At 49.2% G+C, this 57,671-nt stretch carries 54 protein-coding genes; 18 read left to right on the top strand and 36 right to left on the bottom strand.

Annotation, left to right across the window (positions count from 1 at the left end; all coding sequences use genetic code 11):
• Positions 1-106: 106 nt before the first annotated feature.
• On the top strand, positions 107-703 hold the full coding sequence (locus tag M4D81_RS27850) for a YjgB family protein (protein ID WP_260068793.1): 597 nt from the start codon (positions 107-109) through the stop codon (positions 701-703).
• Between the two features lie 100 nt (positions 704-803).
• Here M4D81_RS27850 and M4D81_RS27845 read toward each other — a convergent pair whose 3' ends face one another.
• The 4 genes from M4D81_RS27845 to M4D81_RS27830 all read right to left on the bottom strand — a co-directional run bounded on the left by M4D81_RS27845 (position 804) and on the right by M4D81_RS27830 (position 5,363).
• The gene (locus tag M4D81_RS27845) at positions 804-1,805 is read right to left on the bottom strand and encodes a phosphotransferase (protein WP_260068792.1); all 1,002 of its coding nucleotides are present in this window, start codon (positions 1,803-1,805) and stop codon (positions 804-806) included.
• A gap of 59 nt (positions 1,806-1,864) precedes the next feature.
• On the bottom strand, positions 1,865-2,647 hold the full coding sequence (locus tag M4D81_RS27840) for a DeoR/GlpR family DNA-binding transcription regulator (RefSeq protein ID WP_260068830.1): 783 nt from the start codon (positions 2,645-2,647) through the stop codon (positions 1,865-1,867).
• A 189-nt stretch (positions 2,648-2,836) separates the two neighbouring features.
• Positions 2,837-3,820, bottom strand: coding sequence for a formylglycine-generating enzyme family protein (locus M4D81_RS27835; protein ID WP_260068791.1), 984 nt, complete (start codon positions 3,818-3,820; stop codon positions 2,837-2,839).
• Between the two features lie 82 nt (positions 3,821-3,902).
• The gene (locus M4D81_RS27830) at positions 3,903-5,363 is read right to left on the bottom strand and encodes a sulfatase family protein (RefSeq protein WP_260068790.1); all 1,461 of its coding nucleotides are present in this window, start codon (positions 5,361-5,363) and stop codon (positions 3,903-3,905) included.
• A 256-nt stretch (positions 5,364-5,619) separates the two neighbouring features.
• Here M4D81_RS27830 and M4D81_RS27825 point away from each other — a divergent pair, with 256 nt between their 5' ends.
• Complete coding sequence (locus M4D81_RS27825; RefSeq protein ID WP_260068789.1) at positions 5,620-6,423, top strand: helix-turn-helix domain-containing protein; 804 nt, start codon at positions 5,620-5,622, stop codon at positions 6,421-6,423.
• Between the two features lie 17 nt (positions 6,424-6,440).
• Here M4D81_RS27825 and M4D81_RS27820 read toward each other — a convergent pair whose 3' ends face one another.
• The 9 genes from M4D81_RS27820 to M4D81_RS27780 form a co-directional block, all read right to left on the bottom strand.
• Positions 6,441-7,046: an SAM-dependent methyltransferase gene (locus M4D81_RS27820; RefSeq protein ID WP_260068788.1), complete on the bottom strand. Its 606-nt coding sequence runs from the start codon at positions 7,044-7,046 to the stop codon at positions 6,441-6,443.
• A gap of 185 nt (positions 7,047-7,231) precedes the next feature.
• A complete protein-coding gene (locus M4D81_RS27815) occupies positions 7,232-8,014 on the bottom strand; it encodes a sulfite exporter TauE/SafE family protein (protein WP_260068787.1) in 783 nt (260 codons plus the stop codon).
• Between the two features lie 154 nt (positions 8,015-8,168).
• Positions 8,169-9,293 (bottom strand): MBL fold metallo-hydrolase, encoded by a 1,125-nt coding sequence (locus M4D81_RS27810; protein WP_260068786.1) that lies wholly within the window; start codon positions 9,291-9,293, stop codon positions 8,169-8,171.
• A gap of 96 nt (positions 9,294-9,389) precedes the next feature.
• Entirely contained in the window at positions 9,390-9,974 is a 585-nt protein-coding gene (locus tag M4D81_RS27805; RefSeq protein WP_260068785.1) for a sulfurtransferase TusA family protein, read from the bottom strand.
• A 112-nt stretch (positions 9,975-10,086) separates the two neighbouring features.
• On the bottom strand, positions 10,087-10,383 hold the full coding sequence (locus tag M4D81_RS27800) for a rhodanese-like domain-containing protein (RefSeq protein ID WP_260068784.1): 297 nt from the start codon (positions 10,381-10,383) through the stop codon (positions 10,087-10,089).
• Between the two features lie 31 nt (positions 10,384-10,414).
• On the bottom strand, positions 10,415-10,780 hold the full coding sequence (locus M4D81_RS27795) for a rhodanese-like domain-containing protein (RefSeq protein WP_071218273.1): 366 nt from the start codon (positions 10,778-10,780) through the stop codon (positions 10,415-10,417).
• 45 nt (positions 10,781-10,825) lie between these two features.
• On the bottom strand, positions 10,826-11,311 hold the full coding sequence (locus M4D81_RS27790) for a DsrE/DsrF/DrsH-like family protein (protein WP_260068783.1): 486 nt from the start codon (positions 11,309-11,311) through the stop codon (positions 10,826-10,828).
• Between the two features lie 86 nt (positions 11,312-11,397).
• On the bottom strand, positions 11,398-11,625 hold the full coding sequence (locus tag M4D81_RS27785) for a sulfurtransferase TusA family protein (protein ID WP_071218275.1): 228 nt from the start codon (positions 11,623-11,625) through the stop codon (positions 11,398-11,400).
• A gap of 26 nt (positions 11,626-11,651) precedes the next feature.
• Complete coding sequence (locus M4D81_RS27780) at positions 11,652-11,912, bottom strand: metal-sensitive transcriptional regulator (protein WP_071218276.1); 261 nt, start codon at positions 11,910-11,912, stop codon at positions 11,652-11,654.
• 240 nt (positions 11,913-12,152) lie between these two features.
• Between M4D81_RS27780 and M4D81_RS27775 the strand changes: the two genes are divergently transcribed.
• Positions 12,153-13,805 carry an FAD-dependent oxidoreductase gene (locus M4D81_RS27775; protein WP_260068782.1) on the top strand — a complete coding sequence of 551 codons (1,653 nt, stop codon included), beginning with the start codon at positions 12,153-12,155 and terminating at the stop codon, positions 13,803-13,805.
• A gap of 113 nt (positions 13,806-13,918) precedes the next feature.
• Here M4D81_RS27775 and M4D81_RS27770 read toward each other — a convergent pair whose 3' ends face one another.
• The 3 genes from M4D81_RS27770 to M4D81_RS27760 form a co-directional block, all read right to left on the bottom strand.
• Positions 13,919-15,304, bottom strand: a complete 1,386-nt coding sequence (locus M4D81_RS27770; RefSeq protein WP_071218278.1) for an MATE family efflux transporter — start codon at positions 15,302-15,304, stop codon at positions 13,919-13,921.
• Positions 15,305-15,715: 411 nt separating this feature from the next.
• On the bottom strand, positions 15,716-15,892 hold the full coding sequence (locus M4D81_RS27765) for a hypothetical protein (protein ID WP_260068781.1): 177 nt from the start codon (positions 15,890-15,892) through the stop codon (positions 15,716-15,718).
• Between the two features lie 155 nt (positions 15,893-16,047).
• Positions 16,048-16,206, bottom strand: coding sequence for a hypothetical protein (locus tag M4D81_RS27760; protein ID WP_260068780.1), 159 nt, complete (start codon positions 16,204-16,206; stop codon positions 16,048-16,050).
• 262 nt (positions 16,207-16,468) lie between these two features.
• Between M4D81_RS27760 and M4D81_RS27755 the strand changes: the two genes are divergently transcribed.
• The 6 genes from M4D81_RS27755 (at position 16,469) to M4D81_RS27730 (ending at position 21,589) form a co-directional block, all read left to right on the top strand.
• A complete protein-coding gene (locus M4D81_RS27755; RefSeq protein WP_260068779.1) occupies positions 16,469-17,257 on the top strand; it encodes a GAF domain-containing protein in 789 nt (262 codons plus the stop codon).
• Entirely contained in the window at positions 17,161-17,445 is a 285-nt protein-coding gene (locus tag M4D81_RS27750) for a helix-turn-helix transcriptional regulator (RefSeq protein ID WP_311200712.1), read from the top strand. Before M4D81_RS27755 ends, M4D81_RS27750 begins: the two co-directional genes overlap by 97 nt.
• 175 nt (positions 17,446-17,620) lie before the next feature.
• Positions 17,621-18,241, top strand: a complete 621-nt coding sequence (locus M4D81_RS27745) for a papain-like cysteine peptidase (RefSeq protein ID WP_260068777.1) — start codon at positions 17,621-17,623, stop codon at positions 18,239-18,241.
• Between the two features lie 189 nt (positions 18,242-18,430).
• Positions 18,431-19,243, top strand: a complete 813-nt coding sequence (locus M4D81_RS27740; protein WP_260068776.1) for a hypothetical protein — start codon at positions 18,431-18,433, stop codon at positions 19,241-19,243.
• A 154-nt stretch (positions 19,244-19,397) separates the two neighbouring features.
• Positions 19,398-20,465 carry a glycosyltransferase family protein gene (locus M4D81_RS27735; protein ID WP_260068775.1) on the top strand — a complete coding sequence of 356 codons (1,068 nt, stop codon included), beginning with the start codon at positions 19,398-19,400 and terminating at the stop codon, positions 20,463-20,465.
• Between the two features lie 47 nt (positions 20,466-20,512).
• Complete coding sequence (locus M4D81_RS27730) at positions 20,513-21,589, top strand: glycosyltransferase WbsX family protein (RefSeq protein WP_071218312.1); 1,077 nt, start codon at positions 20,513-20,515, stop codon at positions 21,587-21,589.
• Between the two features lie 40 nt (positions 21,590-21,629).
• Here the strand turns inward: M4D81_RS27730 and M4D81_RS27725 are convergent, their stop codons facing one another.
• The 3 genes from M4D81_RS27725 to M4D81_RS27715 form a co-directional block, all read right to left on the bottom strand.
• Positions 21,630-22,049 carry a hypothetical protein gene (locus M4D81_RS27725; protein WP_071218313.1) on the bottom strand — a complete coding sequence of 140 codons (420 nt, stop codon included), beginning with the start codon at positions 22,047-22,049 and terminating at the stop codon, positions 21,630-21,632.
• A gap of 171 nt (positions 22,050-22,220) precedes the next feature.
• The gene (locus tag M4D81_RS27720) at positions 22,221-22,811 is read right to left on the bottom strand and encodes a hypothetical protein (RefSeq protein WP_071218314.1); all 591 of its coding nucleotides are present in this window, start codon (positions 22,809-22,811) and stop codon (positions 22,221-22,223) included.
• A gap of 171 nt (positions 22,812-22,982) precedes the next feature.
• Entirely contained in the window at positions 22,983-23,819 is an 837-nt protein-coding gene (locus M4D81_RS27715; protein WP_071218315.1) for a helix-turn-helix transcriptional regulator, read from the bottom strand.
• 122 nt (positions 23,820-23,941) lie between these two features.
• Between M4D81_RS27715 and M4D81_RS27710 the strand changes: the two genes are divergently transcribed.
• Both M4D81_RS27710 and M4D81_RS27705 read left to right on the top strand, forming a co-directional pair.
• A complete protein-coding gene (locus M4D81_RS27710; RefSeq protein ID WP_071218316.1) occupies positions 23,942-24,937 on the top strand; it encodes a Gfo/Idh/MocA family protein in 996 nt (331 codons plus the stop codon).
• A gap of 23 nt (positions 24,938-24,960) precedes the next feature.
• Entirely contained in the window at positions 24,961-25,908 is a 948-nt protein-coding gene (locus tag M4D81_RS27705) for an aldo/keto reductase (RefSeq protein WP_260068774.1), read from the top strand.
• A 140-nt stretch (positions 25,909-26,048) separates the two neighbouring features.
• On the opposite strand, the gene M4D81_RS27700 is transcribed toward M4D81_RS27705, so the two are convergent.
• The 5 genes from M4D81_RS27700 to M4D81_RS27680 form a co-directional block, all read right to left on the bottom strand.
• A complete protein-coding gene (locus M4D81_RS27700) occupies positions 26,049-26,591 on the bottom strand; it encodes a DUF6022 family protein (RefSeq protein ID WP_260068773.1) in 543 nt (180 codons plus the stop codon).
• 196 nt (positions 26,592-26,787) lie between these two features.
• Positions 26,788-27,375, bottom strand: coding sequence for a TetR/AcrR family transcriptional regulator (locus tag M4D81_RS27695; RefSeq protein ID WP_071218319.1), 588 nt, complete (start codon positions 27,373-27,375; stop codon positions 26,788-26,790).
• Between the two features lie 25 nt (positions 27,376-27,400).
• On the bottom strand, positions 27,401-28,195 hold the full coding sequence (locus M4D81_RS27690; RefSeq protein ID WP_071218320.1) for a DNA alkylation repair protein: 795 nt from the start codon (positions 28,193-28,195) through the stop codon (positions 27,401-27,403).
• Complete coding sequence (locus M4D81_RS27685) at positions 28,192-28,647, bottom strand: VOC family protein (protein ID WP_071218321.1); 456 nt, start codon at positions 28,645-28,647, stop codon at positions 28,192-28,194. The genes M4D81_RS27690 and M4D81_RS27685 overlap by 4 nt, the downstream gene beginning before the upstream one ends.
• A 129-nt stretch (positions 28,648-28,776) precedes the next feature.
• On the bottom strand, positions 28,777-29,097 hold the full coding sequence (locus M4D81_RS27680) for a hypothetical protein (protein ID WP_213645066.1): 321 nt from the start codon (positions 29,095-29,097) through the stop codon (positions 28,777-28,779).
• A 133-nt stretch (positions 29,098-29,230) separates the two neighbouring features.
• Between M4D81_RS27680 and M4D81_RS27675 the strand changes: the two genes are divergently transcribed.
• A complete protein-coding gene (locus M4D81_RS27675; RefSeq protein ID WP_071218323.1) occupies positions 29,231-29,512 on the top strand; it encodes a GNAT family N-acetyltransferase in 282 nt (93 codons plus the stop codon).
• Positions 29,513-29,716: 204 nt separating this feature from the next.
• Positions 29,717-32,737 (top strand): PAS domain S-box protein, encoded by a 3,021-nt coding sequence (locus tag M4D81_RS27670; protein ID WP_260068772.1) that lies wholly within the window; start codon positions 29,717-29,719, stop codon positions 32,735-32,737.
• 86 nt (positions 32,738-32,823) lie between these two features.
• On the opposite strand, the gene pepF is transcribed toward M4D81_RS27670, so the two are convergent.
• Positions 32,824-34,626, bottom strand: a complete 1,803-nt coding sequence (pepF, locus tag M4D81_RS27665; protein WP_260068771.1) for an oligoendopeptidase F — start codon at positions 34,624-34,626, stop codon at positions 32,824-32,826.
• Positions 34,627-35,186: 560 nt separating this feature from the next.
• Here pepF and M4D81_RS27660 point away from each other — a divergent pair.
• The 5 genes from M4D81_RS27660 (at position 35,187) to M4D81_RS27640 (ending at position 41,207) form a co-directional block, all read left to right on the top strand.
• Positions 35,187-37,148: an endonuclease MutS2 gene (locus M4D81_RS27660; protein WP_260068770.1), complete on the top strand. Its 1,962-nt coding sequence runs from the start codon at positions 35,187-35,189 to the stop codon at positions 37,146-37,148.
• Positions 37,149-37,218: 70 nt separating this feature from the next.
• Positions 37,219-37,737 (top strand): GNAT family N-acetyltransferase, encoded by a 519-nt coding sequence (locus M4D81_RS27655; RefSeq protein WP_260068769.1) that lies wholly within the window; start codon positions 37,219-37,221, stop codon positions 37,735-37,737.
• 124 nt (positions 37,738-37,861) lie between these two features.
• Entirely contained in the window at positions 37,862-38,725 is an 864-nt protein-coding gene (locus M4D81_RS27650) for a class I SAM-dependent methyltransferase (protein WP_260068768.1), read from the top strand.
• Between the two features lie 4 nt (positions 38,726-38,729).
• A complete protein-coding gene (locus M4D81_RS27645) occupies positions 38,730-39,449 on the top strand; it encodes an RluA family pseudouridine synthase (RefSeq protein WP_260068767.1) in 720 nt (239 codons plus the stop codon).
• Positions 39,450-39,845: 396 nt separating this feature from the next.
• Positions 39,846-41,207 carry a lytic polysaccharide monooxygenase gene (locus M4D81_RS27640; RefSeq protein WP_260068766.1) on the top strand — a complete coding sequence of 454 codons (1,362 nt, stop codon included), beginning with the start codon at positions 39,846-39,848 and terminating at the stop codon, positions 41,205-41,207.
• 150 nt (positions 41,208-41,357) lie between these two features.
• Here the strand turns inward: M4D81_RS27640 and M4D81_RS27635 are convergent, their stop codons facing one another.
• The 11 genes from M4D81_RS27635 to M4D81_RS27585 all read right to left on the bottom strand — a co-directional run.
• A complete protein-coding gene (locus tag M4D81_RS27635) occupies positions 41,358-41,789 on the bottom strand; it encodes a MarR family transcriptional regulator (protein ID WP_260068765.1) in 432 nt (143 codons plus the stop codon).
• 419 nt (positions 41,790-42,208) lie between these two features.
• Positions 42,209-44,668 (bottom strand): DNA gyrase subunit A, encoded by a 2,460-nt coding sequence (gyrA, locus tag M4D81_RS27630; RefSeq protein WP_260068764.1) that lies wholly within the window; start codon positions 44,666-44,668, stop codon positions 42,209-42,211.
• Between the two features lie 11 nt (positions 44,669-44,679).
• Positions 44,680-46,659 carry a DNA topoisomerase IV subunit B gene (gene parE / locus M4D81_RS27625; RefSeq protein WP_194541993.1) on the bottom strand — a complete coding sequence of 660 codons (1,980 nt, stop codon included), beginning with the start codon at positions 46,657-46,659 and terminating at the stop codon, positions 44,680-44,682.
• 115 nt (positions 46,660-46,774) lie between these two features.
• Entirely contained in the window at positions 46,775-47,764 is a 990-nt protein-coding gene (locus M4D81_RS27620) for an ABC transporter permease (protein ID WP_071218334.1), read from the bottom strand.
• A complete protein-coding gene (locus M4D81_RS27615; RefSeq protein WP_071218424.1) occupies positions 47,757-48,725 on the bottom strand; it encodes an ABC transporter ATP-binding protein in 969 nt (322 codons plus the stop codon). Before M4D81_RS27615 ends, M4D81_RS27620 begins: the two co-directional genes overlap by 8 nt.
• Before the next feature lie 36 nt (positions 48,726-48,761).
• Positions 48,762-49,613 (bottom strand): GDSL-type esterase/lipase family protein, encoded by an 852-nt coding sequence (locus M4D81_RS27610; protein ID WP_260068763.1) that lies wholly within the window; start codon positions 49,611-49,613, stop codon positions 48,762-48,764.
• Between the two features lie 145 nt (positions 49,614-49,758).
• The gene (locus M4D81_RS27605) at positions 49,759-50,502 is read right to left on the bottom strand and encodes a CAP domain-containing protein (protein ID WP_260068762.1); all 744 of its coding nucleotides are present in this window, start codon (positions 50,500-50,502) and stop codon (positions 49,759-49,761) included.
• Between the two features lie 351 nt (positions 50,503-50,853).
• Positions 50,854-51,315 (bottom strand): GNAT family N-acetyltransferase, encoded by a 462-nt coding sequence (locus tag M4D81_RS27600; protein ID WP_071218337.1) that lies wholly within the window; start codon positions 51,313-51,315, stop codon positions 50,854-50,856.
• 141 nt (positions 51,316-51,456) lie between these two features.
• Positions 51,457-53,322 (bottom strand): ABC transporter ATP-binding protein, encoded by a 1,866-nt coding sequence (locus tag M4D81_RS27595; RefSeq protein ID WP_233354817.1) that lies wholly within the window; start codon positions 53,320-53,322, stop codon positions 51,457-51,459.
• Positions 53,319-55,097: an ABC transporter ATP-binding protein gene (locus M4D81_RS27590; RefSeq protein WP_260068761.1), complete on the bottom strand. Its 1,779-nt coding sequence runs from the start codon at positions 55,095-55,097 to the stop codon at positions 53,319-53,321. The genes M4D81_RS27595 and M4D81_RS27590 overlap by 4 nt, the downstream gene beginning before the upstream one ends.
• A gap of 527 nt (positions 55,098-55,624) precedes the next feature.
• On the bottom strand, positions 55,625-57,671 hold a 2,047-nt coding region (locus M4D81_RS27585), incomplete at its 5' end, for a dynamin family protein (RefSeq protein WP_260068760.1).

The following is a 57,671-nucleotide window of genomic DNA, read 5'->3' as shown; positions in this document are numbered from 1 at the left end:
AACCCAATGCCGCTTCGCTTCCACTATTATGGGAAGATAAGTTTGACACACTTGTTTGATGCACAGTGCATGTGGTAATTAGTTGTTACAAAGGAGAGGATGCAACATGAACTTGAAACATCCAGCAAAAAAAGCCATCGTCGCCTTGACCATGGCAGGCGTCTTCGGCGTTAGTGCAATCGGCGTAAATCATGCTGTTCTTCCGCTTCAGCAAGCAGAAGCCGCCCAGGCTGCAAATTCCGGCGATTATGCTGCAAAGCAAGCGCTCAAGACACTTAACAGCTTTTATAAACCCGCTTTAAAGGGGCAATTCCCTGGAGCCGTCAGCGGTTTAACGATTGGCAAAAGCACGAAGCAGGACGTGTACAAAGCCATTGGCGAGCCTTCCGTACCCGGCAAGCATGCCGATGCCTTCGATGTATATGGGGCAAACATGGGGAATCCAGGCTACGCCTTTTCCTATAAACTGAACAAAATCCGCGAGATGCGTTATTTTGGAACGAACGTGGAACGGCAGACCAACATCGGCGGCATCACCATGAAAATGCTGAAGCAGAACTGGTTTGCACCGGATGCCACAACCACTTTCAAAACCGGAAAAATCAAACAAACCAAGCTCACTTACAACCGGGGAGAGTACAAATTGGAGTTCATCTTTAACAGCAGCACAGAGCTGGACCATATTAATCTGCTGAATAAATAACCGTGATTGGAAACTCTTCACTTACCAATAGCATGTCCAGAATACATCGGAAAGGCCCGGTCTCTTAGAGAGCCGGGCTTTTCGTATTCACGAGAGATCTTCACAGCAAACACTGAAACAACATATCATCCAGCCATTCCTGGCTGTATTCCATCCGCTGAAATCCGGCAGCCAGCATATCCACTTGTTCCACTAACACATGAGACTCATCGGTCCCTTCCCGATAGCGGCTCAAAAAATGAAGAAACACATCCACCATACGCAAGCGCATGAGAATCGGAATCGCGCCAATCTCCTCGGCGCTCAGCCGTACACGTTTGGCAAATCCTTCGCAAAACCGCCTGATTGCCTCCTTCTCGTCGGCCATTCCCATAAACCCCGATATGACGACCGCAGGCTCCATCGCTCTTACATCCTGTGTACAAAATTCAAAATCAAGCAAAGCGGTGACCGTATGCGGGTGCTCTGCGTCTACCAGCAGGTTCGAAAAGTTCAGATCGCCATGAACCAACTGCTGCGGCAGATTTTTTAGCGATTCAAGGCTGCTGCATATATCGATGTATGCTTCTTTTAGCAAATGGAGTGCCTCTCCTTGATCCTTGAATGCCGGTGGCGGCTGCATGCAAAAATCAAGTATGAACGTCTTGTTGCACACAGGATAAGACTGAAGCAGCTCGTAATACGGCGGGTACACCGGCTTCATTTCGATTGAACAAACCGCCAGGGCATTCACCAGTTCCCCCGTCTTCTCCCCGAAGGAATACGCTGCTTGAATGCTGCCTTCTTCCGGACGTACTCCCTCAATGTAGGCAAACAGGCAGGCGTAACGCTCACTCCCGTCCTGAACCCGAACCATCTTATCGCCAGACATGGATGGAATAGGAGCCGGAATCTTAAAACTCAGCGGCACCTGCTGCAGCGAGTCCAGTACCGCAAACTCGAATTCGATTCTTGCCCTGTCTCGATGTGTATTGTAAATGCGCATGACTGAACGGCGTTGTTCATTATGAATAAAATGGGTCGTATTGTTCCAACCCGTAGGACCTTTAGCCAGTTGACCGTCCCACTCCGGCCAGTTCGCTTGCAGAAGCTTCTGAATCATGATTTTACCTCGCTTACCTGTTAAATCTTATCTTATATAAAGTTATCTCGAATGGATCTTTATGTCTGTGCAACTTCTTCCGTTTTTGTCACAATGACCTTTACGCCAAGCTCCTGAATCCGGTCCATAACCTCCTGATCCGCCTTCTGATCGGTAATTAACACATCCAGATCTTCGACGGCACCAGCTCTGGCAAAACCATCCTGTCCAAGGATCCGATGCGTTGCCAAGCCAATTCTGCGGCGGGATACGGCAGAGACCGCGCGTCCAAAAGCGGCAACTTCTGGTGTAGCGACGAATATTCCCTCATCGGAAATACCGCCTCCGCTAACGAAACTGATATCAAATTTAAATTGACGGATAAATTCGTTAGCCAGCACGTCCGTGATATTTCCGGAAGGCTTCACCCGTCCGCCAATTAAATAAGTGTCAATCCATTCGCGCTCTCGCAGGGCATCCGCTACACGCATGCAGTTGGTCACGATTGTCAAGGGCATCTGTTCCGGAAGAAACTTCAGCAGTAAGTAGGTAAGCGAGCTGCTGCCAATGAATAAGGTATCTCTTTCTCGGACGTATGAAACGGCTAATTGAGCAATGGCGTGCCCTTCCGGAGAGCCTTCACCATACCGCTGTTCCGGAGCCAAGGGCGGCTGCCTGACTTTCATGAAGGGGATGGCGCCTCCGTGCGTTTTCTGGAGTAAACCTTGCTCCTCCATGATTGTCAAATCCCGACGAATCGAATCAATCGATATTTCAAACCGCTCGGCCAAGTCCTTGGCAATCACCCGTTTATCTTGATGCAGCAAAGCAAGAATTTTCTGACGACGTTCCTCGGCAAACATTCCTGATTGATCTTGCACCATACAATTATCCTCCCGTTTATTCATTTTATTTCCACTTCACACCTTGATTATATTCATTTATGTTCCGCTTTTCAAGTGATATTCTTCTGTTTTATTCATTTATATGCGTTCTCATTCGCGAATAATCCTGAATGTGCATCATCATCATAATACAACATATTTCATATTCTACTTTCTATCCCTCACCACACGGAAACCGCAATTGCCCGTCGAGCTGTCGGGCGTATTCCCGCTGCGTGCCGCGACTCGATAACGGTTGCAATAGGATCTGTGGCACAGGTACGAACCGCCGCGCATCGACCTTCTACCCGTAGACTCACCAAAGAACGGATTGATGGCCGAGGTCATTTGATGATAAGTCGGGCTGAACCAATCGCCGCACCATTCCCATACGTTGCCGGACATGTTATATAGTCCGTAACCATTCGGTTTATAGGCATCTACCGGCGCGGTACCGATAAATCCATCGCTTGCGTTATTTTTAACTGGAAATTTGCCCTGCCATATGTTGCATTGATGCTCTCCGTCCAACTTCAGCAGATCTCCCCAAGGATAGGTCCTGCCCTCCAAACCGCCGCGCGCCGCATACTCCCACTCCGCTTCTGTGGGAAGCCGCACACCGGCCCAATGGCAATAAACAACCGCGTCGTTCCAGGATATATGTACCACCGGATGGTCCATTCGGTCTTCGATGCTCGAATCCGCTCCCTCGGGTGCAGCCCAGTATGCGCCTTCGACCACCAGCCACCAAGGCACTTCCTGCGGAACTTGTGCAACTCTTGCCTTGGTCTCCTCCGAAGCCAGCAGTTCAAATACAAACGACCATCCGAAGTGTTCCGCTTCCGTGACATAACCGGTAGCTTCCACGAACCGTTGAAACTGTTCATTCGTAACGGCATACGGTGAGATTTCAAATCCGGAAACGGTTACGCTGCGAGCCGGACCCTCGCCGTCACGCGGGAACCCTTCATGTGAATTCGTGCCCATCGTAAACGTCCCTCCAGGGATCGCGATCATGTTGGAATGGAGCTCAAGTTGAGACTGGTCATGATATTGGCCTTCACTTAGACTGTCTTGATGATCCTTCGGATCGGCTTCTCCCAACTGTACTTTCGCTCTCACGCCAGCGCAGCAAGAATGTTGTTCTCCCATGCTCGGTTCCTCCTATGCTAGATACAGAGAACAGGACAACCACTACCGGAGCGGTTATCCTGCTTCACTTTAACTATATATTTTATACGAATTCCTGCGGATGGCGACGCATCAATTCCGGCACCGCTTCCCCTCGGCCTGTATTCTTCAAACGCTCGATATACCGGGGCAGATGACCTTTCGCATGGTAAGGTCCTCCCTCCTTCATGACCGTCCACAACGGGTCCACGTCATACGGCATCGTTGACATCATATGATCATGCCATTCATTCAGAAGGTATACAGCCTCCCTGCACAGATCCGGTCTTTCAGCTGCCCGATTGTACTGCTCGTGGACATCCTCGGTGATATGGAACAGCATTTCTTTGTCGAACAGATGATAGCCGTCATGATACGTTCGAATGTAGAGCCATTCTCCAAATCGCACGCTTCGCTGACAGACATGGGCGCATTGAGACACCACCAGATACTCCCTGCCGCCGCCTTTACCGGTCCGCAAGCTCTCCGCATAACTGATGCCATCCCAGCTACGTACCGGTGCAACGTTCAAATATTCCGCCATCGTTGGCAAAAGATCCAGATGATAATGGAGCTCGCGATCCGTTACCCCCTTCATGATGCCAGGCCCCCGAATGATCATCGGAATACGGCAAGTGCCCTGATCCGCTGTTCCGTGTTCTCCATAAATGCCAAGCTCCCCCATGTTCTCGCCATGATCCGCGGTAATGATGACAACCAAATCATCCATTACTCCCTTGTTCTCCAGCAATTCGAAGATCGCGCCGATATGCTCGTCCATATGGCGAATGCCGCAATCATAGCCATCCACCATCGTCCGCAGATCCTTCATCGTCCTGATCTCTCCGGGATGACGCGGATAATCGGGGGATACTTCACTATTATACATGTTAATTTCGTTCACCCCATGCGGTCCGACCTTCTTCTGGTGCTCATGAAGCACCTCTTCGGTAATCCAATCGGGAAGCGGCTCCTGCTCAAATGGATTTCCCAGCGACTGAGGTGCGCGATACGGTGTGTGCGGATCCCAGAAGTTCACATAGAGCATCCAGTTATCTTCATCGGCATTGCGATCCAGCCAATCCAGCACGACCGGAGATACTTCTTCCGCAGATTCCAACCCGCCCTTACCTGTATTATACATTTCATTGAAGCCCGCGTAGAAGGTCCATGCCGAATGACGTTCACCGAACGGACTGATCAAGGCGGTCTTCATGCCGGCCCTGCGGAATATAGCTGGAAAGCTCTCCGACCCCAGCTTGTCGCGGAAGTCACGGGTGATACCTTCATGGCGGACATCGGCAGCCGTGCCTCCATGACCGACGACACCGTTGTGAATGCCGAACTTACCTGTCATTAATGCGGTTCTTGAAGGAAAACATGGAGCATCCGAAGTATAGTAATTGTCAAAACGCACGCCTTCCGCCGCAATTCGGTCAATATTCGGGGACGTATTCCGATGATAGCCATAACAGCCTAAATGATCCGGCCTGGTCGAATCCAAATCCAGCAATAATACTCTCATATCCTCATCGATTCCTTCCTTATCTGAATTCACTTGACATCTTTCAAGACTTCACATGTCAGCGTTTACAATTTTTCTGCATTTGTTTGAAATTATAGTCCGCGATCCCTGCAGAGTCGATGTACATTTCGTCACTATGTTGTACGATTCTACTTCGATTTGAAATAACAGGATCACATAATCGAATCAATGAGTACTCAAATGAAGCATTATTGTGCTAGGCTATAGGTATAAAATCACTGCGGGGTGTTGTCCTATGATCCAATTGATGAGCGTGAATTTTGATGATTACATACCGAATTGGCGAACCCAGCTGGAGACGATTGAGTACAATGTCCTTGTTGTGGTTAGAGAAGGCAAGGTGAGATACGAAATCAACGGGGAAGACATCATTGCCGAGAAAGAAGACGTACTCTTTATTCCCCGGTCGACGAGCCGCAGCGGCAGCAACTGGAATGGCATTCCCCATCAGAAGCATACCATTCTCTTTACATTGGATTGTCAAGAATCCACAGGTATTCCATTTCTGGATGCGGGTCGATTCATGAAATTCAATCTCTCTCATATCCAATATGTCTACCGGCGCTGTGAGCGCCTGTATGAGGAAATGCGGGGTGGCAAAAGCTACCGTACCATGATCTGTCAGGGCATTATACAGGAACTCATCGGCATGCTGGCCCGTGAGCTCGAGAAGAATGAGCTGGCACCCAGCAAACGAAACTACGCGGATACCATCAAATCGTATCTGCTGGAGCATTACCGCGAACCCATCGAAATCGATCGATTAGCAAAACTAATCCATCGCTCTCCGAGTTATGCAGCAGCCCTCTTCAAAGAGGTGTACGGTCTTTCACCGATTCGGTATATGCATCAGCTGCGCGTGCTGGAAGCTTGCAGTCTGCTGCTTCATTCGGACATGACCATCGCTCATATCGCCCACTATTTGGGTTATTATGACACGTCCTATTTTTATCGGATGTTTAAAAAACACACCGGCCTGTCGCCCTCCGACTATGTACAGCAAGACGATCGGTCCGATATTTCCATGCTGTTCACTTAATCCTCGCTCGTCTTCATTCATGTTCTTAACGGCTTCTGCCCAGCAAACTGAATGACATGGGACAAGCCTTGATGCCCCTGACCCTCATGACGAACGACCTCTCCCATAAAAAAGTGGACTATGCGCCAATCTGCAAAGGGCTCGAGGAAATCCTCAGGCACGTATAAAAATTGCTGATCCTGCGGTCCCCCGCTGCGATAAGGAATCTGGTACGGTGAATATACCTCAGTGAGGAAATATCCTCCGGGCTTCACCGCTGTCTTCACGCCTTCTAAAGTCCTCGTTCTCAATGCCCTGGGAAAATGTCCAAACACGCAAATGATCTCATCCCATTGGTCCTGCTTCCACAGCGCATCGTGGAGATCCACAAGCTCCGTGCGAATCTGCACACCGCTTGCTTCCGCCAGTCGATTGGCTTTGTTCAGGCCGGATTCCGCGTAATCCCATACGGTAACGTTCATGCCTTCCCGGGCCAGGAACACCGCATTCCGTCCTTCTCCCTCTGCGATAGCCAGTGCGTCGCCCGTTAAGCCTAATTTCTTATGCATATCGGCAATAAATACATTCGGGTCCGTTCCAAACACGTATTCATCTCCCTGAAACCGCTCATTCCATGGATTCATCGTATTAGCACCTCTTTCTTTAAAATCAACGCCATTCTATACACACTGAAGCTCATCCCCATCTTACCATTCCTGCCGCATCGATGTTAGCGTGACTTCCGAATGGCTCGGGGAAATAGCCTCTTTGTGCGTAATCTTCACTGAGCTCGGTCTGGAATAACCATAGTGATTTCCGGAGTCAGCCTTCATAGAATGTCCAGCCAAATTTTGATAGCCGTTGCCAGGATCAAAACTGCCAGCATGATCTGCAGGATCTTTGTGTTCATCTTCTTGCCCGCGGCCGCTCCCAGTGGAGAAGCGATCAAACTGGCAGCAACCATAATAAGGGCCGGGATATAATCCACTTGTCCCGTCGTCAGCTTCCCTACCGTAGAACCGATGGATGAGATGAAGGTGATTGCGAGTGAGGACGCTATGGTCATCCGCGTCGGTATTTTTAATACAACCAGCATGATCGGAACGAGCAGGAACGCGCCGGCCGCCCCGACGATGCCGGCTCCGATTCCGACCACAAGAGCCAGCGAAGCGGCCAGCCATTTATTGAACTTGACCTGATCTAGCGGAATCTCGTCCACCCCTTTGTTCGGAATGAACATCATAATGGCCGCAATCAGCGCTAATATGCCATAGATGAGATTGATGCCGCCTTCGCTCATCATCTTGGAGCCGAAACCGCCGATGAAGCTGCCCAGCAGTATGGCCGAACCCATATAGATAATGAGCGTTTTGTTCAGATATCCGCCCTTGCGGTATGCCCACACGCCGCCGATCGTGGCGAAGAATACCTGTACGGCGCTTATGCCCGATACTTCATGCGCCGTGAAAGCCGCAAGGCCGAATACCGGCGGGATATACAGCAGCATCGGGTATTTAATGATCGAGCCTCCAATGCCAACCATTCCTGATATATAAGAGCCAATGAACCCGATTAAAAATATCGTAATGATGAAGGATATGCTTAGTTCCATCGTGCTGCCCCCTTATTTCTCTTTAGAAAAGGGAACCTGTCTGGTTCCCCTTGATCTCTTTTTCTCTTGTTTCATCCGATTATTAGCGATCCTTAAAATGAGCGCTGTAGAATTCATATTTCTACCTCTTAACATCAGATCGCCATTGTCAAGATTAACGTACCGCGCAGCGGTTCGGCCCGATCTCCATCTCTCGCTGCTGCTCCGTATCCGGATTCATTTTCCCCATGTTCGTTTGGCGGATTTCCTGATAGCTGTTGGGCTGCAGCGGCAGATTTTGCGTGACCAACGTCCGGAACTCTGCCTCATCGGCGATGTTGAGTCCATGGTTTTCCCGGTAAAGCTCTCCCAGTTTCTTCGCGACGGTTCCGTCCTCGTTCAGTTCGTCCATGACCATGAAATGCGCCGGCAGCACGGTCAGATCTTCCGAAAGATGGGTGTAGCGGACATAGAGCGTTTCCCGCAAGTCGCCAACCCAATCCTCCGCCAGCCCCGCCAGATCCGGACGGCCGATGGAATCGATAAACAGAATATCGCCTGTCAGCAAATATTGATCATCAATTACAAACGAGGTGGACCCGATGGTATGGCCCGGAGAATGGAGCGCTTCAATGCGAATTGTGCTGCCGCCGATCGCCACTTCGCCTCCGTTCTTGAGCGGTTCGTACTTAAACGCCACCTCGCCGGCATCCTTTGGCGGAAGCCAGTATACGGCTCCTGTCTGCTTAGCAATCATTCGTCCTCCGGAAATATGGTCCGCATGGAGATGGGTATCAAACACATGCTTGATGTTTGCATTCAGGCTTTTTGCGAATTCAAGATATACCTCCGTCATACGGGTTGCGTCAAACAATGCCGCTTCACCGTTCGATACCGCCATATAAGACAAGCAGCCTTTACCTATACGAACAAACTGATAAAGCGTGCCTCCATCTGCCAAACTGCCGATCTTCAGGGGAACAAGGTGTTCACTCCATGCCTTCATGCCGCCTTTCAAATACGCCACATGCCGGCCGTGCTCGGCCAGCATCTCAGCCACCATCACCGACGAGCCTTCCTTGGCGCATACGACGAGCACTTGATCCTTCGGGATTCGATCCAAAATTTCTTCCACGCCGTCAATCAAATCAAAGTAGGGAATATTCAAATGCTGAATTCCTTCGCCTTCAATCTTCCAGTCCTCGTAATCCGATGGGTTCCGCACGTCCAATATGAACAGGCTCTCTTTGCGAATCGCCTTCATGGCCACTTCTTGCGCTTGCATTTCTCTTACTGTCATGTCGCCTTCCTCCTCATAATTTCAAATGGATCTGAAATGTTAAATTCCTTCCGGCTGCCTATTAAAAGCGCTCAGCATGTTTTTTCAACAGCCATCTTAAACTGCGTTATCGTTCAAGCCCACAGTTTCTCCACACCAGCCGCTCATGCCCGGTATGACGTTTCTAATGCCTGCAAAGCCGTTAGCTGAAAGCTTTTGCGCAGCCAGGTCGCTCCGCGTTCCGGTACGGCAGATGACATAGATTTCATCCTCTTTGTTCAGCTCAGCCTTACGTTCATCCAGATCACCAAGAGGAATCGATACGGCATTTCGAATATGCTTGAAAGCAAACTCCGCCGCTTCCCTTACATCCAGAACGACGATTGACGCTCCGGACGCAAGTTTCTCCTCCAGCTGATCATTAGACGCTACATGCGGATAAGTTCGTTCTGCCGTTTCTTCTCCTGATGATTTGCGGAGGTAGTGCTTCAGCACATCCCCCTCTTCAATCGTTCCGAGATATTGATGCCCCGTGCTTTCCGCCCATGCCTGCATGTCGGCCTTGGAGCCTTTGTCGGTTGCCTCTACCTCCAGCACATGTCCGGCTTCAAGATCCTTCATCGCTTTTTTCGTGCGGACGATGGGCATCGGGCAAGCCAGCCCCTTAGCATCCAGCCTCATATTCGATTTAATTGCTGCCATATTACATCGAACCTCCATTGTTTTGTTTTCGGACACACATACCACCAGGGGTATATTTCAGTTCAAAAAAAGGGGGTGCCTATCACACCCATTCTTTTTCAAATAGACACAGTTACTCTGTATTGCCCTCCCATGCGAGCATACCGCCCGTCATATTGACGACTTGATAGCCTTGACCTTCCAAATATTCGGCTGCACGGCCGCTGCGCCCCCCGGAACGGCATACCAAGACATACTCTTTCGACCGATCAAGATCCTGTTTGCGGAATTCAATCAAACCTAAAGGAATGTTGACGGCGCCCGGAATTTTACCTTCCGCGACTTCCTCCGCTTCTCGTACATCGATGATAATCATGTCAGCTCCGTCACTCAGCATATGCTCTACTTCTTTTGGAGAAATCTCTTTCATGTTGTTCAGCGCTCCTTTTACTTTTTATAGTTTAAGACCAGCGATTCATGCCGCCCTTCACGTTAGTCACCATCTCAAAGCCTAATTTCTTTAATGTTTTGCTCGCTTTGTTGCTTCGCATGCCGCTTTGGCAGATCAATACCACTTCCATGTCTTTGGAGAGCGAATCGCTGCTCGACATGAGCCGGTCCAGCGGAATATTACGGAAACCCCGAATGTGATTCCCCTTGAACTCTCCCGGCGTCCGGACATCGATGAACTGCTTGTTTGTGTTTCTGTTTTTAAGCTCTTGCTTCAGCTGTGCCGAGGTAATCTGCCTGACTCCCTGAGCCGGGAGGATTCTCCAAACGACAAACAGAATGATAAGTGCAATGAACGATACATTGAGAATATCCATCTTTATTCCCTCTCTTTATAACAGCAACCGTCGCCGCTGTTTTCCTTAAATGAACAAGTTAACATTGCCATCCTGAGCATCGCCCAAATACGCAGCAACCCCCGCATACTCAATGCCGTCAAGCAGTTCTTCTTGCTGCAGCCCTAGCAGATCCATCGTCATGGTGCATGCAACAAGCTTGATGTCCTGCTCCTGCGCCATCTCGATCAATTGCGGCAGCGGAACGGCGTTGTGTTTCTTGATCACATCCTTGATCATTTTTGGACCCATCCCGGCAAAATTCATCTTGGAAAGACCCATGTTATCGGATCCGCGTGGCATCATTTTCCCATACATCTTCTCGATGAAACTTTTCTTCTTGGGCAGCATGACATCCTCGTCCTTACGCAGTGCGTTCAGTCCCCAGAAGGTATGGAATATCGTCACCTCATGGTCATAAACGGCAGCTCCGTTCGCGATGATATAGGCGGCCATTGCTTTGTCATAATCGCCGCTAAATAATATAATCGTTGTTTTTTTTGTTTCCGTCACGTCGTGATCTCCCCCTATAAAATTTGATATATAAATCTCAACGAATGCGTTTATACCCCCATAGGTATATTTTCGTTCAAAAAAAATTATCCCTTTCTAATCCAAAATTTCAATACGTCCCCATCCTCTGCCTGCTCCAGCATCTCGTTGCCCGACGACTTGGCCCATGCCGTCAAATCGCTCTTCGCGCCTCGATCCGTTGCATGAATCTCAAGCACTTGACCTTGTTGCATCTCCTTCATCTGTTTCTTCGTTTTCACGATCGGCATGGGACATGCCAAGCCTTTCACATCCAATACTTTATCCGCGTTCATTAAAATTCCTCCTTAAAATGATACGTTTATCTGCTTTTCACTAGCAAATTGACCGCTTCAACCACAAGCTTCTCCGTGTCCTGCCCGGTCTCTTCAGCTTTCTGTACGCATTCCACAAGGTTGGAACTGACGACTACGCCGATCGTCCGATCTATTGCCGTCCGCGTTGCGGAGAGCTGGGTAATCACTTCCTTGCAATCCTTGTTCTCTTCCATCATTTTCAGAATGCCGCGCAGCTGACCTTCGATGCGTTTCACCCGATTTTTCATCTGATCATTGTAATCCATCTCGATCCCCTCCTGTCTCTGCACTTTTTAGGATGCATGATTAAAGCATACTGGCTCTGGCTTGCATGCCCTAAATATATACCCCCATAGGTATATTGTCAAATGGATAATTCTAACTTTATGTTTATCAGGACATGTCTGATAATTGTCACACTCTTCCGTGCTGCTATATATTACAATACCCCATAGGGTATATAGTAATCCATTTATCATATACACCAAATCAGGGAGGAATATTCGATGGGCAAAAAAATTCTCATTGTCGGCGGCGTAGCGGGAGGAGCCTCGGCAGCTGCCAGACTGCGGAGATTAGATGAGGACTCTGCCATTGTTTTAGTGGAGCGCGGTGAATATATTTCGTTTGCCAACTGCGGTCTGCCCTATTATATAGGAGAAACGATAACCGACCGCGATAAGCTCATGGTGCAGACCGTACCCGGCCTTAGCCGCCGCTACGAGCTGGATATTCGGAATCATAGCGAAGTTACGTCCATACTGCGCGATGAAAAAATGGTTATGATTAAAAACCTTATTACCGGAGAAACCTACACCGAGAGTTATGATTATCTGATCCTGTCACCTGGCGCGAAGCCGATTACGCCGGATATTCGCGGTCTGACCGGATCCCCAAACGACTTCACTTTGCGCAATATCCCCGATACGGACCGGATTAAGCAGTACGTGGATGAAGTCCATCCGAAGGAAGCCGTTATTGTCGGGGGTGGATTTATCGGGCTGGAAATGGCCGAGAATCTGGCGGATCGAGGCGTTCAAGTGACAGTCATCGAAATGGCCAACCAGGTGATGGCTCCGCTCGACTACGAAATGGCCGCAATCGTCCAATCGCATCTTAAGGAAAAAGGAGTCCGTCTGATTCTTGAGGATGGCGTAAAAGAGTTTCATAAGGGCGGCCAACAAATCGAGCTTTCCAGCGGCAAACGAATATCAACCGAGATGACCTTGCTTTCTATAGGCGTTCAGCCGGAGAGCTTGCTGGCGTCAGCTGCCGGACTTCCCGTCAATGATCGCGGCGGGATTCAAGTTAACGAATATATGCAGACCGCTGACCCGAGCATTTATGCCATCGGCGATGCGATTGAGGTAAAGGATTATGTCCTTCAGAGCCAGGCCTTTATCCCGCTCGCCGGTCCTGCCAACCGGCAGGGGCGCCTGGTTGCAGACCACATCTATGGTAAAACCAATGGTTACAAAGGCACGCTCGGCTCGTCAATCGCCAAGGTCTTTGATCTAACGGTTGCTGCAACAGGCGTTAACGAAAAGCGCCTCAAGCAGATGAACATCCCTTATCAAGCCATCCAAATTCACCCCTCGTCTCATGCCGGATACTACCCCGGGGCGTATCCCATTTCCTTGAAGCTGTTATTCCATCCGGAAACAGGTCAAATCTATGGGGCGCAAGCGATTGGAGCAGATGGCGTGGATAAGCGAATCGATATCATTGCTACAGCAATCAAGGGAGATCTCAATGTATGGGACCTGGCGGAGCTGGAGCTTTCCTACGCGCCCCCTTATTCCTCCGCCAAAGACCCGGTTAACTATGCCGGATATGTTGCCGCCAACATCTTGGACGGTTTGGTTGAAACGGTGCAGTGGCATGAGATCGACGACCTGGTCGGAAACGGTGCAACCTTGATCGACGTTCGCGAGCCTAAGGAAAGGGAAGCGGGTTATATCCCAGGTTCCGTCAACATTCCACTTAACGATCTGCGCAGCCGACTGAAGGAATTGCCGGAGAATGAAATGCTGTACGTGACTTGCCAGGTTGGGCTGCGCGGATATTTGGCTGCCCGTATTTTGGCCCAGCATGGCTTCCGGGTTAAGAATCTCGACGGCGGCTGGAAAACATACGCAGCGGTTTACAAGCCATCATAATCGTTCCTAACTATATCCGTCTGAAATAGATGGAACATGCTGCTTGCAGTAAAAACATGCAAAAAAGCCCCGGAAACACGGGGCATTTCTTTCTATATACAATAGATAATGGCTTAAATCAGCTTGTGCGCATACCATTTCTTGCCGCGGAAGCGCCATAGGAAAATCGCTCCCCGCACTCCCCATTCACAATTCATGGCCAGCCATACGCCAAGGATGCTCCAGCCCAGAACGATCCCCATAATATAACCGAGAATCACCCGGAACAGCCACATGGTCAGCATCGAAGTGATTGAGGTAAAACGCGAGTCGCCTGCCGCACGCAGCGCCGAAGGCAGAATAAAGCTTATCGACCACAATGGAACCTGCACGAGCGTGTTGATCAACAGCACCACGAACAGATCGTTCACGATTTCCGGAGGCGGGTTGAACAGCCCTACCAACGGCCGGTAGAGCGGCATCAATATCAGTCCCATCAGGGCCAGCGAGATTGCACCAAGCCATAGAAAGGATTTGATGAACTTGCGGGCATCCGCTATATTGCCGCGACCGATGCATTGACCGACAACGGTCACAATCGTTAAGGACAACGCGCTGGCTGGAATTTGAAATACGGCGGCAAGCGAAGACCCGATCGCGTTCGTTGCTATGGCATACGTACCCAAGCTGACGATAAACACTTGGGTTAACAGCTTTCCCCCGTTAAAAAACATCTGTTCGGCTGCAAACGGAAGCCCGATAAACATAATTTTGCGCAGCATGGATATCGGGAAATGAAACAGATCTCGCAGGCGGATATGCAGCGTGGCATCCACTCTGAACAGATAGTAGAGCGCGCAGGCCGCACCGGCAAAGCGGGCGATGTTAATCGCCAGCGTCATGCCCATAACGCCCATATTCAGCAGGGTGATGAACACGATGTTGAGCAGAACGTAGAGCAGGTTCATGATTAACGACAATGCCAGTGAAGCCCGGGTCTTGCCGATCCCCCGCAGCGCGCCGCAAACCGCCTGCACGATGGCGATTCCGATGAAGGAAGTACTGCTACCGATCAGATACACTCGCGCACTCTCCAGCACCTCGGGTGACGCTGAGCCGAACAGCAGATTCAGCACCGGCTGGTGAAGCCCAATGATCAGCAGCGCGATTGCTAAAGCGATCATCGCCACGGATGTAACAGTAGCCGCTGAAGCCCGGGATACCATCATGGCATTGCCGCTTCCCTTATATTGTGCAACGACGACGGTGCCCCCGGTTGCTACCGCCACGAACACATTGATCAGGAAAATATTCAGGGAGTCCACCATGTTCACGGCGCTGACCGCCGATACGCCCGACGAACTGATCATGGCGGTGTTGACCAAATTCAAACCGATGATGAATGCCTGATCAATCAATATCGGAAAAAATAAAGCAAAAATCTGCCGGTAGTCCATCGACTCCCCGGATAAATGGTGTTGAAGCACACCGTTCATTTGGGTTCGTAATCGAACCAACATCTGTCATCACATTCTTTTCGTTGTAATATAAAAGAAAAAAACTCTTCAAACGAAGAGCTTCAGACTTACGGTATTCAGAAATGGCTGCCGCAACCGTCGCTTGGGAGAGCTCACTCCCTCGCCAAGGGGACAATACGGATTAATTCATTTGATCCCGGATAAACCCCGTCTTTGATTGGAGGATATCACCAGACCCGTGATCTGTCAATGAATGCAAGCCGCAGGAAATGACCGTATACTGCTGATAAACGGAGCAACATGATAGTCTGGACTTAACGAAGACGTTTCGACAGCCACCCAGACCATTCTCCCCCCAATGATTAATACAGAAACGGCACAATGGCGTATGAAAAGCTTGTTATCAAAAAAATCCCGATCTCTCCGTTGTTACAAGAGAGATCGGGATTTGGATCAAAACTTCGACACTTGGTTCAAAAACTCGGCTTTTGCCGATATATCCACATAGTGGGTCCCGCTCCGGATGCAAGCTCCGACCCAGGCATCGTCCGCCTGATCCAGACACATGACCACGAGTTTGATCCGTTCCCACTCACTCGCCAGGACCGGCTGCCCCATATCTAATCGCATGGGGAGCACCTTCCCGCTTGTCTCCTGACTGAAACGCTCGGCTCTTTCCAAACTTCTTCATGCAGCGTATACAAGACCGGGATATTTCTCCCCTAACTCCTCGCATAGGATCCTTCCTACATGCCCATATCCGCCTACAACCACAATGCGTTCCTTCATGATACTTCCTCTCCTAATCGAGCCGCTATCAGCCGCTCTGCCATATCATATATCAAGGAATATCCCGGTTTTTTCCGAGCGATCGTCTCCATGTAACGGCTGGCATGCGCATGATTGCAGTCCAGCGAAGCAAGCACTGATTTCACTTTTTTCATGGGTAAACCTCCCCTTCTCCATCATGAATGCAAATATGCAGGTCTCTTTCATTCCATTTGCATACTTGACATAATAAGAATCATTCTCAATTATAAGGATGGAGAACGATAACCCTATCCCAGAAATGTGGGGTTTTCTTTAGACCGACGAAAAAGGTGAGTGAATATGGGCACACAGCTTAACAGCTTACTGAATAAAATAACGGCACTTGGCGGGGCTTTGTCTAATTCCCAAACCTACCGGAGCGAACTCATGAAGTAATTGCGCTGCTGGATTCCTTTCGAATCGGCTTGCTTTACGACGGTAGATCCACGTACATTGCTCTCGACGGGTGCGATCACGGATGAAGACATTGAGGCAATCCATGATCGCCTGTTCGAGTATGAATATCTGCACAGCGATTACAATCACTTTCATGAACTGGCGAACTCCTTGGAGAAGGTGGCTATGCTAAGCGGAGCTACGAACGGGGCTCTGAACACAAGCCCTCGTTATCTGAACGTCCTGCAGCCGGCAAGCTTTCATGATGAGATGCGTGCCGCATTGGTAGCGGACGGTTTGTGTTGGGGATATCTGACGATATTCCGTCAGGAGGGCCAGCCCTTTTTTAGCGAGGAGGAACGGCAGCTGCTCTCTTCCCTGGCACCATTCATGGCGGCCATGCTGCGTGATCGAAGTCTTCCGCGATCCCCTGTTGATGGAATGGATCACATGCCTGAGCCTGGTTTATTGGTGCTGTCCGAAACGCTCGATATTCTTTCATATAATGCTTCTGCACGGCAGTGGATGTCATTGCTCCAGGATGCAGAGGATATGGATGCCGCTTCACTCCCTCGCCCGCTGCGGGCAGTCTGCTTCCGGGCTTTGTCCGAGAGCTCCCGAGGTACGGCCTATTCGACGGGCGCTCATACTCGCGTCCGGTTAAGTGATAGCTCCTTTGCCAGCATACGGGCATGCCTTCTGCATGGTCCCGATTCTCTTGCCAAGCTTGCAGTCACGCTTGTGCCACAACGGATATGCTGCCGCTTATCTCGGATGCGTTGGGATTAACGGAGCGCGAGAACGAAGTAATCTGCGGAATTCTGCGAGGATTATCCACCAAGGAGCTTGCTCAATCCCTGTTTATTTCCCCCTACACGATTCAGGATCATCTAAAGTCCATATTTGTTAAAACCGGCGTCAACAGCCGGAGGGAATTAATATGGCAGCTTCATTCAAAATATAGCTTGAGTCCTTGAGGATCGGGTCCGTAATTTTCCCACTACTCCGTTCCCCTCAAATCCGGCCCACCTCAATTTATGCTGCACGGTGGCTATGAACCGCACTCCACACCCAACTTTGGTCGCTACCCCATACCAACTTTATCAATTTGCATATGCATATCTAATGATAGATTCAAGGAGGTCTGGTAGCATGACAACCAATGTGAAGTTTGATGCCATTTTCAGTCTGGGTCCCAACTGTCAGGTTGCCGCCCAGTTAAGAAGAAACAAGCTGCGACATGCAGCTGGCCCGTTAGACTGGTTTAACTTCGCTTCGACCCATGAATTTTGTAAAGTCATTAAACGTCAATTCAGCGATTTCATGCTTCGGGATAATCTCGACATATACGGCAAATCCGTGAACTGTTACTATGTGCGCGATAAAAGATCTTCCTGTTTATCCTTCCATGATTTCAAGAACAATCCGGAGGAGCCTCCGTTATATGACTACCCCGCTTTTCGTAAGCGGCTGGATCGAAGAATCGAGCGCTTTAACCGCTGCTTGAATTCTAAACAGAAGACCCTGCTCGTGCGGATCATCGCGAATACAAAGGATGCCGAGACGATTGATCAAGCCATACGCGAAGCCTATCCCAACGCGGACGTAAACCTGTTATTTATTATGCTCAGCAGCAGTCCCGAAATAGTAAATCTCCCTTCGTTCTCGGATCGGGTTCTCATCAAGCAAATACCGAAAGGGCCCACATGGGAAGGAGATTCGGAGGCTTGGAAGACCATTCTTAGAGAATTTTCGCTCAGTTCAGGGGAATAAGTGTTTGACAAAACCAAAATTTACCTGTATATTTACAAAAAGTGAATCGGAACTCTTACGAAGGAAGCACCCGTAAGTCTGGCGTTGAATGCGCCTTTCTAACGGGTGCTTTTTGTCGTGGGTCCGGCCATTCTGTCATGATGCGAATACCGCTAATGATGATTATTAGTTATTTAAGGAGCGATGTTTATGTTTAGAAGATTACTCACCTCATCCCTTGTTATGGCACTTTTACTCTCTGTCATCCCTATGCCTTTCGCGAATGCAGCTGCGATCGAGTTCACCGATACGGTTCAAGCCCAATTGAAAGCCACGGCGGACCGGGCTGCCGGAACCGTACGTACCAAACTCATCAAACAGTTCGATGATTTCAAATCCGAACGAAACCAGGTAATGGATTTGGACGATCGAATCTCTTCCCTTCGCTATGCCAATGAAGCCAAAGCTTCAGAAACCCGCAAAAAAATCAGCGAAATCGATAAGGATAAAATCCGCAAGCTGGAGGATCAGCTGCAAGCAGCCAAAACCAAGTACCAGCCGCTGTTTAATACCTATTCCGCGCTCAATAAACAAATCACCGCAGCCAAAAAACTCAAAGACAAATCGCTCTCCAAGATGCTGCAGTCACAAGCCAGTGGCATGAAGATCCTGGTGTCCTTGGGACGTGATGATATTCGGACTAAGCAGGCGGCGCTTACGGCGGCCAAGAAAGAGAAAGCTTCCAAAGCGGCTAAAGTCCGTTCCATCCTGTCCGAGATTGAATCCTACAAAAGCAAAATCAAAGGCGATAAAAGCGCAATCTCCACGCCGAATAAACTGATGGCAACCGAGTGGAAGAATTTCAAAACCGCCGTAAAAGCCAATGAATCGGCCCGAACCAGGGATGCTCTGTCCAGGCTGCTGACACTCTCCGGTCAGATCCTGACGAAAAAGAAAAGCATCTACAGTCACGAACAAAAAATCGAGTCCGTCATCGCACGCGCTAATGCACTATTAAAGTAACGTTTTACCGAGTCCATACATCCATAGTTTGCCTCCACCCTTCATGATGGACACCCGCCTTTTCTGATTACTGGAGTACATATGCCCTACAGCAGAATTTCATGAACCTTCATAGAATATCCAAGCGTGGAGAGGCTTTTGGAGGTGATTCTGGATGAGAGGGTATAAGAGATCCGGTCGATATCCCGATACAAAAATGTATCCGACCGTACGTTTACATCCATCTTCGCAAAAATATATATCCAAAGTCATTAATAAGGCCGTTCAGAATATTAGCCCGGTGGATAAAACAGAAGCATCCAACATCCACCGTGTCATCAATTACAAAAATATGAATGCACTGATCGTTTCACCATACAATGAGGGCCTTCACTGGAGAACCCCTCAGATCATAACGGAGCAGCTCAAACAGCTGGTTCATGAAGCGTATGTCATTAAAGCATATCCCGGTTTCTTGGCGGAGTTGTTCCAATACCATCCCGATCTGCTGATATTCATAGGGAATGATTATGAATTTAGTCCCGAAGACAAACAGATTCTGGGGCAACTTCCCATGAAGACGGCAATCTGGCTATCCGATCATGATGGCAGTTCGGAGGAAATCAAAGGCATTGCATCCTTATTCGATTATGTTTTTACGCAGACTTCGACACTGATTCCATTTTATCAGTTTGAATCCGACGTGCAGCATGTACATCATCTTCCTTTTGCAGCTGACATGACCATCTTCCATCCCAAGCCTGCTGACGAAGCCTGCCAATCAAGCATTCTCATATTGGGAGATGCCGCTCCAAGGTTCGATGCCTTTATTTCCCAGCTGCCCTACCTCATGAAAGGGAAGAAGATCTTCGCTTCAGGCCGAGGGTGGGAGCCTTACGGACACATTCGCTGCCTTTCTGCTGACGCCAATCTGGCGAATTATTACAACGGCGCCGACATGGTGATCAACTGGAGCGGCCTCCACCATCACCTATTTGAGTGCGCATCTTGCGGAGCCTTTCAATTGATACGGGAGCATCCGGGTATTTATGATTATTTTAAACCAGGCCATGATGTTGCCGTATTTCACAATCCGGATGATCTGCTTGACAACATCGTTTATTATTCCGCGCAAGTTGAACAGAAACGTTCCATTGCCACGAACGCCTTGCAAGGCAGCATGTATCGATATTCTTTTTTTCAAATGGTTTACCAGTTGCTGCATGTAATGCATACACACTAAGACCAGGTATTCGGGCGAAGCTAGAATGACCTAGGGAGGTATGCTCCTTGAAGCTTATAGCTTTTTTACTGCCACAATTTCATCGTATTCCCGAGAATGATGCGTGGTGGGGGGAAGGCTTCACAGAATGGACCAATACCCGGAAAGCAAGGGCACTATATCCCAAGCATCACCAGCCGAATGAACCTCTGAACGAATATTATTATGATTTAACCTCCTCCGCTGCCAGATTGCGGCAGGCGGAACTGGCCAAGACATACGGAATCTACGGTTTCTGCTACTATCATTATTGGTTTCGGGGCAAGCGACTGCTGGAAACACCAATCAAACAAGTAATGTCATCCAAGGAACCCGATCTTCCCTTCTGCTTATCGTGGGCCAATGAGTCGTGGACGAGAAGATGGGATGGCGGAGATCAGCAAATTCTGCTCAAGCAGGATTACGGGACGGAACAGGATTGGGAACAGCACTTCGATGAGCTGCTGCCTGCCTTTCAGGATGAGCGATACATTCGAATAGATAATAAACCGCTATTCATCCTTTATAGACCTGAACATATCCCATGCTGCGCTGAAATGGTCCGGTATTGGAGGAATCTGGCCATTAGCTGTGGATTGGATGGGCTCTATATCGTTCAGACTCTGGGCGGGTTTCCAACCTCTCCATTAGACATTTTCGATGCAAGCCTGGAATTTGAACCCCATTATACGTTTGCTCACGGCAGCATGGAACGGCTGTGGAGCCATACTCTCGTTGGCGACCAACAACATCTGATGTTCGATTACGACTATGTGTGGGATGGTATGATTAACCGTTCTCATCAACGAAACGGCCGCAAGGTATTTCCTGGAGCTTTTGTGAAGTGGGACAATACGCCTCGTTTAGGTGTCCGGGGGCTCAGTTGTCTCGGTGCGTCTCCCGAAAAGTTCGGTTGGTATCTGGCTAAACAAATCAAGCGGTCAATTCATCTATACCATAGCGAGTTTCTATTTATTAACGCTTGGAACGAATGGGCCGAGGGTGCCTACCTAGAACCTGATAAACGTTATGGTTATCAGTATCTCGAAGCGGTTAAGCAGGCTTTAAAGTCCAACGGGATTCCACTTGATGCCCCAAGTGAATAACAAAAAAAAGGGGATATCTCCCCGATTAGAGAATCCCGAATTAAGTTAATCGTTGTATGCCGATATTTGCATTCCCGCCGGTGTTATCGATAAAAATCACATAATCAAATCCGTCCGTGCCTTTTAGAACGAGACCGGGTTGATTAACAATGCCCGTGGCAAAATACCGTACGGATTGAACAGTCGGGGCCACGGGTGGGAGAGTCGCCTGATTCGTAGCTTTCAGCTGCTGGCCAGCGATGGCAACTCCGGTCACGTTCAGGTTCTCTCCAACGCTGGCACTTCCTGCCACTGCAAGATCGTTCAGCACGGTCTCGTTTGTATTGACTTGAAGACTTCCTTGTATCGTAGTATTCCCATTCACTTGCAAATGCTGGCCGACGGTTTGGTTTCCATTCACTTGCAGATCCTGTTGTATGGTTTGGTTGCCTGTAACCAGAACGTTATCGAAGGTTGGCATTTCCCTCACTCCTCTTTCTACCAAGTTTATCCATCCTATGCAATATCAATAGTAAAAGGAATAGGGAATTCATACATTTAGTATATTTCGAAAATGCATTGATATAAGAACCCCCTTCAACCATGGGTTGAAGGGGGCTGATGTTTTAAAGAAAGAATCGTATTAATAAGCTCATCGAGCAACTGTTTGTAACGGGTATTGGAACCCAGCCAACCTGGATTGATCAAGCAATGGATAGTCATATAACATGCCTTCGTATATAACCTCGAATGCCGGGTGCTGAAAGAAATCATTCGGGGTTACTGCGGAGGAAGGGCGATCCCATAGATGAATTCTGCTTTGCTTCATTGCCTCCGCTACGAATTGTGAGCAGAAGTACGATCTTTCCCTCGTAATATCAAGTCTCATCAGCACGCCAAACATCCCGATAAGATTGTAGCCGTAAGCATCCTCTTCATCCTTATAGCTTTGAATCACGCGCCTCGCTGCCTCAAGTTGCTCCCGCGTGACCTTTAGACGGAGCAGAGCGCAGCGCGTGCCGGGAAAGTGACGGAAGGTTCCTTCGTATACATCCTCTTCAACAAATCCCCCTATCCAGGGATTGTTGGCGCATTTCCGGCCGAAGCTGAACACTTCATTCAAGTTCTCGTCCAGCGCCAGCGAAGCATGATTATAGGGCGCTGCCGTAATTCGTTTAATCAGTTTGGTAAACATCGTACCCGTATCAGTCAGTAAAACATATATATTTTGGTTATCGGACATTTGCTTTCCCCCACATACTTAATTACATATTTCATTGAAGCCGGATTTCGTCAAATCCTTCGTTAATTCCATTGTAGTAGAGGCAAGCCGTTTCCATAACCGACTATAGGTGTGAATAAGACCTAGACCTAAGTCGAGTTCTCAACTGACCTGGCGACGTGATACCCATAACTATACCCCATATAAGCGACGATAGGAAGATGGCGTCATGCCTTCATGCTCCATAAATCGCTTGTTAAAATAACTGACGCTCGGATAGCCCGCTTCCACTGCAATCTGTCCGATGGTTTTTTCTTTATGGTCGAGCAGCCACTGCTTTGCCATCTGAAGCCGGCAGCGCGTTACAAAATCCATCGGGGTCATCTCCATGACATTGCGGAATAATTTACAGAAATAGTAAGTGGTAACGCCGAGTCTGTCCGCCCACTCCTCCAAAATAAACGGTTGCGAAGCTTCCTGCTGCATAATCGGCAGCAGTTCAAGAATCCGGTTGGCCGAGTTGTTTGATTTATTGTCCGATAATGCCGATGCCTGCTCCACGAATACCGCTAACAAGGAATACGTTAGCGTGGACAGCTGCGCAGGCTTGAGCATCCGATAGGTCTCCGCCTCATATAACAGCGCTTCGTGCGCTTCCTCGAAGGCCGACGGCTGCCGAATGCTCCACAGCTGGCTTTTATGAAATCCGCGTTCGATGAAATAGTTCTGCAGACCGCTGCCATAAAAATGGAACCAACGCACATCCCACGGATCGTCCTCGCTGGTGTAATAACGCTGAGCCTGCATTGGAAAATACAGCACGGCTTCACCTGGGCCAAGCGTATGGACTACATTTTCGATTTCAACATACCCTTTACCGGAAGCCACATAATGAATATTGAAATTGTTCAGAGACCCGGCTGCCCGCGTGACGGTATGGTCCGGTTCATCCCGGTATATCCCTACCGACTCAGGCAGGCAGAAGAATGGCATTTGCGGTAGGGTCAGCAGATGACTTTGTCGTTTCATCATAATGCTCCTCGAATGACAATATTGTTGTATTGTACTACAAAATAATATTATATCAATTTTATTTCTTGTCTTTTATAATCGCAATATAATCTTAATAATTTGTATAGGAGCTGATGAACATGACTCAAAAACTTCGTTGGGGAATCCTTGGCTGCGCCAGCATTGCCAAACGCGCGGTCATACCTGGTTTACAGCAATCGCGTCTCAATGAAGTCGTTGCCATTGCCAGCCGCGATCAGGCAAAAGCAGCGCAAACGGCAGAGGAACTGAATATCCCGACTGCATACGGCAGTTACGAGTCCTTGCTCGAGGATTCTTCCATAGATGCGATCTATATTCCGCTTCCCAACCATCTACATAAAGAATGGAGCATCCGTGCGGCGGAAGCCGGTAAACACATTCTATGCGAAAAACCGCTTGCGCTGACGGAAACAGAAGCAGCTGAAATGGCGGAAGCAGCAGCTAAAGCCGGGGTAGTACTGGCCGAAGCCTTTATGTATCGGTATCACCCTCGGTATGACTTGTTGAAGGAAATGATCAACGCTGGTGCCATCGGGGATATTCGGGGCATACGCAGCGCGTTTACCTTCAACAGCTCCGCCAATCACGGGAATGTCCGCTTTCGCAAGGATTGGGGCGGCGGCTCGATTTATGATATCGGCTGTTATCCGATCAACGCCGCGCGCATCCTGCTGGATAAAGAGCCGGAAGCTGTTACCGTTCAAGCTTTCTTCTCCCCTGAGCATGATCATGTCGACATGATGGCATCCGGATTAATCGAATTTGGAGGGAATGTAGCGCTGACATTTGATTGCGGAATGTGGGCGGCGTATCGCAACCCTCTTGAAATTGTGGGTACGGATGGCCTGATTGAAGTCCCTTACGCCTATAGCCTGCCTGAGGACGGAGCGAACTTCTTCTTAACGACCGGCGAAGGACGTAAAGAAATCGAGGTCCCTCGTGCAAACGCATACAGTGAACAAGGCGACCATATGGCCGAAGCTATTTTGAACAACAAGCCACTTCGCTACTCTGCAGAGGATGCCATTCACAACATGAAAGTCATCGACGCCTGTCTGCAATCTGCCCATGAACGGAAGCGAATTGTGTTGTAATTACACCCAAGGAGGATATGAATATGAAATATATATCAATCAAGGGATTAAACAAACCCGTCTCTGCGCTAATGAAAGGAACGGACTACTTTTATCATGATTCGTATGAGAAAGCAGCCGCGAATATGGATGCATACCTGGCTATCGGCGGCAATTCCGTTGATACCGCCCACATCTACTGTGGGGGTCAAAGCGAAGAAGTGATCGGAAGATACATGCAGGAAAGAGGTAACCGGGATCAGATCGTCATATTGACCAAGGGTGCCCATCATGACCAGAATGGCCCACGCGTAAATAAAAAAGACATCAAGAGCGACATCTCAACGAGTTTTGAACGACTGCAGACGAATTTCATCGATCTGTACGCTCTTCACCGTGACGACCCGGAGGTTCCGGCAGGAGAAGTTATTGAGGCTCTGAACGAATACATTGCCAATGGCAGCGTTGGCGCCATTGGGGTATCCAACTGGACATGGGAGCGCATCCGGGATGCCAATGCCTATGCCGAAGCGAATGGACTGGTCGGTTTCTCCTTCAGCAGCCCGAATCTCAGTCTGGCCAAGCCAAACGAGCCGTTCTGGAAAGGCTGCGTCTCAGCCGATGCAGAGACGATTGCGTGGCATGAAACTGAGCAGTTTCCGCTGCTCTCCTGGTCTTCCCAAGCGCGAGGATTCTTCACCGGCCGGTTCACACCGGAAATTCGGGACAATGCGGATCTTGTGCGGGTATTTTATAGCGATGCGAACTGGGAGCGGTTAGAGCGTGCCAAACAGCTGGCCGCTTCGAAGAATGCGACGGCTATACAGATTGCGCTCGCTTACGTGCTGAACCAGCCCTTCCCGACCTGTGCGTTGATCGGTGCGCAGTCTGTGGAAGAATTAAAATCCTGTGATGAGGGTTCAACCATCCAGCTGACAAAGGAAGAATTAGACTGGTTAGACCTAACGATCGATCAGCTGACTTCAATCTAAATGTTAAAAGCGCCTTGTGCCAGGATATTTACATCCTGCTCAAGGCGCTTTTTATAGGTTAATGACTCGTCTGATATTCTACGCAAGCGCGAATTTTCTCCCGGCGGGTAGAATAATCGCGCTGACAGAGCTGTCCTTCCTTACTCCTGTAAACCCCGAAGATATGCTTCATATTCAACCGTAAACTCGAGCGCTTCCCTAAAATCCGGTGATTTAAGCGAAAGGGCCGCGACGACCTCCTCTTTTCCTTTCTCATGCAAGGCTAAGATCCGAGGCTGCCTTGGGACGCGAAACTGTGTATGATCATGATATACAACGGTAACGATGGTGCCGAGCGGCTCCTTCACCGGCGAATAAACCGTGCTCCACATCCAGCGCTGCTGGTCTGTCCCTTCCTGACTTCCCCATTCTCTTGAGATGTCGAAGTCACCTGGAAAATTAGGTTCAGGACGTATTCCCAATTCCTTTAATTGTTTATGAATCGGCAAGAATAACAGGTTCAAAAAGGTCCCATACGCCGCATCTCCAGCCTCGTTGTATGCCCTCAGCAGTTTTTCCTGGTTTACGGTAAGTACTGTTTGCCAGTTCCCTTCAATGTGTTCGGAAATGTAGCTTCCGATGGCTTCGATCGGGTTATCCTGTTGTTCTTCCAAAAACTCCTGCAGTGGCTTCAATGATTTCATGTTTAACCCCTTCCATTTCGTGGATTTTGGATGTACCTCTCCAGCATACAACATTCATGCAAATTGTAAGGTTTGCTGAAAATCCGGTCCATATTGGGGGTAAACCTTCTCTAGTGCTTTAATCTCATACAGGTATGTAGGCCGCCGTAACATCCGGCCCGGATCGGGATCAAACCATGGTTTAGTTATCCAGGAATCAACTTACTCTAAACCCCTGTAACATGCCGATAATCACATCCATCGTTTCCTCGATGCCCTTATCCGTTTCCGGCATTTGAGCAACCCACAGCGAGCATTCGTTTAAGGCGCCGGACAAGGCATGCGTCATAGCATCAACCGGAACGGTCTTCATCATTCCCTGATTCTGCATGAAGGCTAGCTGCTCCCTTAGGTGACTCATCGAATTCTGCTCGTCCATCTCGCGCCAAGACTCCCACCCTACGACACTCGGACCGTCAATGAGCATAATGCGCTTATTTTGCGGTTCTACCACGGTCGCAATAAAAGCCCGACAGCCATACAGAAGCTGCTCCCAAGGATCCTCGGAGCTATCCGCTTCTGCCTCCACGCGCTGCCCAATTTCTGTCTGCACTAATTCAAGCACGGCAAGAAACAGTCCTTGTTTATTTTTAAAATGATGATACAGCGCACCGCGGGTAACTTTAGCTTCGTCGGCAATCTCCTCTAGTGCCGCATTGGCATAACCTTTTTCCGTGAAATGTGTTCTGGCTACCTTCAGCAGCAGCTGTATAGTTTCGTTAGCTTCGCTTTTGGTTCTTCTCATAATTCGCGTTTCTCTCTCCTATGCATCATTCGGATGCTATTCTCATGGACGTTAGAAGCTTCAGCACTTCCTGATCTCCGCTCTTGGCCATGGATCTTAGCGAATGCTGAAGTATCCAAGGACCGTACGCCCCACACGATTCCAGATGTTCAAGCAGCCAGGGAAGGACGGTATCCCGGTAATCTTTGCATAGATCATGAAGATGATTCGCAACCGATTTGCGGACATAGCCAGAGGAATCCTGCAGAAGGGGCTCTAGCAGCGCCAAATTGTGGGCGGGATCTCCCTTGATCACTGGAATTCGCTTTGCCCACGGCAGACGAGGCCGGGTACCTTCACTAACCAGGCGACGGACATGCGAATTATCGTCCGAAAGCCAGTCCTTCAAAATTTCAAGACACAGATCTTCATAATGGAGCAGAAAGGGCCTAATCGCATACTCCGATGTGTGCCTTTTGGTAATTTCATATAACGCGTTCATCGATATCTCAAAGTGATCAAGCCCATATCGTTCCACAAAATATGCAATCGGCATGAGAAAATACCCTTCCGTGAACATTCCTTTCTCTGTTTCATTCTCTGGTCCTATGATGCCGAGTAAAATCTCCAAACTATCCGGATAACCAAAGGGCAGGGCATGCTGCAATTCTTCCGCAATAACGGCTACCCTTCCTTTCAATTCAAGCGTTGCTGTCTTGCGGCTTACGGCTTCAATGAAAACCTCCGAGTGAAACTCCGGAGCAAGCGGCTTAATTCGATCTGATAAAAGAATCGCCAGCTCTCTTCCAAAGTAGTCCTTTAATGCGGTGGATGTACTCATTTACCGGGTTGGTCATCTTCCGTGGACCACACATCTTCATTATACAGCTCCATAAATGCTTGTGAAGGCGGAATGACTTTAATCATATCGATCAGCACCCCATTCGGGTCACTGGTAATAAAATGCCTCTGCCCAAATTCCTCATCCCGTATATCCAGATGAAGCGGCAGCTTTTCGTGGATGATCAGCCTTTGATACTCGGCATCCACATCCTCCACCTCAAAATTAAGAATCAATCCCTGCACTGGTTTCTGAAAGGAAGACGGTACCGTGGGATGATTTTTGGACAAAAGGGCCATTTCATAAGAGCCTTGTCCCTGGTCTCCATTCTTCAAGCTTACATACCAATCCGCTTCAAAAACAATCTCAAAGCCAAACAACCGTGTGTAAAACTCTGTGCTCTCGGCAACCTTTTCTGTCATGATAACGGGATAAAATCCTTGCAGCTTCATCTGGAAAACATCTCCTTCTATAAATGGGATGAATCCAATTTAACATACAAACAGTATGTATGTAAATGTATTTTTTAAAAATTTCCACAAAAAAAGAACCCGCAGACCAGACTGCAGGTTCTTCGTTTGCTACCACAACAAGCTGACAGCCAAGAGATTAAACAATGCTAGCGGCAATATTACATTAGGATTAGGCCCGTATGGCGCAAAGGGCGGATATCCGGGAAAGAATCCTCTGTTGCCTTGTTCTACAAGAATGTACACATTTTTTGCGTCTACGTTTATGACGACGCCTTCGATAGCTTCATCATCCATCGTATGCACTCTTACCTTGCGATTCACCACATTTTTCATAGCAGCATGGGCGCTTTCTCTATGCTTCTTCATGGAATGTACCAGATGGTGATCGCATTGAAACAGCATTTGCGGTTGCGTTGAATAATTGTTCATGATGCTCCTCCTTCGTTCTCTTCTATCCGCATTGTATGCAAATGTCCCGTCAAGGGTGTTCGCCTATGTGAAATCCGTTTAATGCATCGTAGATACGGGTATAGTACAACCAGATGAAGGAGGGTTAAACACCATGGACAAACAAAATATACAGTCAAAACCGGGCAGCTTTTTCATTAAAGATGACGGAAAAACGGTAGCCGAAATCACCTACTCGCCTCAGGGTAACGGAGTAATCAGTATCGATCACACCTATATCTCACCCAGCCTGCGAGGGCAAGGAATCGCCGACGAACTCGTGCGAAAAGTAATAGGATACGCTCGCGAAGAAGATTTGAAAATCATCCCCGCTTGCTCCTATGCCGGGCATTATTTTGACAAAAACGTCGATGACCGTGTCCTGCTGCACACATAAAAAACGAGGATAAAAACATCATTCGCAATCGGATGGACCGTAAGGTTAATCTCGCCAGCCATAAGGATGCTCCTCTTATCGGTTGGCTTTCACCCGCCTTGTTGTCCAAGTTCATATGCAGCACTGGTATTTACTATTGCGACAGAGTGATTCTATCCTCTATGATCAAAGGGTATAGCTTAAGTTAGGGAGGCATCTATAATCATGAGGCAAATAGCGGAACATTGGGTCTGGGAACAGATGTTTGATAAATTGCCTATGGGGGCGATCCTGATCTCTGCGGTTGACGAGCCTGTGGCGAAGGTTAATGATCGTTTCTGCGAACTTACCGAATCCAAACGTTCAGACCTGCTTCAGCTCAAACCTTCCGAAATCCAAGTTCTATCCAATCTATCGATACAACAAATATTGCAATCATTTACATATGAACAAATGTCCACGCTCAAGAAAGACTCATATTTTATCCGCCATAACGGAGATCAAGTCCATGTCTCTGTCTCGATTTCCCTGCTGAAACATCCCGCCTCTGGAGAGGCTCCATGGATATTATGCTGTATAGAGCCCGGGACCGTACAGGAGAAATCGTCTTTGCCGCCGACCATTAAGAATGATGAACTCCTTGCACTCATTTCCAAGAGCGGACAAGATCTTATATCCATCAGCAGCGCTGATGGCATCATCGAATACATCTCACCCTCTGTGACGGAAATACTCGGATACACCCAAGAAGAAATGACGGGCCAATGCCGGATCGATTACTATCACCAGGTGGATTCCGAGCAAATGAAAGAACCGGGGAAGCTATTTTCAGAGGAAGACAGTTTCGTTCGACGCATTCGCCATAAGGATGGGCATTATTTATGGTTTGAAACGTCTTTTCAGTCAATTCGGGGAGCTCACGGCGAGATTAATAAGGTTCTGGCCATTGGACGAAACATTACCAAGCGCAAAACGGATGAGGATACGCTTGCCCATGCGCAGCGGATTGCCAAGATCGGTTCCTGGCGTTGGGACTTGATCACGCATACGCTCACCTACAGCGATGAAATGAGACGAATTTACGGATATCAGATCCGTGCCACTGAGCCAAACCATAACACGCTGCTGTCATTGGTCGTTCCGGAGGACCGTGAGCGGCTCGAGGCAGCCGTGAGCAGAGCCATTCTAGGAAAAGCGGATGAAATCATCTATCGGATCCAGCTTCAGGACGGCCAAATCCGAACCATTCGAGCTCAATGGGAAGTCTCCGTTACGAAGGAAGGCAGACCTATGGAGATGGTCGGTATGGCGCAGGACATCACCGAGCAGATGCTGATTGAACAGCAGTCGCTGGAGAATGAAAACAAGTACAAGCTCATAACCGAAAATTCCCTTGACTTCATATCGAGCAGCACCATAGACTGTTCAACGTTTCTTTATTGTTCACCTTCCTGTTATTCACTGCTTGGATATCGTCCGGATGAGATGGTTGGCACCAGTATATTCGATTATGTGTATGCAGAGGATATCATACCGCTACAGGACTATTTTAACAATTGCCTGGACGGCAAATTGCTCACACCGATCACCTTCCGTTATATACATAAGGATGGCAGGCACATCTGGTTTGAAGTCAATTGCAAGTACATCAGCACGCAGGATGGCCAAAAGAACGAGATCATCTCGATTGCCCGCGACATCTCCGAACGAAAACTGATGGAATTTAAGCTAAAGGAAAGCGAGCAGCGATACCGTTCTCTATTTGAATATAATCCGTCGGCCGTATACTCCATGAATTTGGATGGCGACTACTTAACGGCCAACCAGAATCTGCAGGAACTGACAGGATATACGCTGGACGAGCTGATCGGGATGTATTTCGGACCGATTGTAGCGGAAAAAGACATGGCTCGCACGTTGTTTCATTTTAACCAGGCAACAGAAGGCATACCTCAGAGCTATGATCTAACGATTATTCATAAGGATGGACATCCCATCGACATCAATACAATTAACATCCCGATTTTCGTGGATGACGAAGTCGTCGGCGTCTATGGCATTACCCGAGATATCACCGAGCGCATACGAACCATGGAAGAGATCAAGAAGCTGAGCCGGGAGCTCACCCTTTTGCTGAATACGGTGTCCGAAGGCATTATCGGGCTGGACATTCACGGACACGTCGCATTTATCAATCCGGCAGGCGCAGCGATGCTGGATTATGAACCGGCCACCACCATCGGAAGACCCTGCGACCAGATCATCAAAGAAATTCGCCATGACGGCACTTTTTATCGGGGGGATGATTCTCCGCTTGTTCGAGCCGTCCAACAAGGCGTACCGCTGTCAAGAGCCGAAATCGTGCTTTGGCGGGGCGACGGCACCAGCTTTCTGGCAGATTATCAGGTCAATCCAATCTGGGACCAAGGCGAGCGCAAAGGCGCCGTTATGGTATTCCGCGATATCACCGACGAGAAAGAAATCATCCGGGCGAAGGAGAATGCCGAGCGGGCAGATCAAGCAAAAACGGAGTTTCTGACCATGATGAGTCACGAACTCCGCACGCCGATGAACGGCATCATCGGCATGATTGAGCTATTACGAACGACCGAGCTTGACGAGGATCAGCTGAATTATACCGATATTTTGATGGAGAGCAGCAGCTCGCTGCTGCACATCCTGAACGAGATTCTCGATTTCAGCAAAATCGAGACCGGCAATATGACACTCATTCATGAACCTATCGATTTACGTTCCTTGCTTGAAGTCGTCATTGATTTATTCTCGGCCAAAGCCAAAGAAAAAGGATTATCATTATCCTGCAGCATCAACAGCTCCACTGTTCCCGATGTGATCATCGGCGATGCTCTTCGGCTGCGGCAAGTGCTAGTTAATCTCATCAGCAATGCCATCAAATTCACGCATGAGGGCAGCATCACGATGAGTGTCGAGGGACTGCGCAGGACCGGGACCCAGGAAATCACGCTTGCTTTCCAAGTAAAGGATACGGGAATTGGCATCCCTGCCGAACAGCAGCATCAGCTGTTTACCTCCTTCTCGCAGCTTCACCCATCCTTGAATCGCAAATATGGGGGTACGGGATTGGGGCTGGCGATCAGTAAAAAACTGGTCGAGCTGATGGGTGGGGTCATCGGCGTCGAGAGTCGCGAAAATGTCGGATCCTCCTTCTACTTTACGATCCCAACCCGTACTCTGCAGGATGATGTCACGGACAAACAAGCATAGGCGTCTCTCTCATGTTCTCTACAACCAAAAGGGTGGTCTACAGCGATGAGCTGTGGACCACCCTTTTCCCATGTATGCAAATGGTATTATTCCTCGTACAGGGACTCCAGTTCGTCGACAAGCGATCCAACATATGCAACCGATTTGGAGATCGGCTCGGAAGTGGACATATCGACCCCTGCCATAGCCATTAATTCCAGCGGACTCTTGCTACCTCCGGCTTTTAGGACTTGGAGCCAGCGGTCTACAGCCGGTTGTCCTTCCTCGCGAATCAATTGTGCTGCAGCAGTTGATGCGGTTAGTCCAGCGGCATACGTATATGGATAAAGACCCATATAATAATGCGGCTGTCGCATCCAGGTAAGCTTCGCTCCTTCATCGAGCTCAACCACGTCACCCCAGAAATCGGATAACACAGCGCCTTTTAGCTCAGATAGCTTATCTGCGGTAATCGGCTCATCGGCCATCGCATGGCGATATACCCGTCGCTGCATTTCCGCTTCCAGAAGGTGAGTCACATAGTTATGGTAATACGTGCTCAGAAGCTGAAGAATAACAGAGCGCCGCATCCGCTTATCCTCGGATTGACTGAGCAGGTGATCCGCCAGCAGCAGCTCGTTCATCGTGGAAGGCGCCTCGATAAAATACAAGGAAGGACGGGCATTGGTGATACGCTGATGGTCGGCTGCCAGCATCAAATGACCAGCATGCCCGACTTCATGCGCTAACGTGAAGGCATTTCGCATATTATCCGCCCATGCCATCAGGATATAAGAATGCACTCCGTATACGGAGGAACAGAACGCTCCTGTAGACTTACCAATATTATCGGCATAATCCACCCAGCGCTTGGAGAACGTGGATTGAACGATCTCGCCGTATTCAGGACCCAGTATCGACAAGGCACTGGAAATCGTGGAGCATGCTTCTTCATAAGTAACGCTTGGATTGAAATCCGTATCCATTGGCGCTTTCAAATCGCAGAACAGCATTTGATCCAGCCCAAGCACGCGCTTCTTCAGCTTCATCAGTCTTCGCATATGCGGAGCTAACTCCGTCAGAATGGTATCATGAATATTGTTGTACATCTCCATCGTCACTTGCTGCGGCTTCAGCAGCATGTCTGTTACGGAATCATACCCGCGAAGCCGGGACATCACCACTTGCTTTTTCACTTCGGTGGCATAAGCCTCGGCAAATGTATGGCGCGATCCCTGCAGTGACTTCGTGAACGAGGCATAGGCCTCGCGCCGAAGCTGCGTATCCTCTGACATTTCGTAAGAATTCTCGTACAGGCGAAACGAGACCGGCTTGGTTCCGTCATTCACTTGAATATCGTCAAAAGTCATATCCGACAGCTTGCTGCGCAAATAGATGCGGTAAGGGGAACCGAGCACCTCTCCCAGCGATGCCAACACGCTTTCCGTCTCAGGACTCAAGCGGTGAGGTTTCGATTCCAGCAGCAATGTCAAGCTTCGGGCATAAGGAGCAAGCCCGTCTTCCTTCGTTATGTATTGTTCGATGATTCCATCCTCGAGATCCAGCAGCTCCGATTCAATAAACGTCAGGGAAGATTGGATGCGTGAGAGAACATCGCCCGTTTTGGCCGAATTTCCCAGGTTGGCCGGATTGGTTCCGTCTTCCGATTGTCGCAATCTGGCATACGCCCCGACTCTGCTAATGCTTTCCATCAGAGCTTCCTGTTCATTCAAGCACTCCAGAAGAACTGTTGCACCCTCTCCCAGCCGGCCCTTGAATCGAGTCAATTGAGCAGCTTGCGATTCAATCGCTTTTAATCCCGCTTCGAAAGCTTCTTGCGAGACAAACAAATCATCCAGATTCCAAGTTGCCTCGATTGGAACCTCACTTCGTGTCAGCAATTTCCCCATGGATATAACTCCTCTCGTGTCTTGTCCTCTCGTGATTGACGATAGCAGTTACTATGGATTAGCAACTGTATAACAATTCCATCATATCACAGTTTTTTAAGGGATCGTATCCGCTTTTCGACCTTGACTTCTGACCCTATTTATGGATATAGTTATTTCATACTCTTATCTAAAGGAGAGATTTTGATGTCGGTGGTCGTTCTTAACTAACCAAATTTCATATGGATCGAAATGTAAAATTTTGGGCATTTCCTGTAAATGGATATGTTTATTTTTTGATGGAATTTTCATTTCGTCCGTTGAATTAGTTAAGAACTGCGGATATCAATGGAAGCCCCTTTAGGGTTTATTCAGATATGATATGGTCATCCGTGCTGAGTTCAGCACGGATTTTTTGGGTCTCCCCTCCTTTTATTCAAAAGGATTATTTGGAGCTGTCCCATAACGCCATATCATCAGAATAACGTTCTATGGGCGGAAAGCGAACCTTAGTAGTTCGCTTTCCGCCCTTTTTTGTGTTGTAAACCATCCATATTATAGTCAAAAGGAGAATGTAACCCATGAAACCCTTCGCATTAAACAAATTGGAGTACGAGAAAATACGCACCGAGCTTGAACGATTTGCCGTATCGTATCTGGGCGTCAAGCATATCCGGAAGATGGCTCCCCTCACCCAGATGAAAGCCATCCGCAGCAAACTGAATGAAACGGAGGAAGCCAAAACCCTGCTCCAGACCGGAGCTAGCGTCCCTATTCCTTCACTGGAGGGCATTGAAATGATCCTGGATCTGCTCGGCACCGGTTATGTGCTGTCTGAGCGCGATTTCGGGAATATGGTCCAATATCTGAGAAGCTGCCGCCAGCTCATTCAATATATGAAAGCCAAAGACGGCATTGCTCCATTAATCAGTTCCTACGCCTCATCCATGCATGAACTGCGTCCACTTCTGTCCGAAATCGAACGCAGCATTCACGGGGGGCGTGTTGTGGATAGCGCGAGCAAAGATTTGGCCAAAATCCGCAAAAAAATCATCGTAGCCGAAGAACGGATCAAGCGTAAGCTCGACAGCCTGATGAGCCGTTACAAAGGGATCTTGCAAGAGCATGTTATCAGCAAACGCGGAGATCGTTACGTGCTGCCCATCAAGAAGGAGCACCGTAAATCCGTGAATGGCTCGATTCTGGATGAATCGGCCAGCGGGCAGACGGTATTCATCGAGCCCTCCGACTTGCAGGGACTTCAGATGGAATTGAATTTCCTGCACGCCGATGAAGTCCGCGAAGAAACGAAGGTGCTGAGTGATTTGACCGCACTAGCCGAGCAATATCAATTCGAACTGAGAACCAATGCCGACATTGTTGGAATCTACGACTACATCATAGCCAGAGGCAAGTACGCCGTTTCCATCGGCGGGCGCAATGTAAGCCTGAACCAGGAGGGGTTCATCCATCTAAAATCCGCGGTGCATCCTTTAATCGGCTCCACGATGGTACCGCTGGACTTCTCTATCGGGGAGCGGTATAAAACCTTGATCATTACAGGGCCTAATACCGGCGGCAAAACTTCTGCTCTGAAGACGGTTGGTCTCATCACCGTAATGGTGCAATCCGGTCTGCTGGTTCCTGTCGCGGAAGGCAGCCATTGCGCCATCTTTGACGAGGTTTCCGTCGATATCGGAGATGGGCAGAGTTTGGAGCATGCCCTCAGCACGTTCTCTGCGCATATTCGCAACATCCGCGACATTTTGCAGACAGCCGGCCGGTCCACGCTTGTACTGCTCGATGAAATGGCGTCGGGAACGGATCCCGGTGAAGGCGTAGGATTGTCGATCGCCATTCTGGAGGAGTTGAGTCAACGTCAAGCAACGGTTGTGGTAACCACCCATTTTACCGAAATCAAAAATTTTGCCGAGCGCACTTCCGGCTTTGAGAATGCCCGCATGGAATTTGATGCCGACACACTCGAGCCGCTCTATCGTCTGCGGATTGGTGAAGCCGGGCACAGTTATGCCTTTGTCATTGCAGCGAAGCTGGGCATACCGGAGTCGATCATTGCCAGATCGCGGGAAATCACAGAAGCGGGTATGGCAAGAGATAACACGGCCCTTATCCAAAAGGTAAGCTCAGAGACCGATGATGAGGCTGAAGAAACACGTCCGGAAGAATACGATACGTTGCCGACAGACAAACAGGATAAGCTGATGAATGATGAAGATCATCAAGACGAAGATTCTCCCTCTTCCCTCTATCAATTAGGCGATCGTGTCTATGTGCCTTATTTGAAACGAAGCGGAACCGTGTATGAAACCATCGACGGTAGAGGTAATATCGGTGTTATGATTCAGAAGGATAAACTGAAGATTAACCATAAACGGCTGAAGCCTTATATTGCGGCCAAGGATCTTTACCCGGAGGATTATGATCTTGATATTGTTTTTGAGAGCAAAGAGAACCGGAAGAAGCGTAAACTGATGAACCGCAAGCACGTTGAAGGACTGCAGATAGAAACGAAACCGGAATAACGAGACTCTTGACGATGGGTTGACAAGGATATCAAAAAGAATGCTAAGGATTTTCGGAGGAGAGATTACGATGAACATACGTACAGAAACCAAGAACGATTATGAGAAGGTCCAGAACCTTCTCACTCAGGCTTTTCCCGGACAGGAAGAAGCGATTCTAGTACGGCGGCTGCGGGAAGATAAAGACTTTCAACGGGAATTGTCAATCGTGGCGGAAGAAGATGGGATCATTAAGGGACATATTATGTTCAGCCGGTCTAGCCTTTTTGACGGGGTTCATAGCCATCACGTGGCTGCGTTAGGGCCGCTGGCCGTGCTCCCGGATTATCAACGACAAGGGATCGGCGGGAGATTGATCGAAGAAGGCAAACGGCGGTGTCTCTCGCATGGCTATCCACTTGTTTTTCTGTTCGGCCATCCGGCATATTATCCCCGTTACGGATTTGTGCAGGCCAGAGCCTATGGAATCGACATCACCCAATTTACGGTTTCCGATGAAGTGTTCATGGTTGCCGAGCTTCAGCCGGGCGCACTCACTCGCCTGCATGGCGAATTCCGTTTCCACTTCGCATTCGAAGATTTGGGGTAAGTCGAGCTTTAAAGACCATATCATCCGAATAGGTTTGATCAAGACGGGGAATCCTTGGTGGCATTCAGCTTCTGATATGTTGTACAATAAAATCTAAATGACTATTTGAAGGATGGTTTTCAACATGTATGTAGCTCAGGATTGGCAAGATTACGAGGTCATCGATACCGGAGGCGGAGAAAAGCTGGAACGCTGGGGTGACGTGATTCTCAGACGTCCGGATCCGCAGATCATATGGCCGATTGAACGTGAAGATGGACAGTGGCGCAGTGTGCACGGACACTATCATCGCAGTTCGTCGGGCGGCGGGCAGTGGGACATGAAAAAGCAGCTTCCGGACCGGTGGACCATCGCATACGACCAATTGAAATTTCATATTCGACCAACCAATTTTAAACATACCGGATTGTTTCCAGAGCAGGCAGCCAACTGGCGCTGGATGATGGATAAGATCGCTTCAGCCGGACGTCCGGTCAGCGTGCTGAACCTGTTCGCCTATACCGGCGGAGCAACCGTCGCGGCCGCCTCGGCCGGAGCTCAGGTTGTTCATGTGGATGCTGCGAAGGGAATGGTTCAATGGGCCAAGGAAAACGCGGCATTGTCCGGACTTGCCGACCGTCCTATCCGTTATATCACGGATGATGTGTTTAAATTCGTACAACGGGAGCAGCGTCGGGGGAACAAATACGATGCGATCATTATGGACCCTCCATCTTATGGCCGCGGACCAAGTGGAGAAACGTGGAAGCTTGAGCAAAGCTTGTATCCCTTCCTCGAAAGCTGCATGAGCATCGTATCGGATAATCCGCTGTTCATGCTGATCAACTCCTATACAACCGGGATCTCCCCTACCGTTCTGAATAACATGCTGACCATGACCATGAAGCCGAAATACGGCGGTACCATCAGTGCGGGAGAGATCGGATTGCCGATTACCCGCTCCGGCATGAACCTGCCGTGCGGCATCCTAGGTCGATGGGAGTCCTGATTCAATGAACAAGCGGGAACCAGCAGCACATCCGGTTGTACCGATTCTGTTCGAGGATAATCATGTGTTAGGAGTAACCAAGCCGGTAAACATCCCCTCCCAAGAGGATGCTACCGGCGATCCCGACATGCTGACCATTCTGAAACAGGACATCAAGGAGCGCTACAATAAACCGGGCAATGTATTTTTGGGATTGGTGCACCGTCTGGACCGTCCGGTTGGCGGAGCGATGGTGTTTGCCAAGACTTCCAAAGCCGCATCCCGATTATCGGAAGCCGTCCGCAGTCGCAGCTTCCGCAAGCAATATGTGGCGGTCGTTCATGGGATTCCTTCGAAAACTTCAGATCGGCTCGTAAATATGCTGTATAAGGATGTAAAAACCAACACCGTTCATGTCACTTCTAAAGGTACGGACGGGGCCAAGGAGGCCATTCTGGATTACACCGTGCTCCAAACGTCCGAAGGCTTCAGCCTCGTCCTGATCGAGCTGCACACGGGCAGGCCCCACCAAATCCGTGTACAGCTGAGCCATGCGGGACATCCGCTGTTCGGAGATCAGAAGTATGGAAGCAAGGTGAACAAAGCCGGCCAGCAGATTGCCTTATGGTCCGTATTGGTCGGATTTCCTCATCCCGTTACCAAAGAGGAGATCTCCATTCGTTCCATGCCGCCCTCCGACTATCCCTGGAGTCTTTTCTCGATGGAGAAGCTGGCGTCCTCATGACGGTCCTATCATAGAACTTAAAAAAACCGAAATCCACTCCTGGATTTCGGTTTTTTTATACCTCTGTTTCTTGATGGCAAATACTGTATTATTTTATCCCTATAGGATAACATATTATCCCTTTACTTTTATCAAAGAATGCCGAAAAATAGTAACCATATAGTTTAACATTTTTTAGATGATTTGTACAATCATGGTATAAACTCTGCTTTTGAGTTTATATAGATCAACGGCTGCCAAGGAGGAGGATGATCAAAACTGTTCATGAATGGTTACACGGGTCGGCTCGGTTGTTTATGATGTGTAACAGAGCAAGAAAGCTCACAGCTCAGGGAGGTTTGATCAGCAACAAGTGTCCGCTGAATTTCAAATTAAATATTCAAGGAGGTATTTGTTATGGATCAGGTTCAATGTCAAACAAATCGCCGCTTGCATTTGAAACCGCTGTGGATTTTTTTAGGAAGCACACTGTTGTTCTTCACCATCATGGTCATCACGGCAAGCAGCGTCTCCGCTCATGGTTATGTTGAATCACCAGCCAGTCGTGGTTATAAGTGTAAGCTCGGAGAGAACACCAACTGCGGCAGAATCATATATGAACCGCATTCCCTGGAGGGAAAAGGAAACTTCCCTATCGGTGGACCGGCGGATGGTCAGATTGCTGGTGCCGGAATATTTCACGAGCTCAATGAACAATCACCTACCCGCTGGAGTAAAGTGAACATGAACGGCGGACCGAATACATTTAAATGGGTGCTGACCGCAGCTCACGCCACATCCGATTGGAAATATTATATTACGAAAAAAGGCTGGGATTCCAGCAAACCCCTCGCACGCGCAGATCTCGAATTGTTCTGCTCCTTCAATGACGGTGGCAAACGTCCGCCGAACACCGTAACCCACACCTGTAATGTTCCTACCGACCGCACCGGCTACTATCTGATTCTAGCCGTATGGGAGATTGCCGATACAGGCAACGCCTTCTATAACGTAATCGATGTGAACCTGAATAACGGCAGCGGAAATCAGGATACGCAAGCTCCAACCGCACCCGGTAACTTAAGATCCACAGGCGTCACCAGCAGCAGCATTTCGCTCTCCTGGAACGCTGCCACGGATAACGTGGGGGTAACAGGCTATGAAATCTATCAAGGATCTAATCTAGTAACAACCGTATCAGGAACAACCTTAAGCCATACCGTCACCGGTCTGCAATCGTCAACCTCCTATACCTTTACGGTAAAAGCACGCGATGGCGCAGGCAACGTCTCCACGGCGAGCAGTCCGTTAACGATTGCCACATCCAATCCGGTACCGGACACTCAAGCTCCCACGGCCCCTGCCAATTTACGATCAGTCGGCTCTACCTCAACCAGCGTATCACTAGCCTGGAACAATTCCACGGATAATGTCGGGGTTAGCGGCTATGAAGTTTATCGGGGCACAACGCTGGTGACCACGGTATCCGGCAGCACGCTTTCCTATACGGTCGGCGGGTTAACACCCAACACAGCCTATAGCTTCACCGTTAAAGCTCGTGATGCGGCTGGCAACGTCTCCCCTGCAAGCAATGAACTGCAAGTTACCACGGCGGACGGCTCCACACCGGAAACCCCGGCCTGGGCACCAAACACTTCATACCAGCAGGGAGCTTTAGTCACATATGGTGGCAACACCTATGAATGCCGTCAAGCCCACACGTCCCTGCCTGGTTGGGAACCCTCCAACGTGCCGGCTTTATGGTTGCTTAAGTCATAATCACAATACGTCATGTATAGATTCGAAACGTGATATAAGATAATGCTCCATAAGTATGAAAATATGTAACAGCCCCCAAGGGTGAGCTGCCGTCTGCAGCTTCCCAGGGGGCTTCTCTACGTTTACGATTGTTAGCTTTAGCCTTAGAACTTATACCTCAACCAGGACTTCCTTTGGGGCTGTACTAATCTTTCCTAACAGATAGACAAGCAGCTGTTGATTATGCGAGGATATGCGGTTCAATATTTGGGAAAGGTACTCATCCCTAACCTGTAATCCCCGTGTAAATTCCTCACGCCCTTTATAGGAAATCGTCACCCAGACGATCCGTCTGTCATTCGCGTCCCGTTCCCGTTTGATCAATCCATTCTTCTCCATCCGGTCCAATAGCATGGTTACGGCTGCCGGACTTGTGGCCAGGTAAGGAATGAAATCGGAAGGTTTCATTCGCTTTAATTCAGCAAGCACCTCCAGCACCATCAGTTGCGATTCCGTCAATGTCGGTGCTAATCCGGCTTCCATATGGAGCTTATAATCCTTGGCCAGCTTGGACCACACCTTGGCGAATTCGGCAGTATGCATATTTATCCCGTCCCTTCAATAATGCTGTGATGATCAAACATCGGATACCGTCCGTAGATGTTGCGCTGTACCTCGGTGAATGGGTTTCGTTTGAACCCTAGTCATGATTCCATAATAGTTTATAGGATTAACTTTTCGCGGGCGACCTCTCAATATCCTTCTTTTTTCGTTAAAAAATATAATTTCCAATCAAGCGACAAAACCTGCCAACCCTTATATGACGGCATTTTTCAAGGTTCACCCTGCTTCGACATAGTCGGGCATATGTCAAATAGTATAAATAACAGCTCTAATGTTGCGGGAAACGCAAAATATAGCAAAAGCACCTCGACAAATATCATCGAAGGTGCTTTTCGTCCGTCTATCTTATCTTCTCCAAACTTGGAAATCTCCTAAAAAAGGATGTTACGCAATCTTGTTTAACTTTCTTGACCTGACTCCGCATGCGGAAGAGTTACCAGATCGACAATCCGTCCTTGCTTGCCAACATCGGCAAGCAGTTTGCCTATCGATTTACGTTCCGCGATCGGAACTTTTTCGGTGTGAATCAGTTGGGCTTGCCCATCTTCGCTGTACGCCATAATCTGCAGCGGTTCACGGCAATAGAAAGCACCGACAATGGCGCTGCCGTTAGGCTTCACCCGCTTGCCTTCCTTAAACTCAAACGTAGCCATGCCTTTTCCGCCGCGGCTTTGCGTCTGGTAATCCAGCAGCAAGCTGCGCTTGCCATAGCCAAGATCCGTGATCGTCAAAATCTCACCCTCATCGTTCTCCACCCATAATGCCGCAACGACTTCATCCCCGTCACGGAGCTGGATTCCTCGAACCCCGCCGGAAACGCGTCCCATGGCGTTGACTTCCTGCTCATTAAACCGGATGCTCATCCCTTCTTTCGAGATTAGCACAATATCTTTATTGTTATCACTCACGACGACCTGGATAATGCTGTCTTCCGCAGCGACCTTGGCTGCCGCAACAGCGCCAGCCCGCTTGGTGACATACTCCTTGAGCTCTGTGCGTTTCACTTGACCTTTGCGGCTGACAAACACAAGCGACTTGCCCTCTTCTTCAAAGTTCGAAACCGGAATGACCGATACGATGTGATCCTCTTTCGGTACCTGAATCACGTTAACGATGGCCGTACCGGCATCTTTCCATTTGTATTCCGGAATCTGGTGAACCGGCAATAAGAAATACTGCCCACGGCTCGTGAATATAAGCAGATTCTCCAGGGTATTGACTTCAAACAGACGTGTGATGTAATCCCCTTCCTTAACGCCTGAGCTTTCCAGCTCACCGCCGCTTCGGGTGAAGGATAACATGCTGGTGCGCTTGATGTAGCCTTCATTAGACAGTGTTACGAGCACGTCCTCTGCGTTCACCAGCACTTCAAGATTAACCTTGATCTCTTCCACTTCTTCCTGAATGACAGAACGCCGGTCGATGCCATATTTCTCGCGAATTTCAAGCAGCTCTTTGCGAATGACGGCAATCAGCTTCTTATCGCTGTCCAGTATCGCACGCAAGCCCTCGATTTTCTTCATTAACTCGTCCAGCTCTTTTTGCAGGGAATGAATTTCAAGGTTCGTAAGGCGGTATAATTGCAAGGTCAATATGGAATCGGCTTGTCTCTCCGTGAAACCGAACATCCATTGCAGATTGTTCTGGGCATCCTGGCGATTCTTGGACGCTTTGATCGCCGCAATGACCTCATCCAGGATATTTAAAGCCTTAACCAGGCCTTCCAATACATGCGCCCGATCCTCTGCTTTCTCCAGCTCATACTGGGTCCGGTGCGTGACGACTTCACGCTGATGCTGGATATAGGCTGATAACATGTCTTTAAGCCCCAGTTGTTGAGGGGTTTTATTCACGATCGCAACCATATTGAAATTATACGTAATTTGCAGATCGGTTTTCTTGAACAAATAAGCCAGAATCCCGTTTGCGTCGGCATCCTTCTTCAGCTCAACGACGATGCGAAGTCCTTCTCGTCCGCTCTCATCGCGAACCTCGGCGATACCCTCGACTTTTTTCTCCAGACGTATGTTCTCCATCGTGGTAACAAGCCGTGACTTAACGACCTGATAAGGAATTTCCGTGATGACAATCTGCTGCTTGCCGCCGCGAAGCGATTCAATGTCCGTCTTCGACCGCAGATAAACGCGGCCTTTGCCTGTCCGATAGGCATCCAAAATGCCTTCGCCGCCCATGATGATTCCGCTGGTTGGGAAGTCCGGACCTTTGATAAAGGTCATAATCTCCGCCAGCTCAATCTCCGGCTTCTGCATAACGGCAATACAAGCATCGATCACTTCCCGCAGATTGTGAGGCGGGATTTCAGTGGCAAAGCCCGCGGAAATCCCGCTAGCTCCGTTCACAAGCAGGTTTGGGTACCGTGAAGGCAGCACAACCGGTTCCTTGGCCGTGTTATCAAAATTATCCTTAAACAGTACGGTCCGCTTCTCGATATCCCGAAGCAGCTCCATGGCAATCGGCGATAACCTTGCCTCGGTATAACGCATCGCTGCGGCGGGATCATCATCCTGGGAACCCCAGTTTCCGTGGCCGTCCACGAGCACATGTCCCATCTTCCATGGCTGAGCCATCCGAACCATACCTTCATAAATCGATGAGTCCCCGTGCGGATGGTAATTACCCATGACATCCCCGACGGTTTTCGCCGATTTACGGTATGGTTTATCCGGTGTGTTACCCGAATCGTACATGGCATACAGGATCCGGCGCTGAACGGGCTTCAGCCCGTCACGAACGTCCGGGATCGCCCGGTCCTGAATAATATACTTGGAATACCGGCCAAATCGATCACCTACGACCTCTTCCAGAAAAGCCGGCAAAAATTGCTCAGATAAACTCATTCCTTCACCTTCTATTCCTCAAACTCTGCGAAGTTTACATTTTCTACGATCCACCGTTTGCGGGGATCTACTTTATCTCCCATCAGCGTAGACACGCGACGCTCCGCTTTGGCAGCATCATCGATTTGTACCTGCAGCAATGTCCGTGTTTCCGGGTTCATCGTTGTTTCCCATAATTGCTCCGGGTTCATCTCGCCCAGACCTTTGTAACGCTGCAGCTCGAAGTTTTTGAATTCCTTCAAATAGTTAGCCAGCTGCTCATCCGTCCAGGCATACCGAACGGTTTCCAGCTTCCCGGATTTGCTGGCGATTTTATACAGTGGAGGCTGCGCAAGGTAGACGCGGCCTTCATCAATTAACGGTTTCATGTATCTGTAGAAGAACGTAAGCAGCAGCACCTGAATATGAGCGCCATCCGTATCCGCATCCGTCATGATGATGATTTTCGAATAATTGCTGTCCCCGGCGGTAAACTCCGTACCGATCCCTGCACCAATGGCAGATACAATCGCTCGGTATTCATCATTCTTCAGGATGTCGGCCAGCTTCGATTTCTCCGGATTCATCGGTTTCCCTTTAAGAGGCAGTATAGCCTGGATTTTCGAATCCCGTCCCTGCTTCGCAGAACCGCCAGCGGAGTCCCCTTCGACTATAAACAATTCGGTTCGCGTAAAGTCTTTGGACTGCGCAGGCGTCAGCTTGCCGCCCAGATTGGAGCTTTCGCTGCGCTTCTTGCCGCTGCGCATCTCATCCCTTGCTTTACGGGCCGCTTCACGCGCTTTGGAAGCCTGGATGGCCTTCTTCAGCAGCGTTTGTGCGATCTGCGGATTCTCCTCGAGGAAGATTTGCATCTTCTCGGTGACAATGCTGTCAACCGCACTGCGCGCAGAAGCGCTTCCCAGCTGGTCCTTGGTCTGTCCGACAAATTCGACCTCAGCCATCTTGACGCTGATCACGGTCATCATGCCTTCCCGAAGATCATTGCCCTCCAGGTTCTTGTCCTTTTCCTTCAAAAGATTGTTCTTGCGGGCATAATCATTCATGACACGGGTGTAAGCTGTCTTAAAGCCCGTCTCATGCGTACCACCCCCGCGCGTCGGGATGGAGTTAACGAAAGAAGCCAACGTTTCGGTATATCCCGCATTATATTGAAGGGCGATTTCAACTTCGATATCATCCTTCTCCGCATAAAAATGGATCACATCATGGAGCACGTCCTTGCCTTCATTCAGGAACTGAACGAACTGGCTTGCGCCGCCTTCATAGAAAAACTCTTCCCCGTTGCCGCTGCGCTCGTCTTTCAATACAATCCGGAGTCCGGAGTTCAAGAAGGCAATTTCCTGTAAGCGCTCTGCTAGTGTGTCGTAATTCAGATGTGTTCCCGCGGTAAACACGCGCGCATCCGGTTTAAACGTAATCTTCGTCCCTGTTTTGTTCGTATTGCCAAGCACCTCAAGACCCGTTACAGGTTCCCCGACATGCTCTTTTCCTTTTTTGTCCTGCCAGTATTCAAATCGTTGGCGATGAATTTTACCGTCACGGTAAATTTCAACCTCCAGCCACTCGGACAGCGCATTGGTTACGGATGCGCCAACGCCATGAAGACCGCCGGACTTCTTATATCCGGAACCACCGAATTTACCGCCGGCATGCAAAATCGTAAATACAACCTGCGGGGTGGGGATGCCTGTCTTGTGCATTCCGGTTGGAATACCGCGTCCGTTGTCGTATACCGTCGCGGATCCGTCTTTATGCAATGTAATTTCAATTCTCGAGCAGTACTTGGCCAAATGCTCGTCTACGGCGTTGTCCACAATTTCCCATACCAGATGATGCAAGCCTGACGAGCTTGTGCTCCCTATGTACATGCCTGGCCGTTTGCGCACCGCAACGAGGCCTTCGAGCACTTGAATGTCGTCAGCATCGTATCCTGAACGGTTGTTACCGCCGTTCTTCGATGACTCTGCAAACATATCGATCTGTTCGACCATTCATGCTCCTCCTTCAATTTCACGTATCTCGTGTATTTCTATTTCTACATTTCAATATTTTAGAAGAACGCTGTTCCCTAAAAAATGCAAACAAATGTTTCATGCTTTGTCCATTTTAATTCAAGATATCCCTTCTCGTAAAGACACTGAATGAAACAATAACCGCACAAATGGCCCAGACGGCCAATACGGCAAGGGAAAAATTCAAAGTCATCCCCTCAATTGGCGGCAAATTGCCTGCTAAATAATTCGTTAAATTGAGGTTTACCATGAACAAATATTTCGCGCTGCTCCAGGCCGATGCCATATTCGTCAGAATATTTCCGGCAATCAATGCGGCCATCATAATCACAATGCTCGCCGCCGTGCTTCGAACCAGCACGGACACCATAAAGGCCAGCATACCGACGCATACGCCGACAAACCATACCAATCCACCCTGCATCAGCAAATACTTCCACTGTGGGACAGCATGAACGCCGGACATATCCACATCAGACCCAACAATTTGGAATCCCGTGAATACCGGTATGTCAAATCCCTTGTATCCGAAGGCTAGACCGGAAATCAGATAGGCTATGACAAAGGTGGAAACGACAATAAGAGACGTAAACATGATCAAGGCGATCAGTTTGCTGAGCAGCACCTTCCATCGCTTCACAGGCCTTGTCAGCAGCATTTTGATGGTGCCGGTCGTCCGTTCACCGGAGACGATATCCGAGGCGATCGCCATAATGAGCAGCGGAATAAACAGGGATATCGCATTATTCAAAAATTCCCGTGTAAACGTAACCCCGTTTGGTTGATTAGGATTCACATCATGCTGCAAATAATACTGCATTTGCTGAATAAAGATTTGCCTGTATCGTTTCCATTCATCCGGCACCCTGTCACTGCTTAGCGAATTCTCATTATCCGTGATTCGCTGCTGAAGTTCAAGCCGCCAATCACTGTTGAACTTCTCCCGGCTCCGTTCAGCTGACTTCATCTGGGCATAAGTAAACATGGGAACCAGAACAAGAAGAACGAGAAGGACAACATAAAACCGCTTTCGTTTGATAATTTTGATGCACTCGTTTTTGATCAGGGGCAACAGGTTACTCAATACTCTCACCCTCCGTCATCTGCAGGAACAGCTGCTCCAGCGTAGGATTGATCCGATGAACCTCCCGGACCTGTACTCCCGCGGCCACCAGCCGTTCCACAGCTCTTGACGTGTATGTAGTGCTCATCCGGGTCACAACAGCATCCGGAGACATGCCTGCGAGCAAATTATCGTCAAGCACGTCTTCGGGGCGCTCGACAATGTGGCAATAATCCAGCTTTTGCAATATTCGTTTTCCTTGCACGGCGGGATTCAGATCCCAGATCACATGATCGCTGTTGCCGGCAATCAATTCTTCGACCTCGCCAACCGCAAGCACTCTTCCGCTGCTGATGATCGCCACGCGATCGCATAACAGCTGGATTTCGCTCAGCAGATGACTCGAGACAAAAACAGCCAATCCTTCCTCGGCTAATCGATGGATGAACTGCCGCATCTCTTTGATCCCTTTCGGATCAAGACCGTTTGTCGGCTCGTCAAGAATGAGCAGCCTCGGTCTGCCGAGCAGGGCTTGGGCTATCCCAAGCCGCTGCCGCATTCCCAGAGAATACGTGCTCACCTTGTCATGAATTCTTCGATCCAATCTCACCGTATCCACAACTTCCTGTATTCGCTGCTGGTCAATGCCGGGCTGCATTCGCGCAAAATGCTCAAGATTTTCCCACCCCGTCATATATGAATACATTTCAGGATTCTCCACGATGGAACCGATATAACGCAGCGCCTGCTCCTGCTGGCGGTTCACATCATAACCGCAAACCTCGATCCTGCCGGAGGTCGGTTTGATCAGATCCACCAGCATCCGGATCGTGGTCGTCTTTCCTGCCCCGTTCGGCCCCAAGAACCCGAAAATTTCGCCTGCGCGCACGTCGAACGACACATCATGTATAATCCATTTTCGACCGATTTTCTTTTTTACATGCTGGACAGATAGCACGATTTCTTGAGCTTGTTCATTCATCGTTTTCCAACTCCCCATATGACATCCTCATCATGCCTAGAGCATACCCTCTACAATTCGATCCGCTATAGCCTGATATCCTGCCCCGTTCGGATGAAAATGGTCCGAGGACAGATACTCGCCCAGCTTGTGCTGAAACAGATCGAACGTAGGGACCAATGTCATATTGGGATCCCGGTTCACAATCTCCATGACCGAATGATTCCAGGCAGAGACCACAATATTCCCGGGTATGAGCAAATCCTCCAAATCGGAAAAAGGATGATAGTGACCGATATAAACGATTCGGGCATCCGGATTAATGGCGCGAATCTTCTCCAGAATCGCCTGCAGTCGTTCAGAGGCCTGCGGCAATGCGGCCATCAGTTTGGCAGGTTCGAGCTCCAACTCATCGGAATCCGCCGCCCCGTCCATCAGCCCGCTGCCTTGAAATATATCATTGCCTCCGATCGAAAGCATAATCACATTGGCTTGCTTCAAGGCATACTGTATTCCCTTGTCGTCCAGCTTGGGAAGCAGTGCTTCGGTAGTCATTCCGTTTATGGCCAGATTTGCCAGCAGGCTCGCTGTTCGTCCATCGCCGTTTAATTGATCCACGCTCCTGCGGACAAAACCGCTCCCGGTATTGTCCCCTGTTCCCTTGGCCAGTGAATCTCCAATCGCAGTTACCTTTAAATCATGGGGCAAAACCGGTTGTGACGGATCGCTCCCCGGCTGCTCCGGCGCTGTCTCTTCTTCGGACGCCTCGGATCCGCCACCGGTCAGCAAGGGCTGTCCTTGCGGATCATTAATATCTTTGAACGCATACATAAAACCGATAATGAGCACAATCGTTACAATAACCGACACGGAGGCAGTGATTCGCCATATCCATGCAGATGATTTCATGACATTCCCCCTACAAAATTCCTCATTACATTACCTTAAGACTTCTATATAAAATTTGCAAATCAAAACACGCAAAGAAGACTGCCCCGGACGCAATCTTTGGATGCGTGACCGGGGCAGCCTTTATATGAAACAAGATAAGTGCTTATTGACTGATGAACTCTTGAACCCAATATCCGTTATAGTATCCAACACCGATCATGGTGAAATTCGGAGACAGGATGTTTTCACGATGACCTTGGCTGTTCATCCAGGAGTTCATTACTTCTTGAGGCGTACGTTGCCCTTTAGCAATATTCTCGCCGGCATAGCCGTAAGAAATACCGTAAGCTTTCATCATATCAAATGGCGAACCATGTGTCGGTGAAGTGTGGCTGAAGTAATTGTTATTACTCATATCCTTCGCTTTATCCAGCGCTACGGTTGTTAGCTTAGCATGGACCGTGAGCGGCTTCAGACCTGCATTCGCACGTTCTTTGTTCACCAATGTGACAACCTCGGAAGCAAAATTCGATTGTTCCGTTGTACCCGCTGACTCGGAAGGCTGGGACGGTTTTGTAGATGGAGTGCTAGTCTCAGGCTTGCTTGTTTCCGGTTTGCTGGTTTCAGGTTGCGTCGCTTCTGGTTTAGTGGTTTCTGGCTTGCTGGTTTGCGGAGTCTCAACAGGTTTATCTGCCTGAGGTTTTTCCGTTTGCGGCTTCTGAACCACCCATTTAAACTGTGATTCAAAACCTTGGCTCTCCAGGAATTTCTGGATCTTTTGCTGCCAGTTCACATAATTATTACTCTCAGCAGGTGCTGCGGATGCCGTAGTAGGCAGCATGATACCGACAGCCAGTACAGCAGCAATGCTGCCGCCTGCGATTTTCTTTATCCAATGGTTGTTCATAAATGCTCATCTCCTATGCTCATAGTTGTGAGTTTGCTTGACCGCCCGTTCTAAGATGACTTTCATGGGTGCTGGACGATCAAACAATAGTTACATTTTTGTAATCTCGTACGAACACATTGTAACACATTTGATACCTTGGGCAATCCTACAATTGTTGGAAAAGCGACCTTGAATTCCTACCTATACATAAGTGATCAAGTCGGCACTAGTCCCAGATCATATGTAGTGATCGCTGCCTGATTCAAGCGATAGATCTCCTTTTAAATCGGTGTCTTTCAATCGAGTTTTAGGCCATAACAAGAAAAAACCCATCCCAAAAATGGGATGGGTTCATGAAAAGACCCAGGACTACAGCTTTTTACTAAACTGATATCCAGCCTTTTCAAATCCAATATGCTCATAAAATGCATGTGCGGGAGCAAGTTCTTCCCGGTTGCCGCTTGTGAGAAACAAGAGGTGGCTACCATGCTGTCTTCCCCATGTCTCTGCACCGCGAATCAATCTTTTGCCAATTCCTTGGCCGCGGTAGCTTGAGGTTACAATAACCGAAGTAATTTGAGTGACCGGTTCGGTCATAGTGAAGGATTTGACTTGACGAAGCATGATCATACCAACAACAACACCATCAACTTCAGCAATCAGATTGCCGTACAAAGGATTGTCGTTCATCGCTTCCATCCGTTCACGCATGACATTCAGCGTGGTCGGATAATTCAGTTCGCGCATCAAGGATGTGACAGCTTCCAAATCATTCTTCTCAAAGTTTCGAATCAGCAGTGCAGGCGCAGATAATACGCTTTCGATGCTCATTATACCCTCATGCTTCCCTTCTTCTATGAATTCTGAGTAAACTCTACTTCTATTTTGTAAGTTTATGAAGAAGATTGCAAGTATCGAGCGACATTTTTTTTACATTTGTGTCGGTTTTGTTAAACCTTTGTTAAGCCGTTTTTACAAAAATCGGTATTGCGCTTCAATCAACCCATGGTACGTACCCTGCTTCTGCATAAGCTGGCTGTGATTTCCTTCTTCAATAATCTTGCCGTGATCCAGCACAACGATATGATCGGCATGGCGGATCGTTGACAAACGGTGCGCCACGATGAAGGAGGTTCGGCCCTGAAGCAGCACTTTAAGAGCTTCCTGAATTTTCAACTCCGTCTCGGTATCGATACTCGCCGTTGCTTCATCCAGAATCAGAATCCGCGGATCGGCAAGGAGCGCCCTGGCAAAGGACAGCAGCTGCCGCTGACCCATAGACAGCATATTCCCGCGTTCTTCTACCTCGGTATCGTAACCGCCCGGCATCTGAACGATGAATTCATGGGCGCCGACCGCCTTGGCTACATCCTCAATCTCCTCATTGGTCGCATCCAGACGGCCAAACCGGATATTATCGCGAATCGTGCCGGAGAATATAAAGGTATCCTGCAGCACGATGCCAATCTGATTGCGGAGGCTTTCCACCGTCACCGATTGGATATCGTATCCGTCAATCGTTAGCTTACCTTCGGTAATATCATAGAATCGGCTGAGCAGATTAATGATGGTACTCTTGCCTGATCCGGTATGACCGACAAGCGCAATCGACTGGCCTGCCTTTACATTCAAATTGATCCCTTTGAGAGCCTGACGTCCTTTTTCGTATTCGAACACCACATTCTCCAGCTTGATGTCCCCTTTAATCGTTGGCAATTTCTTCGCCCCGGGCTGATCATCAATGCTCGGCTTCTCGTCAATGAACTCAAATATGCGTTCAGAGGAAGCCATGGCGACAAGCAATTGGTTATACATTTGGCCAAGCCGGTTGATCGGCTCCCAGAAGTTTCCGACATATTGGGTGAAGGCAATTAACAGACCGATGGTGAGCTCGCCTTGCTGGATCAACACGGCACCGAGCCAGAACAAGATCAATGAACCGAAACCGCCGGTAATTTCGATAAGAGGCCCAAACCCTTGGTTCATGGCGGACGCTTTATCCCAGGACTTTTTGCTGTCCATGTTCATGTTATCAAAGAACTTCATATTCTCTTCTTCTTGCGTGTAAGCTTGGGTTACGCGGATCCCCTGAATCGATTCATTCAAGTGAGAGTTAATCCGCGAGTTCCGAATCCGTACATCCTGCCATGCACGCCGGATGCGTACACGGAGTTTCGTCGAGATGAAGAACATGATCGGTACCGTGACAATAACAGCAAGACCGAGCTTCCAGTTTATTAACAAAAGAATAACGACAATACCTACTAACTGCACGCAGTCGATGATCAGGTTGACAACCCCGTTGGTAAACAAATCCTGCAGGGAGTTAACATCATTCGTAACCCGGACCAGCACAGATCCAGCCGGACGCTTGTCGAAGAAATTGAAGGACAAGCGCTGAATGTGCTGGAACAGATCTGCTCGCAGGTCATAAATGACCCGCTGACCGATGATATTCGTAAATCTGATACGAAATATTCCTGCAACCCATTGAATGATATACATCGCAAGAACCGCGATTGTAATCTGATACAATAGGGTTAAGCTCGGGTTGCCATCCCTCGGGTCAATGGCCTGGTCGATTGCCAAACTGGTCAAGAACGGAATGGCCAGCTTCGTTATGGTACCGATGACCATCATAAGGCCGATCAACGGGAGAATCTGTTTGGCGTAAGGTTTCATATACGAGATCAGACGCGTCAGCTGCGCCCAGTTAAACGGCTTTTCAATCGCATCGTCGTCCTTGTAGACAAAACGTTCATTCGTTTCTTCCGAAGGCTTCCGCGGCCTCGGAATCTTTTGCTTTTGATGCGGTTCTGTATTTACATTGGCGTTCATGCTTGCACCTGCCCTTGCGTGCCTCCTGCTTGAGCTTGCTTCGCAATAAGGTCCGCATATTGTATTTTGTATACATCCTGATAAGGCCCCTGCACTGCAATCAAATCGTTATGCTTGCCGCGCTGCACGACTCTTCCCTCATCCAGAACGAGAATTTCATCCGCATGACGCAAGGAAGAAATCCGGTGAGCGATAATAAAGGTCGTTCTGCCGTTCATGACTTCCTGGAAGCCGGACTGAATTTCATGCTCGGTTTCCATATCTACAGCACTGGTGGCATCATCCAGGATCAAGATTTTCGGATCTTTCAGAAGGGCTCGTGCAATCGCAATCCGCTGCTTCTGTCCGCCGGAGAGTCCCATCCCCCGTTCGCCGACAATGGTATCGTAACCATCCTTCATTTCCATAATAAAGTCATGGGCTTTGGCCAGCTTGGCAACACGGATGATTTCTTCCATGCTAACGTCCTTCATGCCGTAAGAAATATTGTTGCGGATGCTGGACGAGAACAAGAAGGTCTCCTGAAAGACCGTGGCAATCTGGCTGCGCAGACTCCGGATCTTTATATCATTAATGTTCATGCCATCTAGTTTGATGCTCCCCTGATTCACATTGTAGGCATGCATCAAGAGCTGGATAATGGTCGATTTACCAGACCCCGTTCCCCCAAGCAGGCCGATCACGGAGCCGGGACGAGCATCCAGATTAATATCTTTGACGGCTGCCATCTTGTTACCGTAAGCAAAGGTGACATTATCAAATACGACATGACCCTTCACCTCGCTTGGTACCAAATCTACCGCACGTTCACGGTCTTCGACATCAATCGGCTGATTCAGCAGCTCCAATACCCGTTCACCCGATGCCTTGGACTGCGTGTAGTTATTAATGTGAAACCCGATTCCCCAAAGCGGGCCGATTATGTACCAGATCAAAGTAAAGAAAGCTGCCAGTTCCCCTACCGTCATGGAACCTTGGATGACCATCGCTCCGCCGACGGCGAGCAAAATGACGACACTGATATTCGCGAAGAGCTCCATCATCGGGAAATAACGGGCCCATAGTGAAGAGGCAAATATCTGGTTGGTTTTGTAACGCTCATTCCGTTCGGAGAATTTCTCCACTTCGTGAGGCTCGCGAGCAAAAGACTTTACGGTACGAACACCCGTGATATTCTCCTGAACCGCGGTCGTCAGCGAGCTTAGTGCCAGACGCATCTCCTGGAACGCCGGATGGATCTTGGATTCGAACTTTAGAGCCGCCACAACCAAAAATGGCATCGCTACCAAAGTTACGAGCGTCAATTTCCAGCTAATAGTGAACATCATAATGGAACCGAAAGTCACCATCAATACCAGATTGAGCAGCTGAGCAAAACCGAAGCCGATAAACATTCGGATCGCTTCCAAATCGCCCGTCAGCCGTGACATCAAATCCCCGGTCCGAGCCGTATCATAGTAACGGAACGATAGAAATTGCAATTTTTCATAGCAGGCGTTTCGTAGCGCGTAAGCCAGGTAGTTCCCCAGCCTTCCCCCAAAAAATCCGTGCAAAAACTGCATGAAAGCTTTAAGGATGACCACACCCAGCACAGTGAGCGCCAGCTGCGGTACGATACCGTAATTCTCCAGCTTGATTGCATCGTCAATCAGCACTTTTAACAGATGCGGATAGACAAGTCCTAAAGCGGTTGCAATCGCCAGACACAGCATGGAAAGAAAAAGATAACTTCGTTTCTCCCAAAAGAAGCCCTGCAGTTGCCTGAGAACATTCATGTTTATCCTCCTTTGGATTATTTTCGTTCAGGTTATGTAGCATTTATGAAGTTTATCATCGACCTGAACCCGCGGCAAAGAGGGAAAACCGCCATAAATGAGCCAAAAGGACCTAAAGGGGGCAAATAGTATAACTTATCTTTGTTTCATAATGAAATCATCGGAAATTCTCATTAATACTAGGGGATATAATCACATTGTCAGTCCCTTCAACCATCAGGCTTCATCCATGATTTCCGACTTTTTTGAACATGCTTGAAAAAGGGTAAAATCCTAAGCCGTTTTCACCCCAGTGGCGAACGTTGTAGCAGATTAAAATACGTCATACCATCCTCTTGACCTTTATCCACCCGAACGAGCATAGGAAAAAAGACGCCCCGCCAGGATGGCATATGGGACGCCCTTGGATGGAAAAGTATGCGATTGGAGTTTAGACCTGCATAACATCGTTATTCGTATGGAAGCTTCAGACTCCAACATCTATACCTTTCGTTGTGTGTGCACATGTTATGGCATAAGATCCGCTATTACCGAGCCGCCTGAATCATAGCTTCCAGCTCATCCGCCAGCTTACTCCACATCAACGGAGATTGACCGTCCTGCAGCGAACCGAGGATGGCAGCCATGGATTCCTTCAGCTGTTCCTCCAACACCGATACATGATGCTGCAATGAACGTACACTCATTCGAACATAGTGGTCCGTCAGCTGCTCTTCCCGAATGCTCACCACACTCGCCACGGCTTCCTTCACCTTCGGCTCTGCCGCTTCTCGAAGCTTGGAGCTTCCGCTGCCCTCAAAGAAATGCTTCGGGTTCTTAAAGGTCGACCAGAAGGACAACCAATCCCCCTGTATTTGCAATTCCGTTTCTTCCAGCTCCGGCGGTGACCAGTCTTTATCCCGCCGGATGGCGAGGGATAAGCCCTCGGCCATATCGTTGATATCCGCTGCCGCTTTAAGCGCTGCGTCTTCGGTTAATTTGCGACCGGCCATCTCTAATCGAAGCGTTGTTGCCCATAGCTCCTGATCCAGCTCCGTGGACATCGTCCGCATCAAATCACGTCCGCAAGCCGCAAAGGCCGATTTCAGGTGACCTGCGTCCTCCCGAAGCACGGAAGGATTAAACGACTCCTGAAAGAAACGGTTCATGGCATAATCCAGCCGCTGCCGTACATGAAACAGCAGCTCGCTGCTTTCCTGCGCGATATCACGGGACATGTTAATCTCCGTTAAAGCCGCAAGACGGGATAAGGCTCGTGTGTGAACCTCTTCCAGCTCCACGATTTTACGCTCGCGCGTGGTTTCATCCTGGGCTGCCATATCGGCCCAAGCTCTGATTCGATCCCTCACCGAAGCCAGTTCATCATAACCGGCGCGCTCTGAAAGCCTTGGCATCTCTTCAACCGCAAATCGGCTAAGCGCATCTTCGAATACAGGGAACCCCGATTCCTTCAATTTCGCTTCATCCCCATACAGCTTACTATCCAGTGCTGCCAAACTGGAAACAGGGAAGATATGCGGGCTGCCTACCCCGCTAGACGTCAGGTTGGTACGAACATGCTTCACCACCTCATCCAGTTCCTCTTCGGATTGTGCAAGATCTGCGGCATTGACGATAAAAAACATTTTATCCAGCGCAAAGCTGTCTTTAACCCTGCCCAGCTGGGACAGGAATTGCCGATCCGCTTTGGAGAAAGCATGGTTGTAATACGTTACGTATACGATAGCGTCCGCATTTTTAATATAATTGAACGTTACGCCGGTGTGCCGGGCATGAAGGGAATCGGCTCCAGGCGTATCCACCAGCACGATCCCCTGCTCTGTCATCGGACAGCTGTAATACAGATCGATCCCGTCAACAAAACAGGATTTGGTTTCGTCGGCCACATAGCCCCGATATTCCGCCAGCTCTACGGTTTCTGTCATACCCAGTTTGGTCTCCATCATGTCAAAGCCGGCTGCCGCAGCCTTCAGAAACCCATAATGCGGCAATCCTGCCGGATGAATACCGGCCGGATTCAATGCTTCTGCCGCGCTTCGCCAATTGCTCGGAGTTGGTTCTTGGAGACCCAGCACGCTGAAGGAGTACTTCAAATCGTCCCACCACATCTCGCGGCTCTTCATGCGCACGTCTGCGGTACCATGGGTTTTCCCTTCTGCCGGTGCCAGAATCCGGTTCACCGCCGCCGTTGTCGGGTGCGGTGATACCGGCAATACCGACTCGCCAAGCAGAGCATTGGCGAAGGAGGACTTCCCGGCGCTGAACGCACCGAACAGCGCCAAAGTGAACGACCCGCCTGCAAGTGCATCCGCGCGGGCGGTTATATCCCGCGCGGCCGATGCTAGCGCAGGGTGCGGCGCCAGCATCGCAGCCGCCGCGCGCAGCTCGGCTGCCGCGGCATCCAGCCGCTGGCGGCGCTGCGGTGCCGCCGCCTGCGCCCCGGCGGCGCGGGGCGCCGGGCGCCCGTGCCCCGGCGGCGCCGCCGGGGTGCCGCCCTGGGCAGCCGCTGGCGCGAGCTGCCCTTCCGGCTCCCTCACCTCCGGCAGGAGGCCGGGGGTGAGGGAGGTGCGCGGC

It is taken from the genome of Paenibacillus sp. p3-SID867 (genome assembly GCF_025142895.1).
GTDB lineage: Bacteria > Bacillota > Bacilli > Paenibacillales > Paenibacillaceae > Paenibacillus_AQ.
This window is presented reverse-complemented; position numbering and strand designations above follow the sequence as displayed.

What these genes read in the sequence shown, in the direction of transcription:
- M4D81_RS27820 (WP_260068788.1), bottom strand. Translation starts at nt 7,046, where the DNA reads ATGAATCCATGGAATGAGCGGTTTCAGGGAGATGAATACGTGTTTGGA.
- M4D81_RS27635 (WP_260068765.1), bottom strand. Translation starts at nt 41,789, where the DNA reads ATGCATACTGCCGAATTCGCCAAGGTGTGGTCCAAGCTGGCCAAGGAT.
- M4D81_RS27805 (WP_260068785.1), bottom strand. Translation starts at nt 9,974, where the DNA reads ATGGCAGCAATTAAATCGAATATGAGGCTGGATGCTAAGGGGCTGGCT.
- M4D81_RS27785 (WP_071218275.1), bottom strand. Translation starts at nt 11,625, where the DNA reads ATGAACGCGGATAAAGTATTGGATGTGAAAGGCTTGGCATGTCCCATG.
- M4D81_RS27750 (WP_311200712.1), top strand. Translation starts at nt 17,161, where the DNA reads ATGCCTTCTGCATGGTCCCGATTCTCTTGCCAAGCTTGCAGTCACGCT.
- M4D81_RS27715 (WP_071218315.1), bottom strand. Translation starts at nt 23,819, where the DNA reads ATGAAACGACAAAGTCATCTGCTGACCCTACCGCAAATGCCATTCTTC.
- M4D81_RS27660 (WP_260068770.1), top strand. Translation starts at nt 35,187, where the DNA reads ATGAAACCCTTCGCATTAAACAAATTGGAGTACGAGAAAATACGCACC.
- M4D81_RS27780 (WP_071218276.1), bottom strand. Translation starts at nt 11,912, where the DNA reads ATGGATTACAATGATCAGATGAAAAATCGGGTGAAACGCATCGAAGGT.
- M4D81_RS27815 (WP_260068787.1), bottom strand. Translation starts at nt 8,014, where the DNA reads ATGGAACTAAGCATATCCTTCATCATTACGATATTTTTAATCGGGTTC.
- M4D81_RS27735 (WP_260068775.1), top strand. Translation starts at nt 19,398, where the DNA reads ATGAGAGGGTATAAGAGATCCGGTCGATATCCCGATACAAAAATGTAT.
- M4D81_RS27595 (WP_233354817.1), bottom strand. Translation starts at nt 53,322, where the DNA reads ATGAACGCCAATGTAAATACAGAACCGCATCAAAAGCAAAAGATTCCG.
- M4D81_RS27795 (WP_071218273.1), bottom strand. Translation starts at nt 10,780, where the DNA reads ATGGATATTCTCAATGTATCGTTCATTGCACTTATCATTCTGTTTGTC.
- M4D81_RS27700 (WP_260068773.1), bottom strand. Translation starts at nt 26,591, where the DNA reads ATGAAATCATTGAAGCCACTGCAGGAGTTTTTGGAAGAACAACAGGAT.
- M4D81_RS27675 (WP_071218323.1), top strand. Translation starts at nt 29,231, where the DNA reads ATGGACAAACAAAATATACAGTCAAAACCGGGCAGCTTTTTCATTAAA.
- M4D81_RS27650 (WP_260068768.1), top strand. Translation starts at nt 37,862, where the DNA reads ATGTATGTAGCTCAGGATTGGCAAGATTACGAGGTCATCGATACCGGA.
- pepF (WP_260068771.1), bottom strand. Translation starts at nt 34,626, where the DNA reads ATGGGGAAATTGCTGACACGAAGTGAGGTTCCAATCGAGGCAACTTGG.
- M4D81_RS27685 (WP_071218321.1), bottom strand. Translation starts at nt 28,647, where the DNA reads ATGAAGCTGCAAGGATTTTATCCCGTTATCATGACAGAAAAGGTTGCC.
- M4D81_RS27615 (WP_071218424.1), bottom strand. Translation starts at nt 48,725, where the DNA reads ATGAATGAACAAGCTCAAGAAATCGTGCTATCTGTCCAGCATGTAAAA.
- M4D81_RS27850 (WP_260068793.1), top strand. Translation starts at nt 107, where the DNA reads ATGAACTTGAAACATCCAGCAAAAAAAGCCATCGTCGCCTTGACCATG.
- M4D81_RS27705 (WP_260068774.1), top strand. Translation starts at nt 24,961, where the DNA reads ATGAAATATATATCAATCAAGGGATTAAACAAACCCGTCTCTGCGCTA.
- M4D81_RS27775 (WP_260068782.1), top strand. Translation starts at nt 12,153, where the DNA reads ATGGGCAAAAAAATTCTCATTGTCGGCGGCGTAGCGGGAGGAGCCTCG.
- M4D81_RS27640 (WP_260068766.1), top strand. Translation starts at nt 39,846, where the DNA reads ATGGATCAGGTTCAATGTCAAACAAATCGCCGCTTGCATTTGAAACCG.
- M4D81_RS27740 (WP_260068776.1), top strand. Translation starts at nt 18,431, where the DNA reads ATGTTTAGAAGATTACTCACCTCATCCCTTGTTATGGCACTTTTACTC.
- M4D81_RS27645 (WP_260068767.1), top strand. Translation starts at nt 38,730, where the DNA reads ATGAACAAGCGGGAACCAGCAGCACATCCGGTTGTACCGATTCTGTTC.
- M4D81_RS27840 (WP_260068830.1), bottom strand. Translation starts at nt 2,647, where the DNA reads ATGTTTGCCGAGGAACGTCGTCAGAAAATTCTTGCTTTGCTGCATCAA.
- parE (WP_194541993.1), bottom strand. Translation starts at nt 46,659, where the DNA reads ATGGTCGAACAGATCGATATGTTTGCAGAGTCATCGAAGAACGGCGGT.
- M4D81_RS27830 (WP_260068790.1), bottom strand. Translation starts at nt 5,363, where the DNA reads ATGAGAGTATTATTGCTGGATTTGGATTCGACCAGGCCGGATCATTTA.
- gyrA (WP_260068764.1), bottom strand. Translation starts at nt 44,668, where the DNA reads ATGAGTTTATCTGAGCAATTTTTGCCGGCTTTTCTGGAAGAGGTCGTA.
- M4D81_RS27695 (WP_071218319.1), bottom strand. Translation starts at nt 27,375, where the DNA reads ATGAGAAGAACCAAAAGCGAAGCTAACGAAACTATACAGCTGCTGCTG.
- M4D81_RS27670 (WP_260068772.1), top strand. Translation starts at nt 29,717, where the DNA reads ATGAGGCAAATAGCGGAACATTGGGTCTGGGAACAGATGTTTGATAAA.
- M4D81_RS27835 (WP_260068791.1), bottom strand. Translation starts at nt 3,820, where the DNA reads ATGGGAGAACAACATTCTTGCTGCGCTGGCGTGAGAGCGAAAGTACAG.
- M4D81_RS27655 (WP_260068769.1), top strand. Translation starts at nt 37,219, where the DNA reads ATGAACATACGTACAGAAACCAAGAACGATTATGAGAAGGTCCAGAAC.
- M4D81_RS27760 (WP_260068780.1), bottom strand. Translation starts at nt 16,206, where the DNA reads ATGAAAAAAGTGAAATCAGTGCTTGCTTCGCTGGACTGCAATCATGCG.
- M4D81_RS27690 (WP_071218320.1), bottom strand. Translation starts at nt 28,195, where the DNA reads ATGAGTACATCCACCGCATTAAAGGACTACTTTGGAAGAGAGCTGGCG.
- M4D81_RS27845 (WP_260068792.1), bottom strand. Translation starts at nt 1,805, where the DNA reads ATGATTCAGAAGCTTCTGCAAGCGAACTGGCCGGAGTGGGACGGTCAA.
- M4D81_RS27745 (WP_260068777.1), top strand. Translation starts at nt 17,621, where the DNA reads ATGACAACCAATGTGAAGTTTGATGCCATTTTCAGTCTGGGTCCCAAC.
- M4D81_RS27800 (WP_260068784.1), bottom strand. Translation starts at nt 10,383, where the DNA reads ATGAAAGAGATTTCTCCAAAAGAAGTAGAGCATATGCTGAGTGACGGA.
- M4D81_RS27770 (WP_071218278.1), bottom strand. Translation starts at nt 15,304, where the DNA reads ATGTTGGTTCGATTACGAACCCAAATGAACGGTGTGCTTCAACACCAT.
- M4D81_RS27765 (WP_260068781.1), bottom strand. Translation starts at nt 15,892, where the DNA reads ATGCGATTAGATATGGGGCAGCCGGTCCTGGCGAGTGAGTGGGAACGG.
- M4D81_RS27610 (WP_260068763.1), bottom strand. Translation starts at nt 49,613, where the DNA reads ATGAAATCATCTGCATGGATATGGCGAATCACTGCCTCCGTGTCGGTT.
- M4D81_RS27680 (WP_213645066.1), bottom strand. Translation starts at nt 29,097, where the DNA reads ATGAACAATTATTCAACGCAACCGCAAATGCTGTTTCAATGCGATCAC.
- M4D81_RS27720 (WP_071218314.1), bottom strand. Translation starts at nt 22,811, where the DNA reads ATGTCCGATAACCAAAATATATATGTTTTACTGACTGATACGGGTACG.
- M4D81_RS27810 (WP_260068786.1), bottom strand. Translation starts at nt 9,293, where the DNA reads ATGACAGTAAGAGAAATGCAAGCGCAAGAAGTGGCCATGAAGGCGATT.
- M4D81_RS27710 (WP_071218316.1), top strand. Translation starts at nt 23,942, where the DNA reads ATGACTCAAAAACTTCGTTGGGGAATCCTTGGCTGCGCCAGCATTGCC.
- M4D81_RS27605 (WP_260068762.1), bottom strand. Translation starts at nt 50,502, where the DNA reads ATGAACAACCATTGGATAAAGAAAATCGCAGGCGGCAGCATTGCTGCT.
- M4D81_RS27825 (WP_260068789.1), top strand. Translation starts at nt 5,620, where the DNA reads ATGATCCAATTGATGAGCGTGAATTTTGATGATTACATACCGAATTGG.
- M4D81_RS27600 (WP_071218337.1), bottom strand. Translation starts at nt 51,315, where the DNA reads ATGAGCATCGAAAGCGTATTATCTGCGCCTGCACTGCTGATTCGAAAC.
- M4D81_RS27590 (WP_260068761.1), bottom strand. Translation starts at nt 55,097, where the DNA reads ATGAATGTTCTCAGGCAACTGCAGGGCTTCTTTTGGGAGAAACGAAGT.
- M4D81_RS27725 (WP_071218313.1), bottom strand. Translation starts at nt 22,049, where the DNA reads ATGCCAACCTTCGATAACGTTCTGGTTACAGGCAACCAAACCATACAA.